General features: G+C 68.0%; 60 protein-coding genes and 2 other RNA genes (2 of these 62 cut by a window edge). 49 read left to right on the top strand and 13 right to left on the bottom strand.

The window, feature by feature from the left end; all coding sequences use genetic code 11:
• From ACTJKY_RS11235 to ACTJKY_RS11305, 15 genes are all read left to right on the top strand, one after another.
• Positions 1–584, top strand: partial view of a peptidoglycan D,D-transpeptidase FtsI family protein gene (locus ACTJKY_RS11235; RefSeq protein WP_440846104.1) — the 3' end only. The gene continues 1,120 nt to the left of window position 1, outside the view; only the last 584 of its 1,704 coding nucleotides appear in the window; its start codon lies beyond the left edge, outside the window; the stop codon is at positions 582–584.
• Positions 581–1,996, top strand: a complete 1,416-nt coding sequence (locus tag ACTJKY_RS11240; protein ID WP_440846105.1) for a UDP-N-acetylmuramoyl-L-alanyl-D-glutamate--2,6-diaminopimelate ligase — start codon at positions 581–583, stop codon at positions 1,994–1,996. The genes ACTJKY_RS11235 and ACTJKY_RS11240 overlap by 4 nt, the downstream gene beginning before the upstream one ends.
• Positions 1,993–3,378, top strand: a complete 1,386-nt coding sequence (locus ACTJKY_RS11245) for a UDP-N-acetylmuramoyl-tripeptide--D-alanyl-D-alanine ligase (RefSeq protein ID WP_440846107.1) — start codon at positions 1,993–1,995, stop codon at positions 3,376–3,378. Before ACTJKY_RS11240 ends, ACTJKY_RS11245 begins: the two co-directional genes overlap by 4 nt.
• Positions 3,366–4,439, top strand: a complete 1,074-nt coding sequence (gene mraY, locus ACTJKY_RS11250) for a phospho-N-acetylmuramoyl-pentapeptide-transferase (protein WP_440846108.1) — start codon at positions 3,366–3,368, stop codon at positions 4,437–4,439. The genes ACTJKY_RS11245 and mraY overlap by 13 nt, the downstream gene beginning before the upstream one ends.
• Positions 4,436–5,764 (top strand): UDP-N-acetylmuramoyl-L-alanine--D-glutamate ligase, encoded by a 1,329-nt coding sequence (murD, locus tag ACTJKY_RS11255; protein ID WP_440846109.1) that lies wholly within the window; start codon positions 4,436–4,438, stop codon positions 5,762–5,764. Before mraY ends, murD begins: the two co-directional genes overlap by 4 nt.
• Complete coding sequence (locus tag ACTJKY_RS11260; protein ID WP_440846110.1) at positions 5,761–6,993, top strand: FtsW/RodA/SpoVE family cell cycle protein; 1,233 nt, start codon at positions 5,761–5,763, stop codon at positions 6,991–6,993. Before murD ends, ACTJKY_RS11260 begins: the two co-directional genes overlap by 4 nt.
• Complete coding sequence (gene murG, locus ACTJKY_RS11265) at positions 6,990–8,144, top strand: undecaprenyldiphospho-muramoylpentapeptide beta-N-acetylglucosaminyltransferase (RefSeq protein ID WP_440846111.1); 1,155 nt, start codon at positions 6,990–6,992, stop codon at positions 8,142–8,144. The genes ACTJKY_RS11260 and murG overlap by 4 nt, the downstream gene beginning before the upstream one ends.
• Positions 8,141–9,553, top strand: a complete 1,413-nt coding sequence (gene murC / locus ACTJKY_RS11270; protein WP_440846112.1) for a UDP-N-acetylmuramate--L-alanine ligase — start codon at positions 8,141–8,143, stop codon at positions 9,551–9,553. The genes murG and murC overlap by 4 nt, the downstream gene beginning before the upstream one ends.
• A gap of 2 nt (positions 9,554–9,555) precedes the next feature.
• Entirely contained in the window at positions 9,556–10,440 is an 885-nt protein-coding gene (gene murB, locus ACTJKY_RS11275) for a UDP-N-acetylmuramate dehydrogenase (protein ID WP_440846333.1), read from the top strand.
• The gene (locus ACTJKY_RS11280) at positions 10,437–11,357 is read left to right on the top strand and encodes a D-alanine--D-alanine ligase (protein WP_440846113.1); all 921 of its coding nucleotides are present in this window, start codon (positions 10,437–10,439) and stop codon (positions 11,355–11,357) included. Before murB ends, ACTJKY_RS11280 begins: the two co-directional genes overlap by 4 nt.
• On the top strand, positions 11,354–12,328 hold the full coding sequence (locus tag ACTJKY_RS11285; protein WP_440846114.1) for a cell division protein FtsQ/DivIB: 975 nt from the start codon (positions 11,354–11,356) through the stop codon (positions 12,326–12,328). The genes ACTJKY_RS11280 and ACTJKY_RS11285 overlap by 4 nt, the downstream gene beginning before the upstream one ends.
• Positions 12,328–13,590 carry a cell division protein FtsA gene (gene ftsA / locus ACTJKY_RS11290; protein WP_354310594.1) on the top strand — a complete coding sequence of 421 codons (1,263 nt, stop codon included), beginning with the start codon at positions 12,328–12,330 and terminating at the stop codon, positions 13,588–13,590. The genes ACTJKY_RS11285 and ftsA overlap by 1 nt, the downstream gene beginning before the upstream one ends.
• A gap of 112 nt (positions 13,591–13,702) precedes the next feature.
• Positions 13,703–15,187, top strand: coding sequence for a cell division protein FtsZ (gene ftsZ, locus ACTJKY_RS11295; RefSeq protein WP_440846115.1), 1,485 nt, complete (start codon positions 13,703–13,705; stop codon positions 15,185–15,187).
• Positions 15,188–15,271: 84 nt separating this feature from the next.
• Entirely contained in the window at positions 15,272–17,056 is a 1,785-nt protein-coding gene (locus ACTJKY_RS11300) for an SPOR domain-containing protein (RefSeq protein ID WP_440846116.1), read from the top strand.
• Positions 17,057–17,094: 38 nt separating this feature from the next.
• A complete protein-coding gene (locus ACTJKY_RS11305; protein WP_440846117.1) occupies positions 17,095–18,261 on the top strand; it encodes a deoxyguanosinetriphosphate triphosphohydrolase in 1,167 nt (388 codons plus the stop codon).
• Positions 18,262–18,559: 298 nt separating this feature from the next.
• Here ACTJKY_RS11305 and ACTJKY_RS11310 read toward each other — a convergent pair whose 3' ends face one another.
• Entirely contained in the window at positions 18,560–19,375 is an 816-nt protein-coding gene (locus ACTJKY_RS11310) for a TorF family putative porin (RefSeq protein ID WP_440846118.1), read from the bottom strand.
• 258 nt (positions 19,376–19,633) lie between these two features.
• Between ACTJKY_RS11310 and ACTJKY_RS11315 the strand changes: the two genes are divergently transcribed.
• Positions 19,634–19,897, top strand: a complete 264-nt coding sequence (locus ACTJKY_RS11315) for a hypothetical protein (RefSeq protein ID WP_141986784.1) — start codon at positions 19,634–19,636, stop codon at positions 19,895–19,897.
• Between the two features lie 91 nt (positions 19,898–19,988).
• On the opposite strand, the gene ACTJKY_RS11320 is transcribed toward ACTJKY_RS11315, so the two are convergent.
• Positions 19,989–20,270: a hypothetical protein gene (locus ACTJKY_RS11320; RefSeq protein WP_093297561.1), complete on the bottom strand. Its 282-nt coding sequence runs from the start codon at positions 20,268–20,270 to the stop codon at positions 19,989–19,991.
• 239 nt (positions 20,271–20,509) lie between these two features.
• Here ACTJKY_RS11320 and ACTJKY_RS11325 point away from each other — a divergent pair, with 239 nt between their 5' ends.
• The 12 genes from ACTJKY_RS11325 to tatC all read left to right on the top strand — a co-directional run bounded on the left by ACTJKY_RS11325 (position 20,510) and on the right by tatC (position 31,544).
• Positions 20,510–22,000, top strand: a complete 1,491-nt coding sequence (locus tag ACTJKY_RS11325; protein WP_440846119.1) for a DUF1800 domain-containing protein — start codon at positions 20,510–20,512, stop codon at positions 21,998–22,000.
• A gap of 4 nt (positions 22,001–22,004) precedes the next feature.
• Positions 22,005–23,159 carry a DUF1501 domain-containing protein gene (locus ACTJKY_RS11330; RefSeq protein WP_440846120.1) on the top strand — a complete coding sequence of 385 codons (1,155 nt, stop codon included), beginning with the start codon at positions 22,005–22,007 and terminating at the stop codon, positions 23,157–23,159.
• 768 nt (positions 23,160–23,927) lie between these two features.
• Positions 23,928–24,347: a DNA/RNA non-specific endonuclease gene (locus ACTJKY_RS11335; RefSeq protein WP_440846121.1), complete on the top strand. Its 420-nt coding sequence runs from the start codon at positions 23,928–23,930 to the stop codon at positions 24,345–24,347.
• A complete protein-coding gene (locus tag ACTJKY_RS11340) occupies positions 24,337–24,750 on the top strand; it encodes a hypothetical protein (RefSeq protein WP_440846122.1) in 414 nt (137 codons plus the stop codon). Before ACTJKY_RS11335 ends, ACTJKY_RS11340 begins: the two co-directional genes overlap by 11 nt.
• Positions 24,751–24,952: 202 nt before the next feature.
• The gene (gene argS / locus ACTJKY_RS11345) at positions 24,953–26,677 is read left to right on the top strand and encodes an arginine--tRNA ligase (protein ID WP_440846123.1); all 1,725 of its coding nucleotides are present in this window, start codon (positions 24,953–24,955) and stop codon (positions 26,675–26,677) included.
• A 5-nt stretch (positions 26,678–26,682) separates the two neighbouring features.
• On the top strand, positions 26,683–27,396 hold the full coding sequence (locus tag ACTJKY_RS11350) for an SPOR domain-containing protein (RefSeq protein ID WP_440846335.1): 714 nt from the start codon (positions 26,683–26,685) through the stop codon (positions 27,394–27,396).
• A gap of 41 nt (positions 27,397–27,437) precedes the next feature.
• Positions 27,438–28,442 (top strand): beta-N-acetylhexosaminidase, encoded by a 1,005-nt coding sequence (gene nagZ / locus ACTJKY_RS11355; RefSeq protein WP_440846124.1) that lies wholly within the window; start codon positions 27,438–27,440, stop codon positions 28,440–28,442.
• 75 nt (positions 28,443–28,517) lie between these two features.
• Entirely contained in the window at positions 28,518–29,252 is a 735-nt protein-coding gene (locus ACTJKY_RS11360; RefSeq protein WP_440846126.1) for a segregation and condensation protein A, read from the top strand.
• Positions 29,249–29,848 carry an SMC-Scp complex subunit ScpB gene (gene scpB, locus ACTJKY_RS11365; RefSeq protein WP_440846127.1) on the top strand — a complete coding sequence of 200 codons (600 nt, stop codon included), beginning with the start codon at positions 29,249–29,251 and terminating at the stop codon, positions 29,846–29,848. The genes ACTJKY_RS11360 and scpB overlap by 4 nt, the downstream gene beginning before the upstream one ends.
• 106 nt (positions 29,849–29,954) lie before the next feature.
• Positions 29,955–30,188: a twin-arginine translocase TatA/TatE family subunit gene (locus ACTJKY_RS11370; protein WP_121078261.1), complete on the top strand. Its 234-nt coding sequence runs from the start codon at positions 29,955–29,957 to the stop codon at positions 30,186–30,188.
• 97 nt (positions 30,189–30,285) lie between these two features.
• Complete coding sequence (locus ACTJKY_RS11375) at positions 30,286–30,750, top strand: twin-arginine translocase subunit TatB (protein ID WP_440846129.1); 465 nt, start codon at positions 30,286–30,288, stop codon at positions 30,748–30,750.
• Positions 30,747–31,544, top strand: coding sequence for a twin-arginine translocase subunit TatC (gene tatC, locus ACTJKY_RS11380; protein ID WP_440846131.1), 798 nt, complete (start codon positions 30,747–30,749; stop codon positions 31,542–31,544). The genes ACTJKY_RS11375 and tatC overlap by 4 nt, the downstream gene beginning before the upstream one ends.
• A gap of 43 nt (positions 31,545–31,587) precedes the next feature.
• Here tatC and ACTJKY_RS11385 read toward each other — a convergent pair whose 3' ends face one another.
• From ACTJKY_RS11385 to ACTJKY_RS11395, 3 genes are all read right to left on the bottom strand, one after another.
• Positions 31,588–31,722, bottom strand: a complete 135-nt coding sequence (locus ACTJKY_RS11385; protein ID WP_121078255.1) for an entericidin A/B family lipoprotein — start codon at positions 31,720–31,722, stop codon at positions 31,588–31,590.
• A 268-nt stretch (positions 31,723–31,990) separates the two neighbouring features.
• Positions 31,991–33,559 carry a sensor histidine kinase gene (locus ACTJKY_RS11390; RefSeq protein ID WP_440846133.1) on the bottom strand — a complete coding sequence of 523 codons (1,569 nt, stop codon included), beginning with the start codon at positions 33,557–33,559 and terminating at the stop codon, positions 31,991–31,993.
• A 12-nt stretch (positions 33,560–33,571) separates the two neighbouring features.
• Positions 33,572–33,742: a NepR family anti-sigma factor gene (locus ACTJKY_RS11395; protein WP_440846135.1), complete on the bottom strand. Its 171-nt coding sequence runs from the start codon at positions 33,740–33,742 to the stop codon at positions 33,572–33,574.
• 274 nt (positions 33,743–34,016) lie between these two features.
• Between ACTJKY_RS11395 and ACTJKY_RS11400 the strand changes: the two genes are divergently transcribed.
• From ACTJKY_RS11400 to ACTJKY_RS11435, 8 genes are all read left to right on the top strand, one after another.
• A complete protein-coding gene (locus tag ACTJKY_RS11400; RefSeq protein WP_440846136.1) occupies positions 34,017–34,814 on the top strand; it encodes a response regulator in 798 nt (265 codons plus the stop codon).
• A gap of 64 nt (positions 34,815–34,878) precedes the next feature.
• Positions 34,879–35,016 (top strand): hypothetical protein, encoded by a 138-nt coding sequence (locus ACTJKY_RS11405; protein ID WP_440846138.1) that lies wholly within the window; start codon positions 34,879–34,881, stop codon positions 35,014–35,016.
• A gap of 96 nt (positions 35,017–35,112) precedes the next feature.
• Positions 35,113–35,763, top strand: a complete 651-nt coding sequence (locus ACTJKY_RS11410) for a sigma-70 family RNA polymerase sigma factor (RefSeq protein ID WP_440846139.1) — start codon at positions 35,113–35,115, stop codon at positions 35,761–35,763.
• Between the two features lie 90 nt (positions 35,764–35,853).
• Positions 35,854–35,982 carry a hypothetical protein gene (locus tag ACTJKY_RS11415; RefSeq protein WP_440846140.1) on the top strand — a complete coding sequence of 43 codons (129 nt, stop codon included), beginning with the start codon at positions 35,854–35,856 and terminating at the stop codon, positions 35,980–35,982.
• Positions 35,983–36,032: 50 nt separating this feature from the next.
• Positions 36,033–36,130, top strand: an RNA gene (gene ffs / locus ACTJKY_RS11420) — signal recognition particle sRNA small type.
• A gap of 75 nt (positions 36,131–36,205) precedes the next feature.
• Complete coding sequence (locus ACTJKY_RS11425) at positions 36,206–37,867, top strand: DNA polymerase III subunit gamma/tau (protein WP_440846141.1); 1,662 nt, start codon at positions 36,206–36,208, stop codon at positions 37,865–37,867.
• Complete coding sequence (locus ACTJKY_RS11430) at positions 37,864–38,187, top strand: YbaB/EbfC family nucleoid-associated protein (RefSeq protein ID WP_440846142.1); 324 nt, start codon at positions 37,864–37,866, stop codon at positions 38,185–38,187. The genes ACTJKY_RS11425 and ACTJKY_RS11430 overlap by 4 nt, the downstream gene beginning before the upstream one ends.
• A 71-nt stretch (positions 38,188–38,258) precedes the next feature.
• Complete coding sequence (locus ACTJKY_RS11435) at positions 38,259–38,519, top strand: hypothetical protein (RefSeq protein WP_440846143.1); 261 nt, start codon at positions 38,259–38,261, stop codon at positions 38,517–38,519.
• Positions 38,520–38,678: 159 nt separating this feature from the next.
• Here the strand turns inward: ACTJKY_RS11435 and mtgA are convergent, their stop codons facing one another.
• The 3 genes from mtgA to ACTJKY_RS11450 form a co-directional block, all read right to left on the bottom strand.
• Complete coding sequence (gene mtgA, locus ACTJKY_RS11440) at positions 38,679–39,422, bottom strand: monofunctional biosynthetic peptidoglycan transglycosylase (RefSeq protein WP_440846144.1); 744 nt, start codon at positions 39,420–39,422, stop codon at positions 38,679–38,681.
• Between the two features lie 61 nt (positions 39,423–39,483).
• Positions 39,484–40,389, bottom strand: a complete 906-nt coding sequence (gene rpoH / locus ACTJKY_RS11445; RefSeq protein ID WP_141986771.1) for an RNA polymerase sigma factor RpoH — start codon at positions 40,387–40,389, stop codon at positions 39,484–39,486.
• 60 nt (positions 40,390–40,449) lie between these two features.
• Positions 40,450–41,406: an RluA family pseudouridine synthase gene (locus ACTJKY_RS11450; RefSeq protein WP_440846145.1), complete on the bottom strand. Its 957-nt coding sequence runs from the start codon at positions 41,404–41,406 to the stop codon at positions 40,450–40,452.
• Positions 41,407–41,424: 18 nt separating this feature from the next.
• Between ACTJKY_RS11450 and ACTJKY_RS11455 the strand changes: the two genes are divergently transcribed.
• Positions 41,425–41,826: a Mov34/MPN/PAD-1 family protein gene (locus tag ACTJKY_RS11455; protein ID WP_440846146.1), complete on the top strand. Its 402-nt coding sequence runs from the start codon at positions 41,425–41,427 to the stop codon at positions 41,824–41,826.
• Between the two features lie 148 nt (positions 41,827–41,974).
• Here ACTJKY_RS11455 and ACTJKY_RS11460 read toward each other — a convergent pair whose 3' ends face one another.
• Positions 41,975–42,835, bottom strand: a complete 861-nt coding sequence (locus tag ACTJKY_RS11460; RefSeq protein WP_440846148.1) for a hypothetical protein — start codon at positions 42,833–42,835, stop codon at positions 41,975–41,977.
• A 91-nt stretch (positions 42,836–42,926) separates the two neighbouring features.
• Positions 42,927–43,577: a DsbA family oxidoreductase gene (locus tag ACTJKY_RS11465; RefSeq protein WP_440846150.1), complete on the bottom strand. Its 651-nt coding sequence runs from the start codon at positions 43,575–43,577 to the stop codon at positions 42,927–42,929.
• A gap of 136 nt (positions 43,578–43,713) precedes the next feature.
• Here ACTJKY_RS11465 and ACTJKY_RS11470 point away from each other — a divergent pair, with 136 nt between their 5' ends.
• The 12 genes from ACTJKY_RS11470 to ACTJKY_RS11525 all read left to right on the top strand — a co-directional run bounded on the left by ACTJKY_RS11470 (position 43,714) and on the right by ACTJKY_RS11525 (position 52,697).
• Complete coding sequence (locus ACTJKY_RS11470; RefSeq protein ID WP_121078233.1) at positions 43,714–43,857, top strand: lmo0937 family membrane protein; 144 nt, start codon at positions 43,714–43,716, stop codon at positions 43,855–43,857.
• A gap of 247 nt (positions 43,858–44,104) precedes the next feature.
• Entirely contained in the window at positions 44,105–44,749 is a 645-nt protein-coding gene (locus ACTJKY_RS11475) for a histidine phosphotransferase family protein (RefSeq protein ID WP_440846152.1), read from the top strand.
• Positions 44,750–44,830: 81 nt separating this feature from the next.
• Positions 44,831–47,149 (top strand): chemotaxis protein CheA, encoded by a 2,319-nt coding sequence (locus ACTJKY_RS11480; RefSeq protein WP_440846154.1) that lies wholly within the window; start codon positions 44,831–44,833, stop codon positions 47,147–47,149.
• Entirely contained in the window at positions 47,149–47,577 is a 429-nt protein-coding gene (locus ACTJKY_RS11485; RefSeq protein WP_440846156.1) for a chemotaxis protein CheW, read from the top strand. The genes ACTJKY_RS11480 and ACTJKY_RS11485 overlap by 1 nt, the downstream gene beginning before the upstream one ends.
• Before the next feature lie 76 nt (positions 47,578–47,653).
• Positions 47,654–48,019 (top strand): response regulator, encoded by a 366-nt coding sequence (locus ACTJKY_RS11490; RefSeq protein ID WP_125977372.1) that lies wholly within the window; start codon positions 47,654–47,656, stop codon positions 48,017–48,019.
• A gap of 25 nt (positions 48,020–48,044) precedes the next feature.
• Positions 48,045–49,130 (top strand): chemotaxis-specific protein-glutamate methyltransferase CheB, encoded by a 1,086-nt coding sequence (gene cheB / locus ACTJKY_RS11495; RefSeq protein WP_440846157.1) that lies wholly within the window; start codon positions 48,045–48,047, stop codon positions 49,128–49,130.
• Positions 49,127–49,978 carry a CheR family methyltransferase gene (locus ACTJKY_RS11500; protein ID WP_440846159.1) on the top strand — a complete coding sequence of 284 codons (852 nt, stop codon included), beginning with the start codon at positions 49,127–49,129 and terminating at the stop codon, positions 49,976–49,978. Before cheB ends, ACTJKY_RS11500 begins: the two co-directional genes overlap by 4 nt.
• A gap of 43 nt (positions 49,979–50,021) precedes the next feature.
• The gene (locus tag ACTJKY_RS11505) at positions 50,022–50,723 is read left to right on the top strand and encodes an N-acetylmuramoyl-L-alanine amidase (RefSeq protein WP_440846337.1); all 702 of its coding nucleotides are present in this window, start codon (positions 50,022–50,024) and stop codon (positions 50,721–50,723) included.
• 80 nt (positions 50,724–50,803) lie between these two features.
• Positions 50,804–51,385 (top strand): hypothetical protein, encoded by a 582-nt coding sequence (locus ACTJKY_RS11510; RefSeq protein ID WP_440846160.1) that lies wholly within the window; start codon positions 50,804–50,806, stop codon positions 51,383–51,385.
• Positions 51,386–51,426: 41 nt separating this feature from the next.
• An RNA gene (gene rnpB, locus ACTJKY_RS11515) (RNase P RNA component class A) lies at positions 51,427–51,805 on the top strand.
• A gap of 59 nt (positions 51,806–51,864) precedes the next feature.
• Positions 51,865–52,401: a J domain-containing protein gene (locus ACTJKY_RS11520; RefSeq protein WP_440846161.1), complete on the top strand. Its 537-nt coding sequence runs from the start codon at positions 51,865–51,867 to the stop codon at positions 52,399–52,401.
• Positions 52,398–52,697, top strand: a complete 300-nt coding sequence (locus ACTJKY_RS11525; protein WP_440846162.1) for a (2Fe-2S) ferredoxin domain-containing protein — start codon at positions 52,398–52,400, stop codon at positions 52,695–52,697. Before ACTJKY_RS11520 ends, ACTJKY_RS11525 begins: the two co-directional genes overlap by 4 nt.
• Before the next feature lie 166 nt (positions 52,698–52,863).
• Here ACTJKY_RS11525 and ACTJKY_RS11530 read toward each other — a convergent pair whose 3' ends face one another.
• From ACTJKY_RS11530 to ACTJKY_RS11540, 3 genes are all read right to left on the bottom strand, one after another.
• Positions 52,864–53,268 carry a SufE family protein gene (locus ACTJKY_RS11530; RefSeq protein WP_440846164.1) on the bottom strand — a complete coding sequence of 135 codons (405 nt, stop codon included), beginning with the start codon at positions 53,266–53,268 and terminating at the stop codon, positions 52,864–52,866.
• Positions 53,269–53,417: 149 nt separating this feature from the next.
• Positions 53,418–53,666: a hypothetical protein gene (locus tag ACTJKY_RS11535; RefSeq protein ID WP_440846165.1), complete on the bottom strand. Its 249-nt coding sequence runs from the start codon at positions 53,664–53,666 to the stop codon at positions 53,418–53,420.
• Positions 53,667–53,690: 24 nt separating this feature from the next.
• On the bottom strand, positions 53,691–53,755 hold the end of the coding sequence (locus ACTJKY_RS11540) for a hypothetical protein (protein ID WP_121078207.1). 214 nt of this gene lie beyond the right edge of the window; 65 of the gene's 279 nt are visible here — the last part of the coding sequence; its start codon lies beyond the right edge, outside the window; the stop codon is at positions 53,691–53,693.

The raw sequence follows: 53,755 nt of genomic DNA on the forward strand, positions 1-53,755 counted from the left end.
GGCCGGCGAACTGGGGGCGGATCACGGTGATGACCACCGCCTATGGCCATGGCATCGCCGTCACCCCGCTGCACCTCGCCGCCGCCTATGCCGCGATGGTCAATGGCGGCATCTGGCACCCCGCGACGCTGATGAAGGTGGACGCCGAGCATCCGGTACAGGGTCGCCGCGTATTGCAGGAATCGACCAGCTACCGGATGCGCCAGTTGCTGCGGCTGATCGTACTGAAGGGCACCGGTCGCAAGGGCGAGGCCCCCGGCTACCGGGTTGCGGGCAAGACCGGCACCGCCGAGGCGGCGAGCGAGGGCGGCTACGACCATCACCGCAACGTCTCCACCTTCGCGGTGACTTTCCCTGTCGACGCGCCGCGCTATGTGGTGGTGGCCATGCTCGACTCGCCCAAGGCCAATGCCACTACGCCGCGGACGACCGCGGCCTGGACCGTCGCGCCGGTCGTCTCGCGCCTGATCGCGCGGACCGGCGCCCTTCTGGGCATCGCGCCCGACAATGCCAAGGACATCGACGAGAGCGAGTTGCTGCCGCTCGTCGATCGTTCGCCGGAGCCGAAAGCGACAGCCGAATGAAACTGGGTCAACTTCTCGGCACCGCGGATGACGCGGTCGTCACCGGATTCGCGATCGATCACCGCAAGGTCGCGCCGGGCACCATCTTCGGCGCGTTCGAAGGCGCGCGGGTGAACGGCGAGGACTATATCGAAGCCGCCGTGCAGGCCGGTGCCATCGCCGTGGTGGCGCGGCCCGAGGCGAAAGTGGCAGGCGCGGTGCATATCGCCGATGCCAATCCGCGCCAGCGCTTTGCCAATCTCGCCGCGCAGTTCTTCGCGCCGTTCCCCGCGACGACGGCGGCGGTGACCGGCACCAACGGCAAGACCTCCACCGTCGAGATGACCCGCCAGCTGTGGCGGATGGCGGGCTTCCACGCCGCTTCGATCGGTACGCTGGGGGTGACCACGGCGGACGAGCGCGTCTCCACCGGGCTGACCACGCCCGACATCGTCACTTTCCTCTCCAATGTCGCCGGTCTGGCGCGCGAGGGCGTGACCCATGTCGCGTTCGAGGCCTCGTCGCACGGGCTGTCGCAATATCGCACCGAGGGGCTGCCGGTGCGCGCGGCGGCGTTCACCAATCTGAGCCGCGACCATCTCGATTATCACGGCGACATGGCGACCTATTTCACCGCCAAGCTGCGGCTCTTCGCCGAGGTGCTGGCCGATGACGGCACCGCGGTGGTGTGGGCGGACGATCCGCACGCCCCGCAGGTCGAGGATCTCGCCCGGATGCGCGGCAATCGGCTGATCACCGTCGGCGAGCATGGCAAGACGCTGCGGCTGGTCGGCCGCACGCCCTCGCTGCTCGGCCAGACGCTGGAGATCGAGGCGGAGGACAAGGTCCACACCGTCCGGCTGCCGCTGATCGGCGCCTATCAGGCAGCGAACGCGCTGACCGCGGCGGGGCTGGTAATCGCGACCGGCGGGGATGTCGCCGCGACGCTCGCCAATTGCGCGCGGTTGCAGCCGGTGCGCGGGCGGCTGGAGCGGGCGGTGATCGCCGCCAATGGCGCGCCGGTCTATGTCGATTATGCCCACACCCCCGATGCGCTGGAAGCGGCGATCGCGGCGCTGAAGCCGCATACCGATGGCCGGCTGATCCTGGTGTTCGGCGCCGGCGGCGACCGCGATCCCGGCAAGCGCGAGCTGATGGGGCAGGTGGCCGCTGTGGGGGCGGACGTGGCGATCGTCACCGACGACAATCCGCGCACCGAGGACCCCGCCGAGATCCGCCGCGCGATCCTCAAGGGCGCGCCGGACGCGACCGAGATCGGCGACCGCCGCGCGGCGATCGCGGCGGCGATCGCGATGGCCGAGCCGCACGACATCGTGCTGATCGCCGGCAAGGGACATGAGCAGGGGCAGATCGTCGGCGAGATGGTGCTGCCGTTCGACGACGTCGCCGTAGCGCGGGAGTGTGCGGCGTGACTTCGACGCTTTGGACCTCCGAGGAAATCGCCGCCGCGACGCAGGGCGCTGCGTCGGCCGACTTCGCTGTTTCCGGCGTCGCCTTCGACTCGCGTGAGGTCGGCCCCGGCGACTTGTTCTTGGCGCTCCAGGGCGAGAGCACCGACGGCCACCGCTTCCTCGACCAGGCCTTCGCGCAGGGCGCGGCCGGTGCCGTGGTGTCCGACGTGACGGACCACCCCAGCGTGCACGTCGCCGATACCACCGCCGCGCTGAACGCGCTCGGGGCGGCGTCCCGCAAGCGCTCGTCCGCGAAGATCATCGGCGTCACCGGCTCGGTCGGCAAGACCGGCACCAAGGAGGCGCTGTTCGCCGCGCTCGACCGGATCGATCCCGGCTGCGCGCACCGCTCGGTGAAGAGCTACAACAACCATACCGGCGTGCCGCTGAGCCTCGCCCGCATGCCGCAGAGCACCCGCTACGGCGTGTTCGAGATGGGCATGAACCATGCCGGCGAACTCGCGCAATTGACCCGGCTGGTGCGCCCGCACGTCGCGATCGTCACCGCCATTGCCCCGGCGCATCTCGGCTTCTTCGACAGCGTCGAAGCCATCGCAGACGCCAAGGGCGAGATCTTCCAGGGGCTCGGCGCTGGCGGCACCGCGATTGTGCCGTTCGACAGCCCCTATCGCGACCGGCTGCTTGACGCCGCGCGGCCCTATGCCACGCGGATCGTCACCTTCGGGCTGGGCGAGGGCGCCGACTATCGCGCGGTCGAGACGATGCGCGCGCGCAGCGGCGGCACCTTCGTGATGGCGCGCTTCGGCGATCGCGAGCTCAGCTTCACCATCTCCCAGCCGGGCGAGCATTGGGTGTCCAACGCGATGGCGATCCTCGCCGCGGTCGATGCGGTGGGGGGCGACCTTGAGGTCGCGGGGCTCGCGCTCGCCGAACTTGGGGGGCTTGCCGGACGCGGCGCGCGGATGACCGTGCCGGTGGGCGACGGCACCGCGCTGGTGATCGACGAAAGCTACAACGCCAATCCCAGCTCGATGCGCGCGACGCTGAAAGTGCTTGCCGCTGAACCAGGCCGCAAACTTGCCGTGCTCGGCGAGATGCGCGAACTGGGCGTGCATTCGGATGCGCTCCACGCCGAACTTGCCGATCCGATCGCCGAAGCCGGGGTGAGCCGTGCCATTTTGGTAGGCGAAGCGATGGCGCCGCTGGCCGCTGCGCTTGAGGGACGGCTGGATTTCGTCCATGTGGCCGATGCTGCGGCTGCGAAGGCCGCGCTTGAATCGATGCTCGCGCCGGGCGACGCGGTTCTCATCAAAGGGTCGAACGGCGTGCGGCTGGCGACGATCGTCGCGGCGCTGGCGGAAAGGCAATCATGCTCTATCTGATCGCGGAGCAGCTGGGCTTCCCCGGCCTCCTCAATCTCTTCCGGTATCTGTCGTTCCGCACCGGCGGGGCGGTGGCGACCGCGCTGCTGATCGGGCTGCTGATCGGGCCGAAGTTCATCGGCTGGCTGCGCCTGCGCCAGGGCAAGGGGCAGCCGATCCGTACCGACGGGCCGCAGAGCCACCTCGCCAAGCGCGGCACGCCGACGATGGGCGGGCTGATGATCCTGACCAGCCTCACGCTCGCGCTGCTGATCTGGATGGACCTGCGCAATGCCTATGTCTGGGCATGCATGTTCGTGACGCTCGGCTTCGGCATGATCGGCTTCCTCGACGATTACGACAAGGTGCGGAAGCAGAAGACCGCGGGCGTTTCCGGCAAGGTGCGGCTGATCGGCGAATTCCTGATCGCCGGCATCGCCAGCGCGATCATCATCTTCGCTGAGGGCAACACCCAGCTCTATGTGCCGTTCCTCAGCTGGGTGCATCCGGATCTCGGCTATTTCTACATCGCCTTCGCGGCGTTCACGATCGTGGCGTTCGGCAATGCGGTGAACCTTACCGACGGGCTCGACGGCCTGGCGACGATGCCGGTGGTGATCGCCGGCATGGCGTTCATGCTGATCGCGTACCTCGCCGGCAACAAGATCTACGCGACCTATCTGGGCATTCCCCACGTGCCGGGCGCGGGCGACCTGGCCATTTTCTGCGGCGCGATGATCGGGGCGGGGCTCGCCTTCCTGTGGTTCAATGCGCCGCCGGCGGCGGTGTTCATGGGCGATACCGGCAGCCTGGCGCTGGGCGGGGCGATCGGCACCATCGCCGTCACCACCCACCATGAGCTGGTGCTCGGCATCATCGGCGGCCTGTTCGTGATGGAGGCGCTGAGCGTCATCATCCAGGTGTTCTTCTTCAAGCGCACCGGCAAGCGCGTGTTCCGCATGGCGCCGATCCACCATCACTTCGAACAGCTCGGCTGGTCGGAGCCGACGGTGGTAATCCGCTTCTGGATCATTGCCTTCGTGCTGGCGCTGGCCGGCCTCGCGACGCTCAAGCTGCGGTGATCACCAGCCCCGCCTGGCGCGGCAAACGCTTCGCGGTGCTCGGGCTCGCACGCTCGGGCGCGGCGACCGTGCGCGCGCTGCTGGCCAGCGGGGCGGGGGTGCTGGCGTGGGATTCGAACGAGGCGGCGCGGGAGGCTCTCGCCGACGCCGTCCAGGACATGTCCATCGAGTTGGACGCTGTGTCGCTTGAATTCGCCGATCCGCTGACCGCCGATCTCACCGGCTTTGCGGGCATGGTCGTGTCGCCCGGCGTTCCGCTCAACCGGCATCCGATTGCGCCGCTTGCCCGCGCTGCCGGCGTGCCGCTGATCGGTGACATCGAGCTGTTCGCCCAGGCGCGCGCCGATCTGCCGGCACACCGCGTGGTCGGCATCACCGGCACCAACGGCAAGTCGACCACCACCGCGCTGATCCACCACATCATCGAGACGGCTGGCATCCCCACGCGGCTCGGCGGCAATATCGGCCTGCCGATCCTCGGCCAGGAGCCGCTCCCCGAGGGCGGCGTCTATGTGCTGGAGCTGTCAAGCTACCAGATCGACCTGACCCACAGCCTCGACTGCGACGTCGCGGTGCTGCTCAACATCACCCCCGACCATCTCGACCGCTATGACGGGTTCGAGGGCTATGCCGCCTCCAAGGCGCGGCTGTTCGCGATGCAGACCAAGGGCCATGCCGCGATTATCGGCATCGGCGATGCGGCTTCGGCGAACATCGCCCGGCAGGTCGCGCTTGCCGGCCGCAGCGAGGACGTGACCAAGATCGCCCCCGGCGTGTGCATGGACCAGTCGCGCTGGCCGGCGCTGCAGGGCCCGCACAACGCGCAGAACGCGCTTGCCGCCATTGCCGCCTGCGAGGCGCTCGGCATCGACCGCGCCGCGATCGACCAGGGGCTGGAGAGCTTCCCCGGCCTGCCGCACCGGATGGAGCGAATCGCGACGCGGAACGGCGTGCTGTTCGTCAACGACAGCAAGGCGACCAACCCGGAGTCCACCGCGCCTGCGCTCGCGGCGTTCCCGCGCATCCACTGGATTCTCGGCGGCGTCGCCAAGACCGAGAGCCTGGAGGCGTGCCGCCCCGGCTTCGGCCATGTCGTGCGTGCCTATACCATCGGGGAAGCCGGGCCGCTGTTCGCCCGCCTGCTTGAAGGCGAGATGCCCGTCGAACAGTCCGGCACGCTGGAAGCCGCCGTCCGCGCCGCCGCCGCCAACGCCCAGCCGGGCGAGGCAGTGCTGCTCTCGCCGGCCTGCGCCTCGTTCGACCAGTTCCGCGATTTCGAGCATCGCGGCGATGCTTTCCGTGCCGCCGTGGAGGCGCTCGGGTGAGCCGCCAGTCCGGGGACGTGGAAGAGAAGCACGCCGGCCTACCGCGCATCTCCAACCAGCTCAGCCGCGCCAGCAAGTCCCGCGCGGGGATGTGGTTCTGGGAAGTGGACCGGGTGCTGCTGTTCCTGCCGCTGCTGCTGATCGCGATCGGGCTGGTGGCGGTGGCCGCCGCCTCGCCCGCGACCGCGCGGCGCTATTCGGACGCGGCGCACATCGTGCAGCCGATGTACTATTTCTGGCGCCAGCTGATGTGGGTGTGCATCTGCGTGCCGGTGCTGATCATCGTCTCGATGCTGCCGACCTCGGCGGCGCGGCGATTGTCGCTGGCGGGCGCGCTGGTCTTCCTGGTGCTGATGATGCTGCTGCCGCTGGTCGGGCATGAGGTGAACGGCGCCAAGCGCTGGATCAGCCTCGGCATTTCCGACCTGCAGCCGTCCGAATTCCTGAAACCGCTGTTCATCGTCTCCACCGCCTGGATCCTGTCGTTTCGCGCCAAGGATCCCGAGCTGCCGGTGATGGTGGTCACCGGCGCGATCACCGCGCTGATCGCGGTGCTGCTGATGCTCCAGCCGGACTTCGGCCAGACGATCCTGTTCGGCACGGTGTGGGTGATCCTGCTGATGCTCTCCGGCATCTCGCCCGCGGCGATCGCCGGGCTGGGCGGGGTGGCGATCGGCGGCGTTGTCGCGGCCTATCTGTTCTACGGCACCGCGCGCACGCGCATCGACAATTTCCTGTTCCCCACCAAGGAAGCCGCGCTCGCCGATCGCTACCAGGTGGAAATGGCGCACGACACGCTGACCGCTGGCGGGCTGTTCGGCGCCGGGCCGGGGAGCGGCCAGATCAAGTTCCGCCTGCCCGAGGCGCATACCGATTACATCTTCTCGGTGATCGGCGAGGAGTTCGGGCTGATCGCCTGCGCGGTGATCGTGCTGCTATATCTCGCCATCGTCGTGCGCGTACTGATGAAGCTGCTGGACGAGGAGGATCCGTTCCGCTTGCTGGCGGCGGCGGGGCTCGCCTCGCAGTTCGGCGTGCAGGCGCTGATCAACATGGCGGTGAACACCGGCATCGCGCCGTCCAAGGGCATGACGCTGCCGTTCATCAGCTATGGCGGCTCGTCGATGATTGCGCTTTCGATCGGCTATGGCCTGCTGCTCGCTTTCACGCGGCGAAACCCGTATCTGAAGCGCTCCCCCTATACCGGCCGCTGGAGCAAAGCCGCATGACCGAACGCCGTAGTTATGTCCTCGCTGCCGGTGGCACCGGTGGGCACATGGTGCCCGCGGCCGCGCTGGCGGTGGAGCTCGCACGGCGCGGGCATCAGGTGGCGCTGGTCAGCGACGAGCGCGGCGTGCGCTTTCCGGGCCTGTTCGAGGGCGTCGAGACGCATGTGCTCCCCGCCGGGCGGCTGGGTGGCGGCCCGATCGGCTATCTGAAGGCGGCGCGGCAGATGATGGCCGGCCGGGCGATGGCGCGGAAGCTGTACAAGCAGCTGCGCCCCTCCGCGGTGATCGGTTTCGGCGGCTATCCGGCCTTCCCGGCGCTGCTGGCGGCGTTCAGCGCGCGCATCCCCACCGTGATCCACGAGCAGAATGCGGTGCTGGGCCGAGTCAACCGGCTGGTCGCGGGGCGGGTGGCGGCGATCGCCACCTCCTATGACAAGGTCGAGCGGATGAAGCCCGGCTGGGAGCCCAAGACCCACCTCACCGGCAACCCGGTGCGCGAGGCGGTGCTGGCATTGCGCGCCAAGCCCTATCCGATGATCGAGGAAGACGGGCTGTTCCGCGTGCTCGTCACCGGCGGCAGCCAGGGCGCCTCGATCCTCAGCCAGGTGGTGCCCGACGGGCTCGCGCTGCTGCCGGTGCATTTCCGCCGCCGGCTGCAGGTGACGCACCAGGCGCGCATCGAGGATATCGAGATGGTCCGTGCCAAATATCAGGAGCACGAGATCCCGGCCGAGGTCGCGACCTATCTGCCCGACATGCCCGAGCGGCTTGCCTGGGCGCATCTGGTGATCGCGCGGGCAGGGGCCTCGACCATCGCCGAGCTGACCGCCGCCGGGCGTCCCGCCATCCTGGTGCCGCTGCCCAGCGCCACCGACGACCACCAGACCGCCAATGCGCGCGAGATCACCGAGGCCGGCGGCGCGCGGACCATCCCGCAGCGCGCCTTCACCGCGCAGGAACTCGCCAAGCAGATGCAGAAGCTGGGGCTCGACACCAAGGCGCTGGAGAATGCGGCGGCCCGCGCGCGGGGCGTGGGGCGCCCGGACGCGGTGCGGGATCTGGCCGATCTCGTCGAATCGATCCACGCACCCCGCGCCCCGGTGGGCAAGGTGCAGAAAGCCAACAAGAACGGAAGGCCTGCTTACGCATGAAGGGCGTCGCCACCGACATCGGTACCATTCACTTCGTCGGCATCGGCGGCATCGGCATGTCGGGCATTGCCGAGGTGATGCATAACCTTGGCTACAAGGTGCAGGGCTCGGACGTGGCGGATTCCTACGTCGTGCAGGGACTGCGCGACCGCGGGATTCCGGTGACGATCGGCCATGCCGCCGAGAATCTCGGCGAAGCGGCCGTGGTGGTGGTCTCCACCGCAATCGTGCGGACCAACCCCGAGGTAGAAGCCGCCTATCAGAGCCGCATCCCCGTGGTGCGCCGCGCGGAGATGCTCGCCGAGCTGATGCGGCTCAAGTCGACCATCGCGGTAGCGGGCACCCACGGCAAGACGACGACGACCTCGATGGTCGCAGCACTCCTAGATGCGGGCGGGGTGGACCCGACGGTGATCAATGGCGGGATCATCAACCAGTACGGCTCGAACGCCCGGCTGGGCGAGGGCGACTGGATGGTGGTCGAAGCGGATGAGAGCGACGGCAGCTTCCTGCGGCTCGACGGCACCTTCGCGATCGTCACCAATATCGATCCCGAGCATCTCGACCATTATGGCTCGTTCGATCGGGTGAAGGCGGCGTTCGTCGAATTCGTCGAGAATGTGCCCTTCTACGGCGCGGCGCTGCTGTGCCTCGACCACCCGGAAGTGCAGGCGATCATCCCGCGAGTCCGCGACCGGCGGATCGTGACCTATGGCTTCGCCGCCAGCGCCGATGTGCGCGGGGTGAACGTGACGCCGCATGCCGGGGGCAATCGCTTCGAGGCGATCATCCGCAATCGCGACGGCTCTACACGATCGATCGAGAATATCGAACTGCCGATGCCGGGCCGCCACAATGTCCAGAATGCGCTGGCCGCGATCGGCGTGGCGCTGGAGCTGGGCATCCCCGATGCGACGATCCAGCAGGGCTTTGCGAAGTTCGGCGGGGTCAAGCGGCGTTTCACCAAGGTAGGCGAAGTCGCGGGCGCGGCGATCATCGACGATTACGGTCACCACCCGGTGGAAATTCGCGCGGTGCTGGCGGCGGCGCGCGAGAGCACCCGCGGCCGAGTGATCGCGGTGGTCCAGCCGCACCGCTATTCGCGGCTGGGCAATCTGATGGACGAGTTCGCCCAGGCCTTCAACGACGCGGACATGGTGTATGTCGCGCCGGTCTATCCGGCGGGCGAGGCGCCGATCGAGGGGGTCCATGCCGATGCGCTGGTCGAGCAGATTTCGCATCGCGGGCACCGCGCGGTGGCGTCGACCACCGATGCGACGGCGCTGGCAAATGCGCTCGGCGGCGTGGTGCGCGAGGGCGACATGGTGGTGTGCCTCGGCGCAGGCGACATCACGAAATGGGCGGCGGGGCTCGCGCCTGCGATCGCGGCTGCGCGGGGGGATGCGTGAACATACCCGAGGTCCGCGGCAAACTCACGCCGAACGCCCCGCTTGCACCGCTCGTGTGGTTCAAGAGCGGCGGTGCGGCGGAGTGGCTGTTCGAGCCCGCCGATGCCGATGACCTCGCGTCCTTCCTTGTCGCGCTCGATCCCCCAACGCCGGTCATGGGCCTCGGCCTTGGCTCGAACATGATCGTTCGCGACGGTGGTGTGCCCGGCGTGGTGATCCGCCTCGGCAAGGTCTTCGCCGCAGTCGAGCAGCTGGATGACACCACCCTGCGCTGCGGCGGCGGGGCATCGGGCATCCTCGTCTCGTCCAAGGCGCGCGATTGGGGGATTGGCGGCATCGAGTTTCTGCGCTCGATCCCCGGCACGGTCGGCGGCTTCGTGCGGATGAACGGCGGCGCCTATGGCCGCGAGACCTGCGACATCCTTGTGGAATGCGAGGTCGTGCTCCGCTCGGGCGAGCGTCGCGTGCTAAGCAATGCCGATCTCGGCTACACCTATCGCCACAGCAGCCTGCCCGAGGGCGCGATCGTGGTCAGCGCCACCTTCCGCGGCTTCCCCAAGCCCTCCGACGACATCCAGGCCGAGATGGACCGCATCGCCGCCGCGCGCGAGGAATCGCAACCGCTGCGTTCGAAGACCGGCGGTTCGACCTTCAAGAATCCCGAGGGGCACAAGGCTTGGGCGCTGGTCGATGCTGCCGGCTGCCGGGGGCTGCGCCGCGGCGACGCGCAGGTCAGCGAGAAGCATTGCAACTTCCTCCTCAACCTGGGGGAAGCGACCAGCGCCGATATCGAGGCGCTGGGCGAGGACGTCCGTGCACGCGTGAAGGCGCAGTCGGGCGTGGAACTGGAATGGGAAATTCAGCGCGTGGGTATTGCGGGTAAATGACGAAGAATCTCCACATCGCCGTGTTGATGGGCGGCTGGTCGGCTGAGCGCGAAGTGTCGCTGATGTCGGGTAACGGCGTCGCCGATGCGCTGGAGGGCCTGGGCCACCGCGTCACCCGGATCGACATGGACCGGAACGTCGCCACCAAGCTCGCCGAAGCGAAGCCGGACGTAGTGTTCAACGCCCTCCACGGCACCCCGGGCGAGGATGGCAGCGTGCAGGGCATGCTGGATCTGATGGGCATCCGCTATACCCACTCCGGTATGGTCACCTCGGTGATCGCGATCGACAAGCAGCTGACCAAGCAGGCGCTGGTGCCGCACGGCATCCCGATGCCCGGCGGCCGGATGGTGTCGCGCGAGGAGCTGTACCGGCAGGACCCGCTGCCGCGGCCTTACGTGCTGAAGCCGGTCAACGAAGGCTCGTCGGTGGGCGTGGCGATCGTCACCACCGAGAGCAATGTCGGCAATCCGATCCACCCCGATGCGCGCGGCCCCTGGCAGGAGTTCGACGAACTGCTCGCCGAGCCGTTCATCCGCGGGCGCGAGCTGACCACGGCGGTGCTGGGCGACCAGGCGCTGGGCGTGACCGAGCTCAAGCCCAAGAACGGCTTCTACGATTACGACGCCAAATACACCGACGGGCTGACCGAACACGTCTTCCCGGCGCAGATCCCCGACGATGTCGCCGAGGCATGCAAGCGGATCGCGCTCGATGCGCACCGGCTGCTCGGCTGCAAGGGCGCGTCGCGCGCCGATTTCCGTTGGGACGACAGCCAAGGCGTCGACGGGCTCTTCCTGCTCGAGGTCAACACCCAGCCGGGCATGACCCCGCTCAGCCTGGTGCCCGAACAGGCGCGCCATCTGGGCATCGACTATGCTAGTCTCGTGCAACGGATCGTCGAGGAGGCATTGTGAGCCGCAGGCCCGCCCAACAGCAGCGCGCGACCACAAGGCGCGGCGAGAAGCCGAAGCCGCGCGGCACCGCGCGCCGGCCGCAGCGGGCGGGCATGCTCGATCAGGCGATCGCGGGCATCCCGATGAGCCCGGAGACGCTGCACAAGGTCACCACGTGGAGCATCGTCGGCGCGGTCGCCGCAGTGGTGCTGACCGTCGGCATCCTCGCGGGCGTGCCGCAGATGATCGGCGTCGGTTTCGCGCAGGCGGTGGGCGATGCCGGCCTCAAGGTCGACGAGATTCAGATCGACGGCCTGAAGCGGATGGATCGCGCGACCGTCTATGAGCAGGTGCTCGACCAGGACTCGCGCGCGATGCCACTGGTCAATCTGGAGGATGTGCGCCAGCGGTTGCTCAAATTCCCCTGGGTGAAGGATGCGCGCGTCTCGCGCCGCCTGCCGTCGACGCTGCACATCGCGATCGAGGAGCGGACCCCCGCTGCCGTCTGGCAGAACCACGGCCAGCTGATGCTGATCGATCCCTCGGGCGTGCCGCTGGAGCCAGTCTCGCCCGAAGCGATGCCCGACCTGCCGCTGCTGATCGGCGACGGCGCCAACACCCAGGAAGCCGCGCGCAAGCATCTGCTGGAGACGCAGCCGGCGCTCAAGCCGCTGATCAAAGCGACCAGCTGGGTCGGCAACCGGCGCTGGGACGTGTTCTTCACCTCGGGCGAGAAACTGCAGCTGCCTGAGGGCGACGACGAGGCGATCGCCGCGCTCAAGAAGTTCGTCGCGATCGACGGCACGCAGCGGCTGCTGGGCCGCGGCTATGTTGGATTTGACATGCGCGACGCAAACAAGTTGGTTGTGCGTCGGCAGGGCGTGATCGAGCCGCCGCCGCCGGTCTCCACCGCGCCGACGGCTGCACCGGTCGCTCCAACGAATACAACGACGCCGCCGGCGGGCACCGGCACCGGGCAGGGGGAAGGCTGATGGCGAAGGTAGCACCCGAAGGGTTGATCACCGCGCTCGACGTGGGCTCGTCGAAGGTCTCGGCGCTGATCGCGCAGCGGACCGACGAGGGCAATCTGATCGTGCTCGGCACCGGCCAGCGCGAGAGCCGGGGCGTGAAGCGCGGCTATGTCGCCGACATGCACGCTACCGAAATCGCGATCCGCGAGGCGGTGGAGCAGGCCGAGCGCATTGCCGGCTTCAACATCGAGGATGTCTGGGTCAGCTTCTCGGCGGGCGGGCTGGTCTCCAGCGTCGTCAAGGTCGAGGCGGATCTGGGCGGCCACCGCGTCGAGCAGGCGGATATCGACGATCTGCTCAAGGCCGGGCGCGGGGCGATCGATCCGCAGGGGCGGATGGTGCTCCACGCGCAGCCGACGCGCTACACGGTGGACGGGCTGGGCGGCGTCAAGCGGCCGCTGGGGCTGCATGCCGATCGTCTGGGCGTCGACGTGCATGTCGTCACCACCGACGGCTCGCCGGTGCGCAATCTCGATCTTTGCGTTCGTTCGGCGCATCTCGAAGTCCGCTCGATCATCGCCGCGCCGGTGGCCACGGGTCTGGCCTGCCTGACCGAGGAAGAGCGTGAGCTGGGCGTCGCCCTCGTCGAGATCGGTGCGGGCGTGACCAACGTGTCGGTGTTCGCGCAAGGCGTGCTGGCGGGGCTGGCCTCGATCCCGATGGGCTCGGCCGACATCACCGATGATATCGCCGCCGCCTTCGGCACCGCCCGTGCCTGGGCGGAGCGGACCAAATGCTTCCACGGATCGGCCAATCTCTCCCCGCGCGACAACCGCGAAACGATCGACGTCGCCCCAGCCACGGCGGACGAGGGGACCGAGGGGCCGCGCATCACCAAGGCGGCGCTCAATACCGTCATCCGCCAGCGGCTGGAGCGGATCGTCGCGGAGATCCAGAAGGAGCTGAAGAAGCTCAACTTCCAGGAGCCGGTTGGCCGCCAGATCGTGCTGACCGGCGGCGGCGCCGAACTTGCCGGTATCGCCGACTATGCCCAGCAGGCGCTGGGCAATGCGGTGCGTGTCGGACGGCCGCGCGGGCTGCTCGCCATGCCCAATGCGCATGCCGGCCCGGCCTTCTCGACGCTGGCCGGGCTCACCCAGTTCGCCGCGGCCGATCCGATCGACCTGCGCACCCTGGAGCCCAGCCGGCACCAGCTGGTGACGCGGGCGAGCCCGGGCGCGCTTTTCCAGCGGTTGATCGCGGCGTTCCGGGCGAATTATTGAAGAAAAGCGGGTATCGGGGTGCTAGGGATGGCTGGAGTCGTCGCTTCGCTTCGTGCATCAGAGAATATCAGGCTGTGCAGCGTGCGCGTGCGCTGCCACGGGAGACCATAGAATGAGTATCGATTTCCTTCCGCCCGACGTGGACGAACTGACGCCGAAGATCGCGGTGATCGGGGTTGGCGGCGCTGGCGGCAATGCCATCGCCAACATGATCCGCGCCGAGGTGCAGGGCGTCGAGTTCCTGGTCGCCAATACCGATGCGCAGGCGCTGAAGCAGTCGGTCGCCCCGCAGCGTATCCAGCTCGGCGCGAAGATCACGCAAGGGCTCGGCGCGGGCTCGCGGCCCGAGATCGGCCGTGCGGCGGCGGAAGAGACGATCGAGCAGGTCCAGCAGTCGCTCGAAGGCGCGCATATGTGCTTCATCGCCGCCGGCATGGGCGGCGGCACCGGCACGGGTGCAGCCCCGGTGATCGCCAAGGCGGCGCGCGAGATGGGCATCCTGACCGTCGGTGTCGTGACGAAGCCGTTCGCCTTTGAAGGCAAGCGCCGCGCGCAGTCGGCCGAGGCGGGCATCGAAGAGCTTCAGAAGTACGTCGATACGCTGATCGTCATCCCGAACCAGAATCTCTTCCTGATCGCCAATGCGAACACGACCTTCAAGGAAGCGTTCGAGATGGCCGACGAGGTGCTGCAGCAGGGCGTGCGCGGCATTACCGACCTGATGGTGATGCCCGGCCTGATCAACCTCGACTTCGCCGACGTCCGTTCGGTGATGCAGGAGATGGGCAAGGCAATGATGGGCACCGGCGAGGCGGACGGCGACGACCGCGCGCTGATCGCTGCCCAGAAGGCGATCGCCAACCCGCTGCTCGACGGCGTTTCGATGAACGGCGCCAAGGGCGTGATCGTCTCGATCACCGGCGGCGAGGACATGCGCCTGCTCGAGGTCGACGAGGCCGCAAACCATATCCGCGAGCTGGTCGACCCGGATGCCAACATCATCTGGGGTTCGGCGTTCAATTCCGAGCTCGAAGGCCGCATCCGCGTGTCGGTGGTCGCCACCGGCATCGACGCGAATGTCGAGAACCGCCCGGCCGCCCCGGCCGAGCAGCCGCGCGTCTTCTCCTTCTCCACCCCGCGCCGCACCACCGCGGCCGCTGCGCCGGAGCCGGTAGCGGCACCTGCGCCGGCCCCCGCCGCGCCCGAGCCCGCCCCGGCGCCGTTCGCCGAGGAAGCGCCCGCACCGGCCCCCGTTGCGCCGGCCCCCGAGCCGGTCGCTGCCGCGCCTGCGCCGGCTCCCGAGCCGACCCCACCGGCCCCGGCCTCGGACGAGCTGCTGCTCGGCGCCGAAGCGATGGTTCCGGCACCCGCACCGGCTCCGGCCGCTGCGCCTGCACCGGCCCCCGAGGCACCGGCCGGCCGCCGTCGCTGGCTGACCGGCGGTGACGACGATGCCGATACCCGGCCGCGTCCCAAGACCGGCGGCACGCTGTTCGAGCGCATGGCCTCGGCCTCGCGCGGCACCAAGGCCGCCGAGGAAGAGGACAAGGATCCGCTCGACATCCCGCGGTTCCTGCGCAGCCAGAACAACCAGTAAGGCGCATGGGTGGCACGGTTCGCCGGGCCACCCATTCCCTCGTCAGCGGCGGTTCAGCGCCGCGGCACTAGCGGTTAGCCAACCATGATCAGCAAGAAACATCTCGGCATCGGCGCGTTCGCGTCGGCGCTGCTCCTCGGCGCACATCCGGCGTTCGCGCAAAGCGAAGTGGTGCAGGTGCACAATCCGGATGCGGATGCGCTCGCCACGCAGATGCGCGTGCTCGCCGAGAATCCGCGCGACATCGAGGCGCTGGTCGCGGCGGCGCGGCTGAGCACGCGGCTGGGCGATCTGTCGGGCGCGCTGGCACTGCTCCAGCGAGCGGAAGACATCGAGGCGGCCAACCCGCGCATCGCCAGCAACCGCGCCGCGGTGCTGGTGCGGCAGGGCCGCCCGGGCGAGGCGCTGAAGCTGTTCCAGCAGGCGGAGCAGCGCGGCGTCGATCCGCGCGAGTTCGCCGCCGATCGCGGCTTTGCCTATGATCTGCTCGGCCAGCCGCTGCTCGCCCAGCGCGACTACAAGCTGGCGCTGGCGACGAGGCGCGAGAACGATGTTGTGCGGCGCTATGCGCTGTCGCTCGGCATCAGCGGCGACCGAGCCGGGGCCGAGCGCGAGCTCGATGCGCTGCTCCGCGCCCAGGACCGCGCGGCGTGGCGCGATCGCGCCTTCATCCTCGCGATGAACGGCGACGTCGCGGGTGCCGAGAAGATTGCGGGCACCGTGCTGCCGGGCGCGGCGGGCAAGAACCTGCTGCCCTTCTTCCGCCGCATCGCGACGCTCGGCCCCGCCGACCGTGCCTTCGCGGTGCATTTCGGCGAGCTGACCCCGACACCGGCAAGGCTGGCGGATGCGCGGATGGCGCCGTCGCTGCCGGCCTATACCGGCCCCGCGCCCGTGCAGATCGCGCAGACCGCGCCCGTGGCGCCTGCAACCGCGCCGGTCCGCACCGATACGCGCGGGCATCGCGGTGCTTCGACGGCGAAGGCCACCCCGGTGCAGGTCGCCAAGGCCGACGTGGCGCCCGTCGCCCGTGCCGTGCCGAGCCAGCCCGCGCCCCAGCCGGCGGCGCCGCAACCGACGCCCACGCCCCAACCGACCTGGCAACCCACGCCGGTGCCACAGCCGAGCCCGGCGCCCCGGCCGATCGTTCAGCCGACCCCGGCGCCGCAGCCCGAGGTCCGCTACGTCGCGCCCGCGAATTCGCCGCTCGCCTCGATCATCGCGCATATCGACGTGCCCGCCAGCGAGCGTGCGCCCGCGACCCGCCCGACCACCGTCGCGCCGAAGCCGGTCGTCGCCGCCAAGCCGACCGTTACCGTCCGGCCCAAGCCCGAGCCCAAGCGCCCGGTCGTCGCGGACGAGGAAGAGGCCAAGCCCGTCAAGCCCGGCGCTCGGAAGGGTGCCAAGGTCGAGGACGAGGCCGACGCCAAGCCGGTCAAGCCGGGCGCCAAGAAGGGTGCGCGTGGCGAAGAGGAGGCCGACGCCAAGCCCACCAAGCCCGGCACCAGGAAGGGCGCCAAGCCCGCGGACGACGAGGACACCAAGCCGGTCAAGGGCAAGAAGCCCGAGCCCAAGAAGCCGGATCCGAAAAAGGCCGATCCCGAGCGCGTCTGGGTGCAGGTGGCGAGCGGCGCCAACGAATCCACCGTCGACCGCGCCTGGAAGGGCGTCGCGGCCAAGTCGCCCAAGCTGCTCAAGGCGCGCGGCGGCTGGTGGATGCCGTTCAAGGCGACCAACCGCATCGTCACCGGGCCGTTCAAGACCAGCGGCGAGGCGCAGGCCTTCGTCAACAAGCTGGCGGGGGAGGGCGTCTCGGCGTTCGTCGTCACCAGCGAGGCCGGGCAGAAGGTCACCAAGATCGCGCCTTGACCCTTCGCAAGGCCGTCCGGCTGGGCTAGGGCGCGCGGGTGAAACAGCTTTCCTCCTGGGCCTGTACGCCCGACCGGACGCGCGGCCGCCTGCACCCCGAAGCCGGCGGCGGCGCGCGCGGCCCGCGCGACGCCTTCCAGCGCGACCGCGACCGGATCATCCATTCGATCAGCTTCCGCCGGCTGCGCCACAAGACGCAGGTGTTCCTCGCCCCCGACGGCGACCATTTCCGCGTGCGGCTGACCCACAGCCTGGAAGTCGCCCAGATCGGCCGCGCCATCGCCCGCGCGCTGGGGCTGAACGAGGATCTCACCGAGGCCCTGTGCCTGGCGCACGATATCGGCCACCCGCCCTTCGGCCATGCCGGCGAGGATGCGCTGGAGGCGGCGCTGGCGGGCAAGGGCGGGTTCGATCATAATGGCCATACGCTCCGCACGCTGACCCTGCTCGACAGCCCCTATCCCTCCTGGAACGGGCTGAACCTGACCTGGGACACGCTGGAGGGCCTGGCCAAGCACAACGGCCCGATCCACGAACCGCAATGGGCGCTGGCCGCCGCCGATGCCGAGTTTCCGCTCGAGCTCGACAGCTGGCCCTCGCTCGAGGCGCAGGTGGCAGCGATCGCCGACGACATCGCCTATGACAATCACGACATCGACGACGGGCTGCGCGCCGGGCTGCTGACGCTCGACCAGATCATGGCCGTGCCGATGATCGCCGAGGCCTGGGCGGACGTGCAGGCGCGCTTCCCGGGCGTGAGTGCGAAGCGGCTGACCGGCGAGCTGATCCGCTCGCAGATCGGGCTGATGGTCAACGACTTCATCGGCGAGACGCAGGCGCGGATCGCGGAATCGGGCGTGGAGACGGTGGACGATGTGCGCAGTGCCGGGCGTTGCCTGGCGGGCTTCTCGCCAGCGATGCGCGATGCCGAGCGCGGGCTGAAGCGGTTCATGTATGCGAACCTGTACCATCATCCGAGCCAGCTGGCGGCGGCGGCCTCGGCGCGGCAGGTCGTGTCCGGGCTGTTCGCCGGCTATGTCGCCGACCCGGCGCTGATGCCGGCGGAATGGCGCGACGCGCTGCCGGTGGAGGAGCCCTGGCGCAGCCGCCACATCGGCGACTTCATCGCCGGCATGACCGACCGCTACGCCATCGCGCGCTACCGCGAAGTCTGCGGCACGATCGACTTGCCCGAGGGGTTCTAGGGAAAGATCCTCCCCCGCAGGGGGAGGGGGACCGCCGCCGAAGGCGGTGGTGGAGGGGTGTCTCCGCTCAAGTGGCAGGCACCATTGCGGCGGTGACACCCCTCCGTCGCGCTCCGCGCGCCACCTCCCCTTGCAGGGGAGGATCGGGCGCCCAAAGCATTTCCTCCCCCGCCAGGGGGAGGTGGCAGGCGTAGCCTGACGGAGGGGGAGGATGCCAGAACCTCTCGACCCTGCGTGCTTCCGCCCCCTCCGTCGCCTTCGGCGCCACCTCCCCCTGGCGGGGGAGGATCTGAAGTTCTCAGAACGCCGCGCTTACCGAGAACACCACCTGGCTCCCCGCGATGGTCGAGCCGTCCTTGGTGCTCGAGAAATTGGGCAGCAGATACGCGCTGTCGCGCTTGGTGATGCTGGTATCGACATAGGCGACCCCCAGCACCACCTTGCCCAGCGCCAGATCCGCGCCGACCAGCCAGTCGGCATAGCTGCCGGTCGGCGCGACGCTGGTGCCGTTGGGGCCGAGGCCCTTGTTGCCGTCCGAATAGCCGAGATGCGCCTTGAGCGTGATCGGCGTCTTGGGAACCCCTGCGCTCACATCGCCCCAGATATAGAGATTGTCCTCCTTGTCGCCCGCGCGGCTCTCGGGCGTGGCGCTCCAGTTGCCGAGCGCCTGCTGCGGCGGGGCATAGGCGACGCCGGCCAGCGCCGAGACCGGGCCGATGCTGCCGCTCAGCTTCACATAGGGCTCGGCGAAGTCGGTCTTGGAGGCGCCGCCCGGATACATGTACCAAGTGAGCCCAACGTCGAGCGCCGCACCGCCGCCGATCGGCAGCTTGTACCCGCCGACCACGTCCAGTTCCATATTGGCGCCGCCGAACGTGCCCCAGCCCGACAGGTTCGAGCCCCAGAGCGATCCGTAGAGGCCGCTTTCATGGGTTACGGTAAGGCCGCCCTGGATCGCCATTTCCTTGTCGGTCTGCGAGACGCCGCGGAAGCGATAGTCGGAGACGAGCGCGACGCTGCCCGAGACGGTGACGGGTGGGGGCGGGGCGGTTTCCTGCGCAAAAGCGGGCGCGGACAGGCCGAGCAGGGCTGCGGCGGCAAGACGGATCTTCATGGAAACTTTCCTCTCGGGTGCGAGTGAAAGTTCCAGCCTGCGCCGGCGCGGCGACCCGTTCTCAAGGACGGGTCTGTCGCTCCGATAGTGCATCTTCGCGCCGCAGCATTGCCGCTTCTTGGCCCGATTGTAAGAAAAGGTTGCTGCACGCCATCCTGCTACAGCAGCAACCTTTTGTTACTGCGCCGCAAGCGTGTTGAAACGGCGAAGGTATATTTCCTTCATACAAGAACTACCGCACGATGAAGGAACGCCACCATGAAGCTCGCAACCATCGCACTGATTTCTGCGACCCTGGTCGCCGCGCCGGCGGCCGCCCAGTCGCTCCACGAAACCCATGAGCGGGTGTGGATGCCCGCCGGCAAGAGCCAGATCGTCACCTGGCGGATGAAGGACCACAAGCCCGCCGCCACCCAGGCGCACCACCAGGCCGGCAAGCACCAGTATCTGCCCACGCGCAAGGCCCCGACCGAAGAGGCGCGCCGCGAAACCGGCAGCAGCACCGTCGGCGCCAGCGAATAAATCTCAGTTCCGTCCCCCCAGAACGGAAAACCCCGCGGTCGCCCAGGCGGCCGCGGGGTTCTTATTTTTCCGGGAGCCGGTGCGGCGTCGCTTAGCGCGACGCGACCTGCACCTTGGTCACCTTGGGCACGCGGAACGAGACGCGGGTGCCCGCGGCGTTGCCGTCGACCCAGCCGTTGCGCACGACGAGGCGGAAGTTCTGGTTGCCCGGCTTGGCGACGCCTTCCAGGACCTGCACATCGCCCTTGGTGGTCGAGGTGTAGGTATAGGTCACGCCGTCACGGGTGAAGCTGCGCGCGTCAGCGTTGTCAGCGGCGAAAGCGGGAGCGGCGGCGAACAGGGTAGCTGCGAGTGCGATGGTGAAACGGGTCACGATCTTTCTCCTTCGTGAGGCCAAAAGAGCCAGATCGGCATCCTTCGTATGTTCTTGATAGACAATTTGTTGCGCTGCAGCAGATTCGACAACCGCAAAGCGCGGGGGTCATGATTGCAGTCCGCGCAACTGTTCGGGCACGGGACGAACGGCGCGCCGATGCGACGAACCGTTGGCCGCTGGCAAACTCCTGCGACAATCGCGCGGTAGACGGAGCACCGGTCAGCGGAGTGTAGCCGATGGCGGGTATGAGTATCGCGTTGAATCGCTTCGGTTTGGGTGCGCGCCCGGACGATAGCCTGGACGCCGAGCCGCGCGCGTGGCTGGCGCAGCAGCTGGATCGTTATGTGGCAGCACCCCCGCCCATGGCGGGGCAGCCGGCGAGCGGCACGCTGGTCGCGCAATTCGCCGCTTATCGCGAGCAGATTTCGCAGTTGCGGAAAACCGCGCAGCCGGCGGCGGCGCCATCGATACCCTCGAAGCCTGCCGCTGCGGTGGCGCCGCTCGTGCCGCAGCCGCCGATCGTCCAGACCGGCGACGACCCCGCCGAGGCGCTGCGCAAGCAGTTCGGCCAGCAAAGCCGCGACCTGTACAACGGCGCCGTCACCGCCCGCGCGCTCGCGGCGATCCAGTCGCCCGCGCCCTTCGCCGAGCGGCTGGTGCATTTCTGGGCCAATCACTTCGCCGTCTCGGGCGACAAGATGGAGGTGACCAACCTCGCCGGCGCGTTCGAGTTCGAGGCGATCCGCCCGCATGTGATGGGCAGCTTCCGCGACATGCTGTTCGCGGTCGAGCGCCACCCGGCGATGCTGCTGTTCCTCGACCAGGCGGTGTCGGTGGGCCCGAACAGCCCGCTGGCGGTGCGCGCGGGCAACCGGCCGAACGCGCGGCGCAATCTGGGCCTCAACGAGAATCTCGCCCGCGAGATCATGGAACTGCACACGCTCGGCGTGCGCACCGGCTACAGCCAGGCGGACGTCACCGAGTTCGCCCGCGCGATGACCGGCTGGACGGTCGCCGGCTTCGGCCGCGGACCGATCGCCAAGTTCACCGGCGCCACCGGCCGTCCGGGCGACTTCGTCTTCGCCGATGCGATGCACGAGCCGGGCACGCGCACGATCCTCGGCCAGCAATGGCCGCAGGTGGGGGAGGCGCAGGCAGCCGCGGTGCTCGATCATCTCGCCACGCACCCCGCGACCGCCCGGCATATCGCCACCAAGCTCGCCCGCCACTTCGCCGGCGATGATCCGCCGCCCAAGCTGGTCGCGCGGCTGGAGGCGAATTTCCGCAAGACCGGCGGCGACCTGCCGAGCCTCTACCGCACCCTCATCGCCTCGCCCGAATGCTGGGCGCCGGGGACGGTGAAGTTCAAGTCGCCCTGGGAATGGTCGATCTCGGCGATGCGCGCGGTCGGCACGCAGCAGCTCCAGCCCAATGCGGTGCCGGGGCTGATGTACCAGCTCGGCCAGCCGGTGTGGAAGCCGGGCTCGCCGGCGGGGTGGGACGATGTCGCCGGCGCCTGGGCCGGGCCCGATGCGGTGCTCCGCCGGGTGGAAGCCGCCGAGCGGATGGCGCAGCGCACCCGCGACCAGATCGACCCACGCGCCCGCGCCGCCGCGATGTTCCCGGAGGCGCTGAGCCCCGCGACCGCGCAATCGATCGCGCGGGCGGAAAGCAACAGCCAGGGGGTCGCACTGCTGCTGGTCGCACCCGAGTTCCTGCGGAGATAGCGTCATGATGCTCCACCGTCGTCAATTGCTCGCCGCCGGCGCGACCGCGCTGATGGTCTCGCCGCTGGGCGCGCGCATGGCCTTTGCCGCCGCGCCGACCGAGCGCCGCTTCGTCTTCCTCATCCAGCGTGGCGCGGCCGACGGGCTGGGCATCGTCGCCCCGGTGGGCGACCCCGCCTATGCCAGCGCGCGCGGCGACCTTGCCGGTGATTTCGCCAGCGCGCCCAAGCTCGACGGCATGTTCGCGCTGCACCCGGCGATGCCGAACACGCTTGGGCTCTACCGGGCGAAACAGGCGCTGTTCGTCCACGCCGTCGCCTCGCCATATCGCGATCGCTCGCATTTCGACGGGCAGAACGTGCTCGAGACCGGCGGTGTCTCGGCCTATCAGCTCAAGGACGGCTGGATGAACCGGCTGCTCCGTCTGCTGCCCGAAGGCGACAAGGCGATCGCGCTCGCCGCCGCGGTGCCGATGGCGCTGCGCGGGAGCGTGGAGGTGGCCAGCTATGCGCCCTCCTCGCTGCCCGAGGCCTCGGACGACCTGCTTGCGCGGGTGACCGCGATGTACGAAGGCGACAAGCAGCTCCACCCGCTCTGGCAGGAGGCGATGGCGACGCGGATGCTCACCGGCGACCTCGGCAGCGACGGCGGCAAGAAGGCGGCGGACACCGGCACGCTGGCAGCCAAGCTGCTCTCCGCCCCCGGCGGCGCGCGGATCGCGATGATCGAGACCGGCGGCTGGGACACGCATTCGGGCCAGCGCGGGCGGCTGGGCGGCCAGCTCAAGGGCCTCGACGCGATGGTCGCCGCGCTCAAGGCCGGGCTGGGGCCGCATTGGGACAATACGCTGGTGGTGGTGGCGACCGAGTTCGGCCGGACGGTGAAGGCCAACGGCACCGGCGGCACCGATCACGGCACCGGGTCGGTCGCGATGCTGCTCGGCGGCGCGGTGCAGGGTGGCCGGGTCCAGGCCGACTGGCCGGGGCTTAGCAATGCGGCGCTGTACGAGGGGCGGGATCTGAAGCCCACCACGGCGCTCGACGTACTGATCGCGAGCGCGGTTTCGAGCCACTTCGCGCTGGCCCCGGCGCGGACAGCGAAGGCGCTGTTCCCGGCGATGACCACGGCGGCGGGGATGGAGGGATTGGTGCGGGGATAGGGGGGAGGCGGATTGCTCCGCAATGGAGGAGTAATCCCACGAGGTCGTTTCGCGACCTTGACAAAGTTCCTGTTTTGTTCTACATGTTCCCGGCGGCAGACGCGGGGGGGGGCGCATGCAGACAGCAACGGAGCAACGGCGAGCTTTTGCAATTTGGTTGCGGACGGGGCGACATGTGCGCCTTGATGAAGACGATGCCATCGAAGTCAAGTTCAACCCTTGGCATGATCCTTCCGATGGTCGATTCACCTTCGCAGGAACTGGCAGTACCTCGGAGGGAGGCTCCGGCGTCACCCGGCAGCGGAAGCGGAAGCGTGTTCCGCCGTATGGAGACGATCCGAAGCTCGAGCCCATCAGGTCGCTTGAAGAGGCGGACGCTTGGAGAGCAAGCGAATTGGCCAAACATCCGGGGGATCCGGATTGGCGAGAAACGATAGAGAAGCGATACCGGTACTACCTCAATTATTTCCCTCCTCCTTCTCCTCCACTGTCGTCTCCTCCGCCTCATCCGCCTTCTTTGTCTGGGGAAGGGACATTCGTTGGTGGTGGAGGGCGCGGAGGTGGTGGAGGGTCTAGCGGCAGTTGGCGAGGGCCGCCGATCCCGAACGACGCGAGAATCGGTGCTTTAGGCGGAGGTGGGAGCTTTGGCGGTGGAGGGCTAGCGGGAGCTGGGAGGCTCCATCTGTCGATAAGCGCTCCGCAGATACCCACAGAGATCACTCCGGTGCAGACCTGGGCAGCCAATCCGATCAGCCAACTTGGCGGCACGTGTTTCGCAACGGCTATGACTATGAAATCGACGAGCGCGAGCGAACTCGGCGAGTTTCTGGTGTCTTAGTTCTTGCGCCACCGCAGCCTCGATCGAGAAATCTTCAACGCAGTGCCGGTGGCACCGATCGCCTGCCGAAGGACGATGGCGGGCATTACATTGCGCCGCGCTTTAACGGTCCGACCGAAGCGTTCAACCATTTCGCGCAGGATGCAAACGTCAACCGCGGTAAATACAGAGCTCTTGAAGATCAGTGGGCGAGGGCAAAGAAGGCGGGAAGCGCAGTAACGGTGAAGATCGTACCCCATTTTGGTGGTACGTCACAGCGGCCAAGAACCATTGACGTCGTTTTCACCATCAACGGACGTGAAAACAGTGTGAAGCTGCCGAATGAGCGGAGAGGGCATCATGGCCACTGAGGAGACGGAGCGTCTGCTGGCGCAGATCGGGCAGATGCTGGCGGCGGATCCCCTTTATCCGATTGAAAACAGCTTGCTCCAGGCTGAAGTCGATCCGGAGATGATTTCGCCCTCGATCTACAAGGATGGTGGCGATCACGTTATGTATCGACGCCCGGATCTGGATCGCTGGAGCGACGTCCTGCTCGAACTTTGGCACGCGCAAGAGGGGCCGGCGCGATGGTCAGAAATCGAATACTTCGTCCGCGACGGGCGGTTCGAGGTTGCCTACGTCTATCCGGACGATCCGAGCCGGAGCGAGGACATGATGGAGCGGCGCGAACAGGCGCTGCGTCGTTATTATGGCGACAAGCCCGTTCGGTATCCACCTTGGGAGGATAATGCGCCGTCTTACGTGCTCTGAGCTTCAGAAGGTGGCGCGCGAAGCGCGACGGAGAGGTGTCGACCCTGGTGCGGCACGCCTCCGCCTCGACGGGTGACACCCCTTCGTCAGGCCTTCGGCCTGCCACCTTCCCTTGCAGGAGAGGATCGCGAGTCCCAATAGGGATGACGGCGCCGCGCCACTGCGCTACAGCCGCCGCTCCCATTCCCCATTGGATTGCTCAATGACGCTTTATGCTCGTTTCGCCGCGCATCTGAATCTGGCTCTGGATGCGCTCGTCCTCGCCGGCGATCTGCCTGCGGGGCTGGAGCGACGCGCGATCACGGTCGAGCCGCCGCGCGATCCGAGCCATGGCGATCTCGCCACCAATGCCGCGATGGTGCTCGCCAAGCCCGCCGGCACCAATCCGCGCACGCTCGCCGAAAAGCTGGTCGCCGAGCTGGAGAAGCTGGACGAGGTCGCGGCCGTGTCGGTCGCCGGTCCCGGCTTCATCAACCTGACGCTGAACGAGGACAGCTGGCGCGGAGAAGTCGCCGAGATCCTGCGCGCAGGCGCCGACTATGGCCGCTCGTCGCTGGGCGCGGGGACGACCGTCAACATCGAGTACGTCTCGGCCAACCCTACGGGTCCGATGCACATGGGTCATTGCCGCGGCGCGGTGGTGGGCGATGCGCTGGCGAGCCTGCTCGAATATGTCGGCCACAAGGTCATCCGCGAATATTATGTCAACGACGCGGGCGGCCAGGTCGACGTGCTCGCCCGCTCGGCGCATCTGCGCTACCGCGAGGCGTTGGGCGCGACGATCGAGATCCCCGAGGGCCTCTATCCGGGCGACTATCTGAAGCCGGTCGGCGCGCAGCTCGCCGCCGACTATGGCGACAAATATGTCGACGCGCCCGAGAGCGAATGGCTGGCGCTGTTCCGCAAGACCGCGGTCGCGGCGATGCTCGTCATGATCAAGGACGATCTGGCGCTGCTCGGCATCCATCACGACCTGTTCTCGTCCGAGGCCGAGCTGCAGGCCGCCGGCAAGCCCGAACAGGCCGAGGCATGGCTGCGCGAGCGCGGCCTCGTCTATGACGGCGTGCTCGAGGCCCCCAAGGGCGAGACGCCCGAGGACTGGGAGCCGGTGGAGCTGCCGCTGTTCCGCTCGACCCAGTTCGGGGATGATCAGGATCGCCCGATCAAGAAGTCGAACGGCCAGTGGACCTATTTCGGCGCCGATCTCGCCTATCACTTCCAGAAGGCACAGACGGCCGACCAGCTGATCGACATCTGGGGCGCCGACCATGCCGGCACGGTGAAGCGGATCGTCGCGGCGGTGCAGGCGCTGACCGGCGGCGAAACCCGCTTCGACGTCAAGCTGGTCCAGATGGTCCGCCTGCTGCGCGCCGGCGAGCCGGTGAAGATGTCCAAGCGCGCGGGCAATTTCGTGACCCTCGCGGACGTGGTCCGCGAAGTGGGCAAGGACGTGGTGCGCTTCACCATGCTCACCCGCAAGGCCGATGCCCAGATGGACTTCGACTTCGCCAAGGTGCTCGAGACGTCCAAGGAAAACCCTGTTTTCTACGTGCAATACGCCCATGCCCGCGTGGCATCGGTGCATCGCCGCGCGGCCGAGGCGGGCGTGAGCCTGGACGAGGCGGCGGACCTGTCGCTGCTCGACGGCCGCGAACTGGCGGTGGCGAAGCTCGCCGCGCAGTTCCCGCGCGTGGTGGAAGCCGCGGCGAGCGCCCGCGAACCGCACCGCATCGCCTTCTATCTCTATGATCTGGCGGCGGAATTCCACGCGCTTTACAATATGGGCAACGACTCTGCCGATCGCCGATTCCTGATGGTCGACCAGCCCGCGCTGACCCGCGCGCGGCTGTTCCTCGGCCGCTCGATCCAGCAGGTCATCCGCAACGGCCTCGCGCTGATGGGCGTGGAGGCGGTCGAGGAGATGTGATGCCGATGCGCGGCCGGTATGACGACAGCGAACGGCTCCCCTGGCTGGAGACGGTGGAGGAGGCCTATGAGGAGCCGCGGCAGGGCCGCGTGTTCGTCACGGTCTTCCTCGCCCTGCTCGTGCTGGGGGCGGCGGGCGGCGTCTATTACTGGCTCAAGCATCGTGCGTCGCGCGACGGCAATGGCGCGCTGATCGCGGCCCCGGCCGAGCCCTACAAGGTGCGGCCGGACCAGCCGGGGGGGATGCGCGTCGACGGCGAGGGCGACATCGTCTTCCGCACCAGCCAGGGCGGGCCGAGCGAGGCGGGCATCAATGTCGGTGCGCTGCCAGAGGCGCCCGTCGAAGGGCAGAAGCCGCGCCAGGCGCCGACCAATGGGCCCAAGGCGAGCAGCAGCGCGACCATCGCGCTCCCCGCGCCGACCATCGTCAAGGCGACGCCGACGCCGAAGGTGGCGACGGTCCGTTCGGCCGGGGAGGGCGCAGGCGCGCTGGTCCAGCTCGGCGCCTTCCCGAGCGAGGGCGCGGCCAACATCGCCTGGACGCGGATGTCGAAGCGGTTCGCCTATCTCGCGCCGCTCGGCAAGCTGGTGGTCCCCTTCGCCACGCCCGAGGGCAAGACGGTGTACCGCCTGCGGGTGAATGCCGGCAGCAATGGCCAGGCGCGCGAGATGTGCGGCAAGCTGAAGGTCGCCGGCGAGAACTGCTTCGTCGCGAGCTGAAGGGGGTTGCGGGCGAGGGCGGATCGGTTAGGCCTGCGCCCATGAAGCCCGTGATCTTCGGCCTGTCCGGCCCGACGCTTACCGACGACGAACGCGCCTTTTTCCGCGAGGCGGTGCCGCTCGGCTACATCCTGTTCAAGCGCAATTGCGAGACCCCCGAGCAGATGCGGGCGCTCACCGACGACCTGCGCGATCTGAGTGGGCGGGGCGACCTGCCGATCCTGATCGACCAGGAGGGCGGCCGCGTCGCGCGGATGCAGCCGCCGGTCTGGCCGGCCTTCCCGACCGGTGCCGCCTTCGATGCGCTGTATGAGCGCGCGCCGATCTCGGCGATCGAGGCGGCGCGGGCGAACGGCCAGGCGCTTGCCGCGATCCTGCGCGAGGCGGGCGTGACGGTCGACTGCGCGCCGCTGCTCGACGTGGCGGTGGAGGGCGGGACGCCTGCGATCGGCGATCGCGCGTTCGGGCGCGATCCGATGCGGGTGGCGGCGCTCGGCCGCGCGCTACTCGACGGGCTGGCGCGAGGCGGCGTGGTGGGCATCGTCAAGCATATGCCGGGGCATGGCCGGGCGATGGTCGACAGCCATCTCGAACTGCCGCGGGTGAAGGCGAGCGCCGAGGAATTGGAGGCGGACCTGCTGCCGTTCCAGCGGCTGCACGACGCGCCGATGGGAATGACCGCGCATATCGTGTTTGAGGCCTGGGACGCCGCGCTGCCCGCGACGCTCTCGCCGACGGTGATCCGCGAGATCATCCGGGGGAAGATCGGCTTTGATGGGCTGCTGTTCACCGATGACATCGACATGAAGGCGCTCTCCGGTACCGCGGGCGAAAAAGCCGAGCGCGCGCTGGCGGCGGGCTGCGACGTGGTGCTGGATTGCTGGGCGCGGATGCCGGAGATGGTGGAGATCGTATCCCGGATGCCGGATGCCCCCGCGGTGTGCCTCGAGCGGCTGGCGCGGGCGATGGGCTCGGTGGGCGAGGCGGAGGACGTGCCGCTCGCCGAGCTGCAGGCCAAGCGGGATGCGCTGCTGGGGCTGCGCTGACCTCACTTAAGCCCCTCCTCCGGGGACGAGGGGCTTATTGTTGCCCGGCCCGCTCCCTCCTCCTATGACCACCCGGTGGACGGGGGCGACGACATTCTGAAGATCGAGGTCGAGGGCTGGGAAGGCCCGCTCGACCTGCTGCTGGCGCTCGCCCGCACGCAGAAGGTGGATTTGCGCCAGATATCCATCCTCGAGCTGGTCGAGCAATATCTTGCCTATGTCCACGCCGCGCGCGAATTGCGGCTGGAACTCGCCGCCGACTATCTCGTGATGGCGGCGTGGCTCGCCTATCTCAAGTCCGCGCTGCTGCTCCCCCGCAACCCCGCCGAAAGCCCGAGCCCGGAGGAACTGGCGCTGCGCCTGCAGCTCCGCCTCGAACGGCTGAGTGCGATGCGCGAGGCAGGCGCCCGGCTGGTCGCGCGCGACCGGATGGGGCGCGATGTCTTCCCGCGCGGCGCTCCCGAAGGGCTGCGCGTCGAGCGGCAGGCCAAGTGGGAAGTGTCGATTTACGACCTGATCGCCGCCTACGGCCGGATCAGCGCGCGCACGCGGCCCGTCATGCACGTCGTTGCCCACCGCGACGTGATGACGCTGGAGGCGGCGCTGGAACGGCTTTCCACCCAGCTTGGTACGCGGATCGACTGGGACGTGATCGAAAGCTTCCTGCCCGAAGGCGCCAGCGACCTGTTCCGCCGCTCGGCGCTCGCCTCGTCCTTCGTCGCCGCGCTGGAGCTGGCGCGGCAGGGGCGGCTGGAGATTCGCCAGGACGCGCCGTTCGCGCCGCTCTACCTCAAGGCAATCCCGCAATGATCGATGCGGGGGACCCCGTGCGCGCGGTCGAGGCGGTGCTGTTCGCCGCCGAGGCGCCGGTCAGCGTCGACGAGATCCGCGCCTATGTCGGGCCCGAGGTCGACATCCGCGCGGCGCTGGCGGCGCTCGGCGAAACCTACGCCGGGCGCGGCATCGAGCTGGTCCGCCGCGGCGATCGCTGGCATTTCCAGACCGCTGCCGACCTCGCCCATCTGCTCCGCCGCGACCGCGAGGACAGCCGCAAGCTCAGCCGCGCGGGCATCGAGACGCTGGCGATCATCGCCTATCACGAACCGGTGACAAGGGCCGAGATCGAGGCGATCCGCGGCGTGCAGATCTCCAAGGGCACGATCGACGTGCTCATGGAGGCGGGCTGGGTGCGCCCCGCCGGGCGCCGCGAAGTGCCGGGGCGGCCGCTGATGTATGCCACCACGGCCGGCTTCCTGAGCCATTTCGGGCTGGCGAGCCGGCGCGACCTGCCGGGCATCGAGGATCTCAAGGCAGCGGGGCTGCTCGATCCCGTCGATCTCGCCTTGGAACAGCTCGATGCGGCCGAGGCGGCGGCGGAAAGCGAAACTGTCACGGACGACGAATAGGCAGGTCATCCCGGATTCGGCCGGTACAACCATGGTAGAGGGTGATCAGCCGTTGCCGTGGGGAGCCGCGGGCCTTAGATAGGTCGGGATATCAAGGAGAATTCTCATGGGTAGCTTCAGCCTGATGCACTGGCTGGTCGTCGGCATCATCGCCATCCTGCTGCTGGGCGGCGGCCGTTTCTCCCACATGATGGGCGACGTCGCGAAGGGCATCAAGAACTTCAAGAAGGGCATGGCCGAGGACGATACCCAGACGCCGCCGACCCGGATCGAAGGCAAGCCGGCCCCCGAGCCGGGCTATACGCCGGAAGCCGAGCGCGCTCGCGAGGAGCATCGCTGAGCCTCTGCCGGGGCGCCGGTAAGGCCCGGCGGCCCGGATGTTGATCGCAGCGCGTCGGGCGACCGGCGCATGCCGTGCGAGTGGATGCGCCTACAGAATGTTCAATATCGATTCCGGCGAGTTTTTGGTCGTGGCCATCGCCGCCCTCATCTTCATCGGGCCGAAGGACCTGCCGCGGGCGATGCATTTCGTCGGCAAATGGGTCGGCAAGGCCCGCGCGGTGGGACGGCAATTCCGTTCGGGCATCGATTCGATGGTCCGCGAGGCCGAACTGGCCGAGCTGGAGAAGCAATGGGCGGCGGAGAATGAGCGGATCATGCGGCAATATCCGCCGCAGCCGCTCGCCGCGCCCGACGCCGTTCCGGCGATTGAGCATGTTGCGCATGACCCCGTCCCGCACGATCCCGCTTCGCACGAGCATGTACCACATGAAGGGGACGCCCCGGTGATGACGCCGCAGCCGGACCTTCGCCCGGATCCCGGGCCGGTCGAGCTCTCCGCGCCCAAGCCCGCCGCGAACGACGCCAAGCCCGTTCCCCCTGCCAGCGAAGTACAGCCGTGAGCGAGATCGACGACACCCAGGCCCCGCTGCTCGAGCATCTGATCGAGCTGCGCAAGCGGCTGGTCTGGTCGATCCTGTCGCTGCTGGTGGCGTTCGGCGGCTGCCTCTATTTCGCGCGGGGCATCCTTTCCTTCCTCGTCGCGCCGCTCAAGACGGCGGGGCAGGCGAGGATCATCAACACCGATATTTTCGGCGGATTCCTCGTCGAGGTGAAGGTGGCGTTCTTCGCCGGGCTGATGATCGCCTTCCCGATCATCGCCAACCAGCTTTGGCAGTTCGTCGCGCCTGGCCTGTATCGGCGCGAGAAGCAGGCGTTGCTGCCGTTCCTGCTGGCCACGCCGGTCCTGTTCATCGCTGGCGCCTCGATGGCCTATTTCGTCGCGATTCCAGTGGCGCTGAAGTTCCTGCTGGGCTTCCAGGGCAATCTGGGCGGCGTGGAGCAGACCGCGCTGCCGGATGTGAACAACTATCTGAAGTTCATCATGCAGTTCATTTTCGGCTTCGGGATCTCGTTCCTGCTGCCGGTGCTGCTGATGCTGCTCGAACATGCCGGCATCGTCACCTATGAGCAGCTGAAGGGCGCGTGGCGCTATGCGATCGTCGCCTCGGTGGCGATCGCCGCGGTGCTGACCCCGCCGGACGTGGGGTCGCAGCTGCTGCTGGCGGGCCCGCTGATCGGGCTGTATTTCCTGTCGCTGATCGCGATCTACTTCACCCGGCGGCGGCGCGAGCGCACGGCGGCGACCGGGGCGGAAGCGGCGGAGGCCGAGGGCGAAGCCCAGACCGCCGAATAAGCGAAGCCCCCGCCGCGGGTGCGGCAGGGGCTTGCTGAACTTCTTACTTGGACTTGTCGGCGGCGTTGGCGACGGTGTCGCCGGCCGAGGCAACGTCCTTGCCTGCGCCTTCCACGGTGTTGCACGCAGCGATCAGCAGGGTGCCGGCGAGCGCGGCGGCGGTGATGAGTTTACGCATCGAAAATCTCCTTCATTCCCCGTTTGCCGGGACGGAAGGTTCAATGCGGCGCGCGTGGAAACGTTCCTGCATTCCAGCGCAGAGGCGCTGTGCGAAACTTTATCCAGCGATGTCAGGAAGGAAGTAGGCCCGGAAGCGTCACCGGGGGGGGGAGGGTAGACGCTTCCGGGCCCATGTCGTGGACAGCGAGAGCGGGGGGGCAAAGGTCGCTATCCGAAGTGTAGAACGTCGACCCCGTTGCGGGGTTCCACCGCTTCGGACGATTTTTTCAGAAGCGTCCGGTGATCGCGATCGTCGTCTCATAGGCGCCGACCAGCGGATCATGGTGGAGCTGGGTGCGCAGCTGGCGGGCGAGGCCCAGCAGCACGCGGCCATAGCGCTTGTCGACCAGTCCCTCGAAGACGGCACCGCCGACCAGCGCCGGCGAGGAGACGCGCAGCACGGCGCGATCGGCGTCTTCGGGCGCCTTGATCGAAATGCGGATCTGCGCGGCCGGATTGCAGCTGACCGCGAGCTCGATGATCTCGGTGAGCAGGAACGACACCGCGATCGCCACGTCCTGCGTGACGAGCAGCGATTCGACTTCGAGCGTGATGCCCATGCCGCGCGCCTGTTCGGAAGCGGTGGCGCGCAGATTGGCGGCGAGCTCGCCGATCACCGAGCGCAGTTCCAGCCCGCGATTTTCCTCCATCTCGGCATAATGGTGGCGGTGGACCACGGCGAGCGCGTCGACCCGGCGCTGGATGGAGGCATAGGCGTTGGCCGCCTCCTCGCCCCTGGCGGCGCGCGCGTGGAAGTTGATCAGGCTGGAGATGACCTGGAGGTTGTTCTTCACCCGGTGGTGCACTTCGCGGGTGAGACGGGTCTGCTGGACGAGGCCCTTGGCCAGATCGGCCTCGTGCGCCTGGACGGTGCGGCTGATCTCGCTGAACGTGTCGCCCAGCTCGCGGATTTCCTGCGCGGGGATGGGCCCCAGCCGGTCGGTATCGATTACGTCGCCCGGCTTGTAATTGGCGACGCTGCTGCGCAGCTGGCGCAAGGGACGGATCAGCAGGATGTCGACGACGAACCAGCCGATGCCGGCGGCGGCGATCCACATCACCACCAGCAGCACCGTCGCGATCACCAGCGGCGAGGTGATCGGTGCGCCCGGCATGGTGGTTTCCAGCGCGAGGTCGTCGACGCCCAGGTTGCTGCGCAGGCTCTTGCCGCGATCGAGCGGGCCATTGTCCTTGAGCGCACGCAGCGTCAGTCGGTCGCCATGGCCGATCAGCGCCGCGCCATATTCGGGGACGAAGCCGCTGGGGCGGGCGAGGCCGGCGAGCAGGTCGCGCGGATAATAGGCGGTAGCGGTCGCGCCATCGCCGCCGCTGATCCGCAGCAGCAGGCCGCCGGGGACGATCCGCGCGGAGACGTCGCCGCGCGGCGTCTCGATCATGCCGGCCTGGTCGAAGGCGCGGCCGCACAAGGTTCGGCCGCGGCCGTCGCGCACCACGAAATGCGCCTGGCTCTGTGCCGCATAGGTGCCGGCGAGCCGGGTGCAGCTGGGCGCGTCGTCGGGATTGCGTTCGAGCGCGGCGAGCGCCTCGCCGAGCTGCGCGACATGGTTGGCGAGCAGGTTTTCGAGATTGCCCGCGCTTTCCTGCGCGGTGACGCTCAGCCGCTCGCGCGCCTCGTCGTCGGCGCTGCGGGTGGTCTGCAAGGTAGTAAACAGCGCAATGAGGGCCAGCGGCAGCAGCGCGCCGACCAGAATCAGGAAAACCTTGGCGCCCGTGGGCAGGCGCCCGAGCGCCGCCGAGAAGCCTCGGCCGCGGAGCGGAGAATCCAGGCCGTTCATGGGTGGATTCGTTTAATCGAGCTTCTTCAGCAGGTCGAGCAGGTCATCCGGCACCGACTCGTTCAGCGTCTCGTCATATGCGCGGCGCAATACGTCACCCACGTCGGCGTTGGGGCGCGGCTTCTTGTCGCTCCCCTGTTCCGGCTGCGGCTGCTTGCCCTGATCATCTTTAGCGGAATGCACCAATTCCCCCCTAAGGGTCCGGAAAAATGTCCGGGCACCCGGACGAATGAACGATGTGACCGTTACCGCGAATAGTGATAACGACGCCGAGTGCAAGCACCCGACGTCGCGGCAACCATCCACGCGGTCCGGACGATGAAACCAAAGAGCACCTCGATTGTTCCACTCACGATGCGAAATCCGGGGAGGGGCTTCTTCGGGTGACGGAATCAATTGAATTAAGGCCCGCCGGGGGCGACAAAGGCTCCCGAACCTGATGGAGAAAACACAGCTCATGTCGCTTGGTCAGCAACTCGCGCCGCACCTTCCGCTCCTGCGGCGCTATGCCCGTGCGCTCACCGGCAACCAGGCCGAAGGCGACCGCTATGTCCGCGCCGCCCTCGAAGCGATCGTCGAGGCACCCGATCAGTTTCCGCGCGATGTCGATGCGCGGCTCGGCCTGTACCGCACCTTCCAGGTGATCTGGCAGTCGAGCCAGTGGGACGACAGCATCGATGCGGTGGAGCAGGGCAATGACGCCGAGGCGATCGCCCGCAAGCGGCTCGCCCGGCTCACCCCGCTGTCGCGCCAGGCGCTGCTGCTGACGACGGTGGAAGGCTTCCCGCCCGAGGATGCCGCTTATCTGATTGGCGAGCAGCCCGCGCGCGTTTCGGAACTGGTCGCCGAAGCGGTGGCCGAGATCGAGCGTCAGACGCGCACCCGCGTGATGATCATCGAGGACGAGCCGCTGATCGCGATGGATCTCGAGCAGATCGTCCGCGACCTCGGCCATGACGTGACCGGCGTCGCCGTCACGCGTGACGAAGCCGTGGCCTTGGCGATGGAAGATCGTCCGGGCCTGGTGCTCGCCGATATCCAGCTGGCCGACGACAGCTCGGGCATCGACGCGGTGAAGGACATCCTCGCCGAGTTCGCGGTGCCGGTGATCTTCATCACTGCGTTCCCGGAGCGTCTGCTTACCGGCGAACGGCCTGAGCCGACCTTCCTGATCACCAAGCCGTTCCAGCGCGAAACGGTGAAGGCGACGATCAGCCAGGCGCTGTTCTTCGACGAGGCGACCGTGCCGGCGTGAACGGAAAATGGGGCGGGTTCCACCCGGTACGGACCTAAAACGGTTTTCGGGTGTTTAGCATTTCATGGCTGAGCATGATGAACCCGCCCACCTTTCCACGGATAGCGCCCGCGCGGGCGCGACCCCGGGAGTTGCGCGCTATGTGCTGATTATCGGCACATTGCTGGTCATTGTGATTTTTGCTGTTATCTTGTTGGTTTGACGAGAGATGCTGCACAGCAAGGTGCTTGACATCAAGCCGTCCGACCCCAGCTTGACAACGAACCGCGACGCCCTGCGCGCTAACGATCGGGATTGCATGACCGAAGCTACCCACACGGATCACGACGAACCGGGCGCGACTGCGGCCCCGGTGGAACATGTTTCGCTGTCGGATCCCGAGTTCAAGACGCAGCTGGCACAGGTGATTCCGCATCTGCGCGCCTTTGGCCGCTCGCTGTCGGGCAGCCGCGATCTCGCCGACGATCTGGTCCAGGAGACCCTCCTAAAGGCGTGGGCCGCGCGCAAGCGCTTCCAGGCCGGCACCAACATGCGCGCCTGGACCTTCATCATCCTTCGCAACCTCTATCTCAGCCAGATGCGCCGCGCGCGCTTCAAGGGCGAGTGGGACGATCTGGTCGCCGATCGCCTGCTGGCGGCGCCGGCAAGCCAGGATCGCCACGTCGAGCTGGCGGACATGCAGCGTGCGCTGCTCCACCTGCCGCAGCCCCAGCGCGAGGCGCTGATCCTGGTCGGCGCAGGCGGGTTCGCCTATGAGGAAGCGGCCGAGATCTGCCAGGTCGCGGTCGGCACGATCAAGAGCCGGGTGGCCCGCGGCCGCGTCGCGCTCGAGGCGCTGATGTCGGAGGGGCAGCTGCCCTCCCGTCGCTCGACCTCCCTCAATGAGGACGGTCGCAGCGCGCTCGACACGATCATGGGCGAAGTCGAGGATCTCAGCCGCGAACGCTGAGGGTTCTTGTTCACGTGCCTGTGGACATTCCCTATCGTATGCCGACGCACATCGTGGAAACCTGCTCTTTCTAGCAGAAGGGCAGGTTTCATGCGTCTCGATCGTTCTTATCGCCGCCAATCGGGTTTCGGGCCCACAACAGTCAGCGTGATCGCGCTGATTTCGCTGGTGGCCATGCTGTGGCTGGTACTGTGGAAGCTGTTCCAGGTCACTGGCTGAGGCGGCAGAAATCGGCCCTTGCCACCCGCGCGCGCTTCCCCCATATGCGCCGCGGGAGTCGGGCGGACGGGATCGTCGCCAACCCGGTCAGGTCCGGAAGGAAGCAGCCGTAACGATTTCGTCCCGGGTCGTTCCGGCTCCCACCCATCACCCACATCGCTATCCACAGGCCATCGCGCCTCCCGCTTCGACAAATCGTCTGCGGATGCCTAGATAGGCAGCGATGTCCGATTCCCTGCTTGGCCTCGAAGAACCGCCGCAGCCTGCGAAGGCCGAAGCCTATCGCGTGCTAGCCCGCAAATACCGGCCGCAGACGTTCAGCGCGCTGATCGGCCAGGATGCGATGGTCACCACGCTGGGCAACGCGATAAAGCGCGACCGGCTGGCGCACGCCTTCCTGTTGACCGGCGTGCGCGGGGTGGGCAAGACCTCCACCGCGCGGCTGATCGCCAAGGCGCTCAACTGCATCGGCCCGGACGGGCAGGGCGGCCCGACGATCGATCCGTGCGGCGTCTGCGAACCCTGCCGCGCGATCGCCGAGGGGCGCCATATCGACGTGATCGAGATGGACGCCGCCAGCCATACCGGCGTCGACGATGTGCGCGAGATCATCGAGGCATCGCGCTATGCCGCGGTCTCGGCGCGCTACAAGATCTACATCATCGACGAAGTCCACATGCTGTCGAAGAACGCGTTTAACGCGCTCTTGAAGACGCTGGAGGAGCCGCCGGGGCATGTGAAGTTCCTGTTCGCCACGACGGAAGTGAACAAGGTGCCGGTCACGGTGCTGTCGCGCTGCCAGCGCTTCGACCTGCGCCGCATCCCGGCCGAACTGCTCGCCGAGCATTTCGCCAGGGTGTGCGTGGCCGAGCAGGTCGAGGCGGAGCCCGAGGCGCTGGCGCTGGTCGCCCGCGCGGCGGAAGGTTCGGCGCGCGACGGGCTTTCGATCCTCGACCAGGCGATCGCGCATGCGGGCCTGGAAGGCGAGGGAGTGAAGGCCGAGGCCGTGCGCCAGATGCTCGGCCTGTCCGATCGCGGCGCCAACCGCGCGCTGTTCGGCACGCTGGTCGAAGGCCAGGCGCAGCAGGCGCTCGCGGGGCTGCGGGCGCAATATGATCTGGGCGTCGACCCGCTGGCGGTGCTGCGTGCGCTGCTGGAGACGGTGCACGGCGTGACCCTGGTCAAGCTCGGCACGCACCGCCTCTCCGGTCAGTCGACCGAGGAGCGCGAGGCGATGGAGGGCTGGGCGAGCCGGCTGTCCTTCCCGGCGCTTCACCGGCTGTGGCAGTTGCTGCTGCGCGGGCATGACGAAGTCGCCAAGGCGGCGCTGCCGATCGAGGCGACCGAGATGGCGTTGCTGCGCGTGATCCACGCCGCGCAGCTCCCCGATCCGGGCGAGCTGGCAAAGCAGATCCTCAGCGGCAGCATCGCGGTGCCGGCGGGCGGTCCGGCCGCCGCGGCGCCTGCCGAGCCGACCGCGCCTGCGCCCGCCACGGTGCAGGAGACGGGGCCGGTCCTGCCGACCAACCTCTCCGAACTTGCCGAGCATCTGGAGACGCATCGCCGTCTCCAGCTCGCGATGTTCGTCCGCGATTACATGCGGCCGGTGCGGTTCGAGGGCAGCGAGATCGATTTTGGCGCGGCGCGGCCGCTGCCGCAGGATTTCGTGCGCGAGCTGGGCGGTGCGCTCAAGGACAGCACTGGCGTGCACTGGAAGATTACCCTCGTCGACGGCGCCACCGCGATGACGCTGCGCGAGGAACAGGCGGCGAAGGAAGCGGCCGAGCGCGAAGCGGTGCTCGCCTCGCCGATCGTCGCCGCCGCGATTCAAGCTTTTCCAGATGCCGAGTTGATCGGCTGGACCAAGACCGGGAGTGACGGATGAAGAGTCTCGAAGAAATCATGGCCATGGCGCAGAATGTGCAGGCCGAACTCACCAAGGCGCAGGCGAGTCTCGATTCGGTCGAGGTCGAGGGCGTTTCGGGCGGTGGCCTCGTCAAGGTGACGGCCAGCGCCAAGGGCCGGATCATCGGAATTGCAATCGACGATTCGCTGGTCAACGTCGCCGAAAAGGCGATGCTGGAGGACCTGCTGGTCGCCGCGTTCAACGATGCGCGGGTCAAGGCCGATGCGGCGTCGTCGGAAGCGATGGGCAAGATGACGAGCGGCCTGCCGCTGCCGCCGGGCTTCAAGCTCCCGTTTTGAGACAATAGGTTAGGGAACCAGAAGTTCGTCCCCTCGGTTGCTGTCGCCAGACTAACCGAGGAGAGACGATCATGGCGGAACGTATCGTTGAAGACGGCGTGGCGACCGACCGCGCGACCCACACCGCGGTGATCGAGCGCCGCAGCGGCGGCGGTGCCGGCATGGCGCTGATCGGGCTCGCGGTATTGATCGCGGTGGTGATCGGCGCCTTCTACCTGTTCAACCAGAATGCCCGCGAGAACGCCAAGACCAATGCGGTGACCAGCGCTGCGAGCAGCGTCGGCGATGCCGCTAAGGATGTCGGCGACGCGGCGAAGGACGCGGCGAAGTAAGCCGACACGCACCCTCACCCTTCGGCGCTGCGCGCCTCCCTCCCTCTCCCGCAGGCGGGAGAGGGAATGATGCCCAAAGCCCTCTCCCGCCTGCGGGAGAGGGAGGGGACCTGCCGCCGCAGGCGGTGGGGAGGGTGAGGGTGACCGCGGGCTAGGCGCTCACTTCAGGCAGCGATCCAGCCCGTTGCCCGCCACGACGTTAATCCGCGCATTGATCTTGTTGCCATAGCGCCGGGTGAACCCGCGCGGGTCGATCGCCGCGCGCTTCTTGGGCAGCGGCAGCACCGCGGCGATCAGCGCCGCCTCGCGGTCCGAGAGCTGCGACGCGTCATGGTGGAAGTAGCGCATCGCACCGGCGTTCACGCCATAGGTGCCGATGCCGGTCTCGGCGACGTTGAGGTACACCTCCATGATCCGCCTTTTGCCCCAGATCTTCTCGATCAGCACGGTGAAATAGGCTTCCAGACTCTTCCGGAAATAGCCGCCGCCCTGCCACAGGAACACGTTCTTGGCGGTCTGCTGGCTGATCGTCGAGCCTCCGCGAATCTTGTGATTGCCCTGGGCATTGCGCTGATACGCCTTCTCGATCGCCGCGAAGTCGAAGCCGTCATGCTGGCAGAAGCGCGAATCTTCAGCCGCGATCGCCGCACGCGCCATGCTCGGATCGATGCGGCTCAGCGGCATCCAGTCCTTGGTGACGCCGTGCCCGGCGAACACGTCGCCGATCATCGTCCAGGTGATGGGCGGCGGCACGAAGCGATAGACCGTCACCATCAACAGCGACAGCAGCACGAAGCCGAGTATGAGCTGGAACGCCAGCACGATCAGCCGGCGCCACCAGGGCTTGCGGGCCTTGGCCGGGGAACGGCGGGGGGAGGAGGGGCGGGCGCGAATCTTGCTCACGTTCCCGCCATGCCCCAGCCGGGGCGGTTCCTGCAATCGCTTGCGGGAACCGCCGGCCGGATCAGTGAGTGGCGAGCAGGCGGCGGTCGCCTGCCAGGCGCATCATCGCCTTTTGCAGCTTTTCGAACGCACGCACCTCGATCTGGCGCACGCGCTCGCGCGACACGCCATAGACCTGGCTCAGTTCCTCGAGCGTCTTGGGATCGTCGGTCAGGCGACGCTCGGTAAGGATGTGCTTCTCGCGCTCGTTGAGGTCTTCCATCGCCGAGACGAGCATGTCGTGGCGGACGTCCGCCTCCTGCGCTTCGGCGACCGATTCGTCCTGCAGCGGGCCTTCATCGGCCAGCCAATCCTGCCACTGGCTCTCGCCATCCTCGCGCATCGGCACGTTGAGCGAGGTATCCCCGCCCATCGCCATGCGGCGATTCATCGAGGTGACCTCTTCCTCGGTCACGCCCAGATCGGTGGCGATCTTGGCGAGGTTTTCCGGAGACAGATCGCCATCCTCGAACGCGTCGAGCTTGGCCTTCATCCGGCGCAAGTTGAAGAACAGCTTCTTCTGCGCGGCGGTGGTGCCCATCTTCACCAGTGACCAGCTACGCAGGATGAATTCCTGAATCGAGGCGCGGATCCACCACATCGCATAGGTGGCGAGGCGGAAGCCGCGATCGGGCTCGAACTTCTTCACGCCCTGCATCAGGCCGATATTGCCCTCGGAGATCAGCTCCGACACGGGCAGGCCATAGCCGCGATAGCCCATCGCGATCTTCGCGACGAGGCGAAGGTGCGAGGTGACCAGCTGGGCCGCCGCATCGGTGTCACCATGCTCCTGGAAGCGCTTGGCGAGCATATATTCCTGCTCGGGGCTCAGGATCGGAAATTTCTTGATCTCGGCCAGGTAGCGATTGAGGCTCGCTTCGCCGCCAAGCGCCGGAATCGTCGCGGGGACGTTGCTGCCGCTAGCCATGATCGTTTCTCCCTTTCCAACGGGTGCCGGTCCAAACGGAGGGACTCGGGCGCCCAACACTCATACGAGAAGCTGGTTGAACAGTTCCTGCATGTCTGCAGGCATTACGCTATCGAACGCCAAAGCGTTACTTTTGATCGGGTGGATGAACCCGAGACGTGCCGCATGCAAGGCCTGGCGCTGGAAACCCAAGGTTGCCAGAAGTCCGCGGTGGGTGGAACGCATACTTCCATATAGAGGATCACCCACCAGCGGGTGGCCGATCGACGCCATGTGCACGCGTACCTGATGGGTACGTCCGGTCTCTAACCGGCATTCGATCAACGTCGCGTCACGCAGTTGGTTCAGCCGGGTCCAGTGGGTAATCGCATGCTTGCCGTGACCGGGCGAACACACCGCGATCTTCTTGCGATTGCTTGGCGAGCGGGCGAGCGGCGCGTTGACCGTGCCCGAGGCGGCGAGCACCCGGCCGCTGGCGATCGCCCGGTAGCGCCGGTCGATGCTGTGCGCCTTGAACTGGGCGGCGAGCCCGACATGCGCGCGATCGGTCTTGGCCGCCACCATCAGGCCCGACGTATCCTTGTCGATCCGGTGGACGATCCCCGGCCGCGCGACGCCGCCGATGCCCGAAAGCTGGCCGGCACAGTGGTGGAGCAGCGCGTTGACCAGCGTGCCGTCGAGATTGCCCGCTGCCGGGTGGACTACCAGGCCCGCCGGCTTGTCGATCACGATCAGGTGTTCGTCCTCGAACACCACGTTGAGCGGGATGTCCTGCGCCTCGTTGTGCGCGGGTGCGGGATCGGGCACCACGACCTGGAACACCGCGCCGCCCACGGCCTTGCGAGCGGGGTCGCGGGCGAGGTCGCCGTCGGGGCCGGTGACGGCGCCGGAGGAGATCAGGGCCTTGACCCGCTCGCGCGACAGCGTCGGCAGCGCATCGGTCAAGGCACGGTCGAGCCGCCAGCCATGCGCCTCGTCCGCGATCCGCGCTTCTAAGATGGAAACCCCCTGATTCATGTTTTACCGAAAATGGGCATGGGCGTTACGATTTCAAGATCTATACTGGACGGTATAAAAAAAGCTTCGGCGGCGGCGGCGCCGCGGGAGGCGTGCGGGCTGTTGCTGGGGGCAGGGGGCAGGATCGAACGCTTCACCGAGTGTGCAAACGTTTCCGATGTGCCCGAGATCCGCTTCGAGATCGATCCTGCCGCACTGTTCGCCGCGCTGCGAGCGGAGCGGGCGGGTGGGCCGGCGCTGTTCGGCTATTGGCATTCGCATCCGAACGGGGATGCCAGCCCCTCGCGCACCGATGCGGCAATGGCGGCGGCAGATGGGAAGCTATGGATGATCCTGGCCTGGGAGGACGTCACCTGCTGGCGGGCGGGGCAGGGGGGGCGGTGGGACAGGTTCGCGGAAGAACCGCTGATCGTCGTCTAGGTTCGGAAAGACCGCCTCCTCCCCCGCCAGGGGGAGGTGGGCCGCGCAGCGGCTCGGAGGGGGAGGAAGCACGCCGGCTCGAAAGGTTCTGGCATCCTCCCCCTCCGTCGCCTTTGGCGCCACCTCCCCCTGGCGGGGGAGGATAGGCTCAAGCGAGCGCCGGAGCGTGGTCCGCCGCCAGCACCAGCCGCCCGCATTCGATCATCTCGCTGAGATGCGCCGCATAATGGTAGCGGATCGTCGGGAAACCCTCGTGGTGGAATGCCCGCCGGCTGGGACCGACATGCAGCAGGAAGCGGTTCGCCTCCGCCCGTTTGAGCAGGCGGCGGACATGCGGCTGCGATACGCCGAAGCGCCGCGCCAGCTCGGCGAGCGGCACGGTTGCACCCGCGATCGGCTCGAACGCATCGTCGGTGCAGGTCAGCGCCAGCGTGTGGAGAATGGCGCAGCCCGCCAGCGGGTGCAGGAACGAGGCGCGCAGGCTAGGGAAGGGGTCCGGGCCGCTTGCCAGCGCGTAAAGGCGGCTCGCCTGTACGCTGAGAAAGTGCTGGTAGTGCACGGGGTCTTCCAGCGCCTCGGCGAGCGTAGCCAGCGCCGGATCGAGCATCGCGGCGGGCTCCAGCGCCGCCTGGATGTGCCGACACCAGGCTTGCTGGAAGGCCGGGGTGGTCCGGTAGCAGCTGCCCGAAGCAGGTTGCAGCACGCCGATATGCTGCATGAAGTCGATCAGCGCGGCGGCGCGATTGGCGGTCAGCAGCCCGGTGGCGGCGCAGATCTGCCGGAGCAAGGTGAGCGTCAGCCCGCCGCGGTTATCGAGATAGGCCGCCGACATCGCCGTGATGTAGTGGCCCGCATCCTTGAACACCGCGGCCAGGGTGCGATCCGCGTCCGCTACGGCGAGGATGTTGGCAGCGAAGCGCCGCGCGGCCAAGCCGAAGGCCGGGTGCGCGGCGACCTCGATCCAGTGCGGAGGCAGCGCCTCCGGATCCGTTGTTGCCGCCTGAAGCACCGTTATCGACCCCCAAAATCTACGCTCCGCTCGCTAGCATGCGACTTTCACTGGGAACAATTCGATTCCGTAACAAAAATGCAATTGCCGTTCAGCGCTGCTCCGCCGCGATTTGGCGGAGCGCCTGCTCGAATGCCTCGGGCGGCTGCCCGCCGGAGATCAGATAGCGCTGGTCGATCACGATGGCGGGCACCGACTGGATGCCGCGCGATTGCCACAGCGCCTCCTCGGCCCGCACTTCCTCGGCATAGCGCCCCTCGTCGAGCACGCGCGCCGCCTCCATGGCATCGAGCCCGGCCGTCTCGGCAGCAGCAAGCAGTACCGCGCGGTCGCCGGGGTTCTTGCCGTCGGTGAAATAGGCGGTGAACAGCGCCATCTTGAGCGCTTGCTGGTCGCCGACCAGTGCTGCCCAATGCAGCAGTCGGTGCGCGTCGAAGGTGTTGTAGATGCGCGAATCGTCCCCCATCGCCATGGTGAAGCCGAGTGCCCCGGCGCGTTCGCGGATCATCGCGCGGGTGCCGGCGGACTGTCCGGGCGTCGCGCCATATTTGCGGCCGATATGCTCGACGATGTTCTCGCCCTCAGGGGCCATCGCCGGGTTGAGCTCGAACGGATGGAAGCGGATCTCGGCGGTCACCGCATCGCTTACGCGGGCCAGGGCTTCCTCCAGCCCCTTCAACCCGATCACGCACCAGGGGCAGACGATGTCGGAAACGAAGTCGATCGTCAGCGGTCGGGGCATGGTGCGCGCTCCTGCAAGAGTAAGGTTCGGCGCTAGACCAGACCGAAGCGTCTGAAAAGTCTGCGGTTGCCGCGCGCAGCCGGAACGATCCTGCCCCTCCTCACGTTAACCGGACCGAATTTCAGGGAGAGACATCATGCTTTGGACGCTCGTCGTAATTCTCGTCATCCTGTGGCTGCTCGGCTTCTCGTTCCATATCGCCGGCGGGATCATCCATATCCTGCTCGTGATCGCGCTCGTGATCGGCCTGATCCAGCTGTTCACCGGCCGTAGGGTCTGACGCAGGGCCCGGCGGGACGCATCCGCGCCCGCCGGGTCTCGCCACACGAAGAATGCGGGGCCGCGCGCCCCACGATGATTTTCTACCCCACCAGCAAGCGCAGCTATTTCGGCGTGTTTCATCGCGACCGCAGCGCGCATTCCCGGGTCGTCCGACAGGGGGCACCGATCGCGCCAGGATACTGCCACGGTGCTTGCAGCTTCCCATCCGCTGCGCCAAAGGGGATTTACAGCTGGAGCCTCACAACTTGAATATCAGCCCTACCGAATTCGCGAGTCTGCTTTGTTCGCGCCTGTGTCACGACTTGCTGAGCCCCGTGGGTGCGCTCAACAACGGTCTGGAACTGCTTGCCGACGAACATGATCCGGAAATGCGCGCGCGCTGCCTGGAGCTGCTGGCGGAGAGCGCGCGGGCCAGCGCCAACAAGCTCAAGTTCTTCCGCCTCGCATTCGGCGCCGCCGGCGGATTCGGCGAGACGGTAGACACGCGCGAGGCGCAGGCTGCGCTGGAAGGGCTGTTCGGCGACAATCACCGCGTGAAGATCGGCTGGATGGTCGAAGAGCCGGTGATGGCCAAGCAGGCGATCAAGGTGCTGCTCAACCTGGCGCTGATCGGCGGCGACGCGCTGGTCCGCGGCGGCCAGCTCGATATCGGCGCCGAGACCAATGAGGGCACGATCGAGATCGTGATCCGTGCCGACGGTCCGCGCATCGTGCTCGACCCCGAACTGCGCGGCGCGCTTGCCGGCGGCCGCGAGGAAGTGCCGATCACCCCGCGCGCGGCGGCGGCGTTCCTGGCGCACGAACTGGTCGTCCAGCATGGTGGCCAGCTCCAGGTGAGCCCGCCCGATTCCGAGGTGCTGCTGTTCGGGGCATCCTTCCCGGTCGGCTGAACGAGGAACGATCCGGCTCCATAACCCGGAATTAACCCTCGACCGCCATGGTGGCCCCCGGAAAATTTCCACCGGGGCCCCATGGACGACCTGCTGCAGGACTTCATCGCCGAGACGCGCGAGACGCTCGAGGCGCTTTCGGGCGAGATCGTCGCCTGGGAGTCGCAGCCCGACGACCGGGCGCGGCTCGATGCTATCTTTCGTTTCGTCCACACCGTGAAAGGCAGCTGCGGCTTTCTCGACCTGCCGCGGCTGGAGCGGTTGGCGCACGCCGCGGAAGACGTGCTGGCGCAGGTGCGCGACGGCGCGCGGATGCCGGATCGGGCGCTGGTCAACGCGGTGCTCGCGGTGGTCGACCGGATCGGCGAGATCGTCGAGGCGATCGATGCCGGCGCTGCGCTCGACGACAGCGGCGAGGAATTGCTGATCGCGGCACTCGCCGAAGGATCCGAGGAGATCGTGCTGCCGTCGCCGGTGGGGCAGCGCGCGCCCTCGCGCAGCGTGCGGCTGGGCGTCGACCTGCTCGACCGGATGATGAGCGGCATGTCGGAGATGGTGCTGGCGCGCAACGAGCTCGCCCGGCGCCTGCGGGCCGGCGATGTTGACCCCACGGTGGAGGCTGCGCTGGAGCGGCTTTCGCTCACCGTCGGCGAGATGCGCGACACCGTCACGCGCACACGGATGCAGAAGATCGACGCGCTGTTCTCGCCGCTGCCGCGCATGGTGCGCGATACCGCGGCGGGTCTGGGCAAGTCGGTGGCGCTGCAGATCGAGGGATCGGACGTCGAGCTCGACCGCGAAATGATCGAGGTGATGCGCGATCCGCTGGTCCACATCATCCGCAACGCGATCGACCATGGCATCGAGGCGCCGGCCGAGCGCCACGCCGCGGGCAAGCGCGAGGTCGGCCGGCTTTGTGTGTCGGCACGGCAATCGGGCAACCAGATCATCATCGAGATCGCCGATGACGGGCGTGGGGTGAATGTCGAGCGGCTGATCCAGAAGCTGGCGCTGGGCGGCATCCGCAGCGAGCGTGACCTGCATGCGCTGAGCGATGCGGCCAAGCTGGAGCTGATGTTCCACCCCGGCCTGTCGAGCAAGGATACCGTTTCCGAGGTCAGCGGCCGCGGCGTCGGCATGGACGTGGTCAAGGCGAGCATCGACCAGATCGGCGGTCGGGTGGAGCTGGACAACGTCCCTGGCAAGGGGCTGCGCATCGCCATCCATGTGCCGCTGACGCTGTCGATCATCTCGGCGATCATCGTCGGCGCGGGCAAGCAGCGCTTCGCCATCCCGCGCCAGTCGATCGAGGAGATCGTCAGCGAGCGCGGCGAGGCGATCCGCATCGACCAATTGGGTGGCACCCCGATCGCCACCGTGCGCGAGCGGCGGATGCCGTTGCTCGACCTGGGACATCTGCTGGAGCTGTGCCCGAACCGCGAACAGCATGGGCCGCGCATGCTCGTGATCGTGAGCGCGGGGGCGGGGAGCTATGCGCTCGCCGTTGACGAGGTCCACGACAATGAGGAGCTGGTGATCAAGCCTGCCTCGCCCGCGGTGATGGCGACCGGCATCTATGCCGGCCAGACCTTGCCTGACTCCGGGCTGCCGATGCTGCTGCTCGATAGCGCGGGGATGGCGCGGGTAGGCGGGCTCGATTTCAGCCGCGACCTCAGTGCCGCGTTCGGCGATGTCGTCGAGGAAGCCGCGGCGCCCGGGCTGCCGGCGCTGCTGTTCGACGATCTCGACGGCGTGCGCCGCGCGGTGCCGCTGGCGGCGGTCGATCGCGTCGAGAAGGTTTCGGCCGCGCAGGTGCAACTGGCGGCAGGAAGTCACCGGCTGGCGATCGATGGGCGCATCGTGCCGTTGGCGATGCAAGGGCAGCTCGACGGCCGCGAGCGGCTGAGCGTGCTGCGGCTCAAGGACGGGGACGCCGAGGTCGCCTATGCCATCGACGACGCGATCGAGATCGTGACGCTGCCCGCCGAGATCGCACCCGCCCGATCGCCGGGCGCGGCGATGGGCGTTGCGCTGGTCGAAGGCGAGCAGATCGAGGTGCTCGACGTGCTGTGGGTGTTCGACATGCATGTCGATCGCGTCGCCGCCGAGGATGCGCCGCTCTGCCTGCTCGCCGGCGACAAGGACGGCTGGCTGGCGACCTTCGTTCGGCCGCTGCTGGAGACTGCAGGCTATCGCGTCGCCGCGAGCCTCGCGCCGGGGGAGATCCCGGCGGTGGTGCTCGCCGCCGATGCGGCCGATCCCGTTACGCCCGCCGCGCCGGTGGTTCGCCTGCGCCGCAAGCGCCAGGCCGAGCCGGGCGACGACAGCGTCTATCGCTATGACCGCGCAGGACTGCTCTTCGCGCTCGAAGCGCGGGTCGGCGCACGGGGAGGGTGCTGATGGCCGAGCAGTTGTACCTGATCGCCGAAGTGGCGGGGCGCACCGTCGCGATCGATTCGGACCAGGTCGAATCGGTGGTCGATATCGGCGAGGTGACGGCGGTGCCGCGCGCGGCCAAGGCGGTCCGCGGGCTGGCGGCGCTGCGCAGCCGGGTCGTCACCGTCGTCGATACCGAGGTAGCGCTGGGGATGAACGGCTGCACGCTCGCCCGGCGCGCGGTGATCACCGCGATCGACGGGCATCACTATGCGATGCTGGTCGACACGCTGGAGGATGTCGAGCTGTTCGAATTGCGCCCGCTGGCCGGCGGCATCGCGCTGGAGGGGAATTGGCGGGCCGCTGCGCGCGGGCTGGTCGAGCGGGATGGCGAGCCGATCCTGGTCGTTGACCTCGCCGCGTTGGTCCCCGCATCGGCGCTGCTTTCCTGAATGCGGATTAACGCGAAGCTTACACCTTGCAGGTACAGTGTAATTTCAAAGACACCTGCCAGGGGATCAGGGACCGATGAAGACGTGCCTCGTCGTGGACGATTCGAAAGTGATCCGGAAAGTCGCCCGGCACATTCTCGAAACCCTCGATTTCGAAGTCCGTGAGGCCGGTGACGGGCGCGAGGCGCTCGATTCCTGTCTGGCGGCCACGCCCGACGTGGTGCTGCTCGACTGGAACATGCCGGTGATGAGCGGCATGGATTTCCTCCGCGCGCTCAAGAATTCGGGCCTGGAGAAGCGCCCCAAGGTGGTGTTCTGCACCACCGAGAACGGCATGGCCTATATCCGCGCGGCGATCGAAGCCGGGGCGGACGAATATGTGATGAAGCCGTTCGATCGCGAGACGCTGGAAAGCAAGCTGCAGATCGTCGGCGTCGCCTGACCTCCTCCCGCCGGAGCGCGCCCGCGTGACCAGCCTGCCTTTCCCGCTGCCGGTCGATCCGGCGCGCGTTCCCGCCACGGGGCGCGTGCTGATCGTCGACGACTCGGTGGTCGCGCGTTCGGTGCTGACCCGGATGATCGAAGCCACGCAGCGCTTCCGCGTAGCGGCTGCGCTGAGCGAGGCGCGCGCGGCGCTCGACTATCTGGCGCGCGAGACGGTCGACATCATCCTGCTCGATATCGCCATGCCGGGCATCGACGGCCTCACCGCGCTGCCGGACGTGGTTGCCGCGGGCAAGGGCGCCAAGGTGCTTATCGTCTCCTCCTCGGCCGATGAAGGCGCGGCGACGACGCTGCAGGCGCTGGCGCTGGGGGCTGCCGATACGCTGGTGAAGCCGGGCGTCGGCGCGTTCGGCGGGCGTTTCGCCGAGGTGCTGGAGGAACGGCTGGCCAAACTGTTCGACATGCCGGGCGAGCCGCTTGTCGCCTGTCCGGCTGCCCCGGCGCCGCGCCCGGCAAGCGCGAGCGTGCAGCTCGACCCGTTTCAGATCGTCGCTATCGGCGCCTCGACCGGCGGCATCCATGCGCTCAGCCAATTCTTCCGCCAGATCCCGGCGAGCTTCCGGCTGCCGATCCTGGTCACCCAGCATCTGCCGCCCAGCTTCATGAGCTATTTCGCCACCCAGCTGGCCGTGCTCGGCAGCCGGCCCTGCGACGTCGCGACCGACCGGATGCGGATCCGCCCCGGCCGGATCGTGATCGCACCGGGCGACGCGCACATCAAGGTGGTCCGCACCTCCGAAGGCGCGGCGATCCGGCTGAGCACCGAATGGGCGCGCAGCGGCTGCATGCCCTCGGTCGACCCGATGTTCGACAGCATCGCCGAGGTGTTCGGCGCGCGCGCGCTCGGCGTGGTGCTGAGCGGCATGGGCCGCGACGGCTGCGAGGGTGCCGGGCGGATGGTCGAGGTCGGCGCCAAGGTGCTGGTGCAGGACCAAGCGAGCTCGGTCGTCTGGGGCATGCCGGGCGCGGTGGCGACCGCAGGACGGGCGAGCGCGGTGCTGCCGCCCGATGAAATAGGCCGACTGATCGGCAGGGGAGGGGCGCGATGATCGAACATATGGCGCCAAGCGGCGGGGCGATGCAGTTGATCGGGTCGCTGCTCGAGCAGCGGACCGGCCAGCAGATCGCCGCCAACCGCGCATGGCGGATCGAGACGGCGCTGAAGCCGGTGCTGCGCGAGCGCGGGCTGCCGAGCCTGGATGCGCTGGTCGGGCAGTTGCTCGGCGCGCGCTCGGGCGAATTGGCGGATCAGGTCGTGGACGTTCTGCTCAACCAGGAAACCAGCTTCTTCCGCGACGTCGCAGTGCTCGATCAGATCGCGGCGGCGGCCGTGGCGAGGCAGGCGGCGATCGGCAACCGCCGGCTGCGCATCTGGTCCGCCGGTTGCTCGACCGGGCAGGAGCCGCTGTCGCTGGCGATGCTGTTCGACGAGAAGGCCGACGCCTTCCCGATGCCGCCCGAGATCGTCGCCACCGACGTGTCCGGCGTTGCGCTCGCCCGGGCGCGGGCAGGGCGCTATTCGCAGTTCGAGATCCAGCGCGGGCTTCCGGTGCGGCGGATGGTCCAGTGGTTCGATACCGAGGGCGGGGACTGGGTCGCCCGGCAGGAGCTGGTCCGCCGCGTCCAGTTCCGCCAGCAGAACCTCACCGCCGATGCACCGCCGCCGGGCAAGTTCGACATCATCCTGTGCCGCAACGTCATGCTTTATTTCTCGCTGCCGCTGCGCCGCCAGGTGTTCGACCGGCTGGCGACCGCGATCCAGCCCGGCGGGCTGCTGGTGCTGGGCGCGGGCGAGACGGTGATCGGGCTGACCGAGCATTTCACCCCCAGCGAAGCCTTTCGCGGCTTCTATCGCACCGCCGATGCCGAGCCGGCATCGCTTGCGGTGGCCGGTTGAGACGGGCGGATTGTCAGCGCCGATGCGTGCAGTAGAAGAATGCATGACCAGCGGCCTCGACATCCTCGACGCGCCTTCGCCCAATTTCGGCGAGCGCCTCTCCCCCGTCTCGATGATCGTGCTCCATTACACCGGCATGGAAAGCGGCGAGGCGGCGCTGGCGCGATTGCTCGATCCGGAGGCGCAGGTCTCGGCGCATTATCTGATCGAGGAGGATGGCCGCATCTTCCGCCTGGTCGACGAGGCCAAGCGCGCCTGGCATGCGGGCCGTGCGCACTGGCGGGGGATCGACGACGTCAACTCGGCCTCGATCGGCATCGAGATCGTCAATCCCGGCCATGAATTCGGCTACCGCCCGTTCACCCCCGAGCAGATGAGTTCGCTGATCCCGCTGGTCGCGGACATCAAGGAGCGGCACGGCATCACCCGCGGCAACATCGTCGGCCATTCGGACGTCGCCCCGGCGCGCAAGCAGGATCCGGGCGAGCTGTTCAACTGGCACGCGCTAGCGCGCCTCCGGCTGGCGCTGCCGCGGCCGACGCGCAACCTAGTCGATCCGGGCTGGCCCGACGGTGGTTTCATGCTTGCGCTGGAGCGGTTCGGCTATGACGTCACCGATCCGGTCGCGGCGGTGACCGCCTTCCAGCGGCGCTTCCGCCCCGAACTGATCGACGGCGAGATCGACATGGAGTGCCGCTGCATCCTGCTCGCGCTGCTGCTGCCGCGCCCGCAGGGAGAAGACTGAACGAATCGCTGACCGATAACCATGTTTGATTACGGATTTCTAAGCCGAATTTGATTGGCTGCACGCCGGAGGAACGAACGGTGAGCAACTCGATTCGCGCTGCGATGGCACCCATGGGCCCGGTGCACGTCCGACTGACTAGTATCGTGCGGGGCGACAGCAAGGGCCCCGGCATCGGCATCATGAATGCGCCTACCGCCGCTGAGGCGACGGCGGAACTGCACCGGGCCGCCCGTGTCGCGGGTGCGGACAAGGTGGTGAGCGTTGCTGCCGATTATCGCCGCGCCGCGCTCGCCGGCGGGACCACCAGCACCCAGTGGCGCATCGACGTACAGGCTTGGGGGACGGCGATGGCGCCGGCCAAGGTGGAGCCGAGCGAATCGCCCGAGGAGCAGCGCGCGCAGGAAGCGGACAAGGCGAAGGACCGGGCCAAGGACCAGGACACCGCCAGGAAGGCGCAGGACGCCCGCGGCGATGCGCAGGATACGGCCGAGCAGGCGAAGTCGCGCGACGCCGCCGCATCCGAGCAGGCCGCCAGGCCGCGGGTCGAGGCAGCACCGCAACTTGCTGCGCGTGCGCCCTCGACCAGCGTCGAGACCGCCGCGGCGACCACCAGCGACTCCACGCCCGCGCCGAGCGCACCCGCCGCCTCGCAGCGCTGAACCGCTTGCGCAGCGGCGCGAAGCCGCTAGAGCGGACCGCGCCAGAGGGTCGGGCGGCCGCCGCTTGCAGCGATGCGAGGGGAGGAAAGTCCGGGCTCCACGGAACGACGGTGGCGGGTAATGCCCGCCGGGGGTGACCCCAGGGAAAGTGCCACAGAGAGCAGACCGCCCACTGCCCCGGTTCGCCGGGGTAAGGGCAAGGGTGAAAGGGTGCGGCAAGAGCGCACCGCGCGACCGGTAACGGAAGCGGCATGGTAAACCCCACCGGGAGCAAGACCGAATAGGGACGGCACATGCGCCTCGTTCCGGCGCGTCGTCCGGGTTGGTTGCTGGAGCGGCGGAGCAATCCGTCGCCTAGAGGAATGGTCGCCTATCCCCCTCGGGGGTGGACAGAACCCGGCTTACAGACCCTCTGGCATCACTCTTATGAAACGCGCGGCTCTGGCCTTTGGCCGGTCCCGCGCCTATCTGGGCGAGCTATGGCGCGATACACGCGATCGATGGACTGGGGTTTTCCCCGCTGGCGCGAGTACGGCTCGGAGCGCGAGGCCGCGCGCGTGCGGCTGTGCGACCGCGACGGCTGCGAGAAACCGGGCGACCGGCCCGCGCCCAAGTCTCCCAACAATCCGGACCGCTGGTATTTCTGCGAGGAACATGCCGCAGAATATAACCGCAACTGGGACTATTTCGCCGGCCTGACCGCGGAAGAGGCGGCGCAGCGCGAGGCGAACGAACGGCGCACGGCTAACGGCTATGCGCATTCGGCGACCAACAGCTGGGCAGGGCCCGGTGACGGCAGCCGCTCGCGCGACGAGATGAAGGCGCTGGAAGTGCTGGAGCTGGAAGTCGATGCCAGCTTCGAGGCGGTGCGCGGCGCCTGGCGCCGGCTTGCCAAGGAATATCATCCGGACGTGCGCCCGAACGATGCCGCGGCGGCCAAGCAGTTCCAGGCGATCCAGGCGGCGTACGACGTGCTCAAGACCGCCGAGGATCGGCGCCAGTGGAAGCCGCAATGAGCCAGCTGGTCGCCTCCAACTGGGGCAATGCGGTGCTGGTCTGCGGGAAATGCTCGAAGAAGCTCGGCGGCGGCTTCGGGCCGAAGGGGAAGTTGTCGCTCGCCAAGGCGCTGCGCAAGGAGTTCGGGCTCGGCAAGGGGCGCAAGGCTGAGGTCGGCGTGGTCGAGACCAAGTGCCTCGGCGTATGCCCCGGCGGCGCGGTGACCGTGGTCAACGGCGCGCAGGCGCGCGAATGGCTGATCGTGAAGAAGGGCGCGGACCTCGAAGAGGTCGGCCGCGAGCTAGGCCTTTCCTGACGAGCGTTTCCTCTCCCTTGAGAGAGAGTGTAGCGTAGTTTGGCGGCGTGCCGCCTAGCGAAGCTTGGAGAGGGTGTGCGGCGCGAGGCCCATCCTCGCATTTGCCCCTCTCCCTCCCACTGCCTTGGCAGCAGGCCCCTCCCTCTCCCCGGAGTGGAGAGGGTTTTTACGCGTACCGCCCCGCCGTTTCGCGGATCAGCGCGATCATGTTGGGGATGCCCTGAGTCCGGTTCGAGCTGAGCTGGTTCTTCAGGTCGAACGGGGCCAGCGCGCCTTCGATGTCGGTCGCCAGGATCTCGGCGGGGCCGCGGTCCTGCACGGTCAGCAGCACCAGCGCGATGATGCCCTTGGTGATCGCGGCGTTCGAATCCGCCAGGAAGTGGAGCCGTCCGTCGTCGGTCCGCGTGGGGTAGACCCACACCGAGGCCGAGCAGCCGCGCACCAGCGTCGCATCGGTCTTGAGCGGGTCGGGCATCTGCTCGAGCGCCTTGCCGAGATCGATCAGCAAGCGATAGCGATCGTCGGCGTCGAGAAACCCGTATTCTTCCTGGAGATCGTCGAGGCTGGTCATGGCGTCCGCGCTAGCCGCACCGGCCGCGTTTTTCCAGCCTCGTGGTTACTTGGCCGTAGGCGCGTCGTAGCGCAGGCCGAGCCGGGGACGGGGTGCCCGCACCGGCGCCGGGGCGGGCTGGCTGTCCGCCACCGGCGGGGTCGCCTGGTTCACAGGTCCACCCCGGCGGCGATCGCCTCGAGCTTGCGGATGCGTTCCTTAAGGTCGGCCAGCTCGATCCGCGAGGCGGGACTAGGCATCGTGGCTGCGGCAGGCTCGGGCCGCCGGAGTTCGACCAGCTCGCGGTGCTTCAGCGCCAGCCAGCCGCGCCAGCCGGACAGTGCCGCGGCGGTGATCATGCCCAGCCCGGCGAGGCCGGAAACGGCGAGGGTGACGGTGGTTTGCGGGTCGATGGTCATGGGGTTCGCTCCCAGAAACATGGCTCAGATCCGGTTCTTGTCACGCAGCTTCTCGATCTCATGGTCGAGCCGCAGGCTGTTTTCATTGT

Source organism: Sphingomonas sp. 22176 (assembly GCF_052045505.1).
Lineage (GTDB): Bacteria > Pseudomonadota > Alphaproteobacteria > Sphingomonadales > Sphingomonadaceae > Sphingomonas.

What these genes read in the sequence shown, in the direction of transcription:
- ACTJKY_RS11455 (WP_440846146.1), top strand. Translation starts at nt 41,425, where the DNA reads ATGGGCGTTACGATTTCAAGATCTATACTGGACGGTATAAAAAAAGCT.
- ACTJKY_RS11340 (WP_440846122.1), top strand. Translation starts at nt 24,337, where the DNA reads ATGGCCACTGAGGAGACGGAGCGTCTGCTGGCGCAGATCGGGCAGATG.
- ACTJKY_RS11530 (WP_440846164.1), bottom strand. Translation starts at nt 53,268, where the DNA reads ATGACCAGCCTCGACGATCTCCAGGAAGAATACGGGTTTCTCGACGCC.
- ACTJKY_RS11405 (WP_440846138.1), top strand. Translation starts at nt 34,879, where the DNA reads ATGGCTGAGCATGATGAACCCGCCCACCTTTCCACGGATAGCGCCCGC.
- mraY (WP_440846108.1), top strand. Translation starts at nt 3,366, where the DNA reads ATGCTCTATCTGATCGCGGAGCAGCTGGGCTTCCCCGGCCTCCTCAAT.
- ACTJKY_RS11240 (WP_440846105.1), top strand. Translation starts at nt 581, where the DNA reads ATGAAACTGGGTCAACTTCTCGGCACCGCGGATGACGCGGTCGTCACC.
- ACTJKY_RS11410 (WP_440846139.1), top strand. Translation starts at nt 35,113, where the DNA reads ATGACCGAAGCTACCCACACGGATCACGACGAACCGGGCGCGACTGCG.
- ACTJKY_RS11435 (WP_440846143.1), top strand. Translation starts at nt 38,259, where the DNA reads ATGGCGGAACGTATCGTTGAAGACGGCGTGGCGACCGACCGCGCGACC.
- ACTJKY_RS11525 (WP_440846162.1), top strand. Translation starts at nt 52,398, where the DNA reads ATGAGCCAGCTGGTCGCCTCCAACTGGGGCAATGCGGTGCTGGTCTGC.
- ACTJKY_RS11490 (WP_125977372.1), top strand. Translation starts at nt 47,654, where the DNA reads ATGAAGACGTGCCTCGTCGTGGACGATTCGAAAGTGATCCGGAAAGTC.
- ftsA (WP_354310594.1), top strand. Translation starts at nt 12,328, where the DNA reads ATGGCGAAGGTAGCACCCGAAGGGTTGATCACCGCGCTCGACGTGGGC.
- ACTJKY_RS11480 (WP_440846154.1), top strand. Translation starts at nt 44,831, where the DNA reads ATGGACGACCTGCTGCAGGACTTCATCGCCGAGACGCGCGAGACGCTC.
- ACTJKY_RS11425 (WP_440846141.1), top strand. Translation starts at nt 36,206, where the DNA reads ATGTCCGATTCCCTGCTTGGCCTCGAAGAACCGCCGCAGCCTGCGAAG.
- ACTJKY_RS11505 (WP_440846337.1), top strand. Translation starts at nt 50,022, where the DNA reads ATGACCAGCGGCCTCGACATCCTCGACGCGCCTTCGCCCAATTTCGGC.
- ACTJKY_RS11430 (WP_440846142.1), top strand. Translation starts at nt 37,864, where the DNA reads ATGAAGAGTCTCGAAGAAATCATGGCCATGGCGCAGAATGTGCAGGCC.
- ACTJKY_RS11280 (WP_440846113.1), top strand. Translation starts at nt 10,437, where the DNA reads ATGACGAAGAATCTCCACATCGCCGTGTTGATGGGCGGCTGGTCGGCT.
- ACTJKY_RS11500 (WP_440846159.1), top strand. Translation starts at nt 49,127, where the DNA reads ATGATCGAACATATGGCGCCAAGCGGCGGGGCGATGCAGTTGATCGGG.
- nagZ (WP_440846124.1), top strand. Translation starts at nt 27,438, where the DNA reads ATGAAGCCCGTGATCTTCGGCCTGTCCGGCCCGACGCTTACCGACGAC.
- ACTJKY_RS11315 (WP_141986784.1), top strand. Translation starts at nt 19,634, where the DNA reads ATGAAGCTCGCAACCATCGCACTGATTTCTGCGACCCTGGTCGCCGCG.
- ACTJKY_RS11310 (WP_440846118.1), bottom strand. Translation starts at nt 19,375, where the DNA reads ATGAAGATCCGTCTTGCCGCCGCAGCCCTGCTCGGCCTGTCCGCGCCC.
- ACTJKY_RS11300 (WP_440846116.1), top strand. Translation starts at nt 15,272, where the DNA reads ATGATCAGCAAGAAACATCTCGGCATCGGCGCGTTCGCGTCGGCGCTG.
- ACTJKY_RS11350 (WP_440846335.1), top strand. Translation starts at nt 26,683, where the DNA reads ATGCGCGGCCGGTATGACGACAGCGAACGGCTCCCCTGGCTGGAGACG.
- ACTJKY_RS11520 (WP_440846161.1), top strand. Translation starts at nt 51,865, where the DNA reads ATGGCGCGATACACGCGATCGATGGACTGGGGTTTTCCCCGCTGGCGC.
- ACTJKY_RS11385 (WP_121078255.1), bottom strand. Translation starts at nt 31,722, where the DNA reads ATGCGTAAACTCATCACCGCCGCCGCGCTCGCCGGCACCCTGCTGATC.
- ACTJKY_RS11415 (WP_440846140.1), top strand. Translation starts at nt 35,854, where the DNA reads ATGCGTCTCGATCGTTCTTATCGCCGCCAATCGGGTTTCGGGCCCACA.
- ACTJKY_RS11370 (WP_121078261.1), top strand. Translation starts at nt 29,955, where the DNA reads ATGGGTAGCTTCAGCCTGATGCACTGGCTGGTCGTCGGCATCATCGCC.
- ftsZ (WP_440846115.1), top strand. Translation starts at nt 13,703, where the DNA reads ATGAGTATCGATTTCCTTCCGCCCGACGTGGACGAACTGACGCCGAAG.
- ACTJKY_RS11485 (WP_440846156.1), top strand. Translation starts at nt 47,149, where the DNA reads ATGGCCGAGCAGTTGTACCTGATCGCCGAAGTGGCGGGGCGCACCGTC.
- ACTJKY_RS11470 (WP_121078233.1), top strand. Translation starts at nt 43,714, where the DNA reads ATGCTTTGGACGCTCGTCGTAATTCTCGTCATCCTGTGGCTGCTCGGC.
- ACTJKY_RS11375 (WP_440846129.1), top strand. Translation starts at nt 30,286, where the DNA reads ATGTTCAATATCGATTCCGGCGAGTTTTTGGTCGTGGCCATCGCCGCC.
- scpB (WP_440846127.1), top strand. Translation starts at nt 29,249, where the DNA reads ATGATCGATGCGGGGGACCCCGTGCGCGCGGTCGAGGCGGTGCTGTTC.
- ACTJKY_RS11535 (WP_440846165.1), bottom strand. Translation starts at nt 53,666, where the DNA reads ATGACCATCGACCCGCAAACCACCGTCACCCTCGCCGTTTCCGGCCTC.
- ACTJKY_RS11390 (WP_440846133.1), bottom strand. Translation starts at nt 33,559, where the DNA reads ATGAACGGCCTGGATTCTCCGCTCCGCGGCCGAGGCTTCTCGGCGGCG.
- murC (WP_440846112.1), top strand. Translation starts at nt 8,141, where the DNA reads ATGAAGGGCGTCGCCACCGACATCGGTACCATTCACTTCGTCGGCATC.
- ACTJKY_RS11450 (WP_440846145.1), bottom strand. Translation starts at nt 41,406, where the DNA reads ATGAATCAGGGGGTTTCCATCTTAGAAGCGCGGATCGCGGACGAGGCG.
- argS (WP_440846123.1), top strand. Translation starts at nt 24,953, where the DNA reads ATGACGCTTTATGCTCGTTTCGCCGCGCATCTGAATCTGGCTCTGGAT.
- ACTJKY_RS11325 (WP_440846119.1), top strand. Translation starts at nt 20,510, where the DNA reads ATGGCGGGTATGAGTATCGCGTTGAATCGCTTCGGTTTGGGTGCGCGC.
- ACTJKY_RS11400 (WP_440846136.1), top strand. Translation starts at nt 34,017, where the DNA reads ATGTCGCTTGGTCAGCAACTCGCGCCGCACCTTCCGCTCCTGCGGCGC.
- rpoH (WP_141986771.1), bottom strand. Translation starts at nt 40,389, where the DNA reads ATGGCTAGCGGCAGCAACGTCCCCGCGACGATTCCGGCGCTTGGCGGC.
- murG (WP_440846111.1), top strand. Translation starts at nt 6,990, where the DNA reads ATGACCGAACGCCGTAGTTATGTCCTCGCTGCCGGTGGCACCGGTGGG.
- ACTJKY_RS11330 (WP_440846120.1), top strand. Translation starts at nt 22,005, where the DNA reads ATGATGCTCCACCGTCGTCAATTGCTCGCCGCCGGCGCGACCGCGCTG.
- ACTJKY_RS11465 (WP_440846150.1), bottom strand. Translation starts at nt 43,577, where the DNA reads ATGCCCCGACCGCTGACGATCGACTTCGTTTCCGACATCGTCTGCCCC.